The sequence below is a fragment of the Pedobacter sp. MR2016-19 genome (assembly GCF_014947265.1).
Taxonomy (GTDB): Bacteria; Bacteroidota; Bacteroidia; order Sphingobacteriales; family Sphingobacteriaceae; genus Pedobacter.
The window spans coordinates 403,699-461,369 of the sequence record NZ_JADCNK010000002.1; the positions used below are offsets into that span (position 1 = coordinate 403,699).

Sequence of the window (57,671 nt, forward strand, 5' to 3'; positions counted from 1 at the left end):
CAATAATGACAAAAAGTTCTTTGCCAGGCTCCAGGTAGATATCATTTTCATTGACTATATCTGACCTCAGGAAAACTCTTTCGGGTTGATAAATCCCTACTTTGGCCGAAAAATAACCGTTTTTTTGTATTGCTATGATCTGGTTTTCCTGTCCCCCCGATATAATATTGTCTATGTACAACATCAGGGTTTTAGTTGCCAATTTAGGACTGTAGTTTTTAATATAACCACTAAAAGTAGCACTATCGTTTTTGAAGATGGGAAGTTTATAGGTTTCCTTTTGAATAATTCTTTTACAATCTGCCTGGTTTTTGCTTAACTGAACTGTTTTATTATCAATGGTAAGGTTGATCGTGTTGTTCTTTAATCCGCTAATTGAAAGCTGTTTGGTTTCTTTGCCATTAGCAATGGTTATTGATGTAAGGATGCTATTCGGCTTTTTAAGGGTGTTTTTATAAGTCCAAACTTTGTTATCATAAACTACCGATTGATTATAAAAGGCGATTTCGAGATTATTATTGTTTTTATTATACCAGCTCGTATAAATAAAGTTTGGAAGTAAATTTTTGCTTTCCTGCAAGGCAATGTCATAGATTTTCCAGCTATTATCACCCTCTTCTACATAATCAATACTGGTGGCTTTTGCATTAATTTTTGGAAAAATAAGCTGATACGATACACTACCACTTGGTGGCATATAGTATTGATTATCTAATGGAATGCCAACTGTTTTCCTGATGTAGTATTTGGCGGTACCGGTATTGTCTTGAAGATAAGTGTTTTTAGGTATCCTGATCCATTGCCCGGCAGTATAGGTAGTGGTAAACCATAATACAGTAGCGGTATCTGATGTTACTATTTTTGTGATTTTCAGCGTTGATGAGGCGCTGTTAAAACCAACAAATGGATTGGTTATTGTTTTTTGAGCGTGCAGGCCTACTGTAACTATCGATAGAAAAAAGGCTAGTACAATTTTTTGATGGAGAGAACTGGTTTTCATTGTTTTAGATTGAAAAACAAGTATAACTAAAAAACGGGTTATTGTCCGTTAAATTCTGTTAAATAAGAGTTGTAAACTATTTGATCACTGATTTTAGTTCATGCCTATATTCTGAAGCACTTTTGCCGGTAAATTCTTTAAATAATTTATTGAAATGGCTAAAGTTGTTAAAGCCACTTTCATAAGAAATATTGGCAATGCTGATGGGTTTTTCGGCAAGAAGCTTTGACGCATGCACTACACGATATTCGTTTACAAAATGTGTAAAGGTTTTTTTGGTAATTTTTTTAAAATAACGGCAAAAGGAAGGAACCGTCATACTCGACATTTCCGCCACGTGCTGTAAACTAATCTGTTCCTGGAAATGGTCTTTTACGTAGTTAAAAATCATATTAATGCGGTCGTTATCCTGCACCTGCATTTCCATCGAAAATCCGTCGGCATTTAAGATTTTATAATCTTTCGCATGTTCAAGTTCCTTTAATACGCTGAGTAGCGTTAAAAGTCTTTCAAAAGGCGACTGATCGTCCATCATTTCTATGCTATCGCCAACGGCCCGCATGGTTTCGCTACCAAAGGCAATTCCCGCCTTTGCTTTGTCGAATAATTCGTGGATGCCTTTGATTTCCTGCAGACCTAAAAAGATGTCGCCCAAAAAATCGGGTTTCATCTGGATAACAGTTTCGTTTTTGTTTCCGGTATTGGTATCGGTAAAACCACAATGGGGAAGATTGCTGCCAATGAGGATCAGATCACCTTCGGTATAATAGGACACATGACTGCCGATCTGCCTTTTGCCGGCCCCTCCGTTAACAAACACCATTTCAATTTCAGGATGGTAATGCCAAAGATGCGCCATATTGTTGGCGTTTTCTACATATTTTGAATAATAAAATGAACTTCCAAAAGAAGGCTCAACAACTTCAAAACTTGGTTTCATGTTTTGCTAATTATGTGTTCTAAAATAGATAAAAAATATGCTTTATTATAGGTTTTGTTAAAATATCGAATAATTAAGGGTAATATAGCATAGGTATTGGCAAATATGCAATCACCTATCTTTCAGATGCCTCCGTACCTTAGTGGTGTCATATAATGATTAACTCTAAAAAATATTGGTTATGAAAAAGTTCTTAAAAATCGGTTTAATAGCAGCGTTATTTTTTACTGCTACGGGTGTACACGCTAACGATGATGATTTTACTTTAAAAGTAAAAGGTGAAAAAGAAAAATTTATTCGTTTCTCTGTAGATAAAGCAGAAAATGTTAATTTATCACTCATTGATGCATATGATGAAGTTTTATTTGAAGAAAACATCCATGCTTCAGCTGCCTCCAGCAAAGTTTATGATCTGAATGAGCTTCCTGATGGAAAATATACGCTTAAAGTAGAGTCGGATGTAAAAGTTGCAAAATATAGTGTGGTAATTAAAAACGGTGAGGCACTTGTTTCTGAACCTAAAGTTTCTAACCTGTTTAAACCTGTTTATACTAAAAAAGATCAGGTAATTACGCTTAACCTTGAAAACCTGGAGAATAGTCCGGTGGAAGTTAAAGTGTATAACGAATACAATGATGTGGTTTATAATGAGGTATTCAAAGATAAATCGCAATTGGTAAAGAAATTCAATATCGGTAAAACAGATTCTAAAGAATTAACCTTCGTTGTGAAGTTCAATGAAGAGAGTTTTGTTAAAACGATTGAAACATATTAAACATTTTACAGCTAATTGATGTTTGAGGTTGCCCTTGGGTAACCTTTTTTTGTTTAAGGGCTATTGAAAAAACATTGTCTGGCTATTTGTGGATGAGGTTTTTGAATCTTTAATTTAATATTTTGCATTATCTTAGCCGCTTAAATTAACGCAATATGAAATACTTATTTGCCGGTTGTATATTGCTGTTTTCTACTGTGGCGGCAAAAGCCCAGACCAATTTTGTTAAGGGATATGTAATTACAAGTACAAAAGATACCCTTAAAGGATTTGTTGATTACAGAGAAAAAGAGCACAATCCTTCTTCATTCAAGTTTAAATCCAATACCGGCGATAAGGTTCAAACCTTTACAGCCGATAACGCTTCAGAAATCAACATCGAAGGGAAAGATATTTACCAACGCTTCATTGTAGATGTAAGTCAGAGCAAAACCGAGGCTGCTTATTTATCTGTTGGCATTGATTTAACTGTGCGTAGAGATACCGTATTTCTTCAGGTTTTACAAAAAGGTACCAATGTTACGTTGTACAGGTATAGTAATGACATTAAAAACAGGTTTTATATAAAAGAAAGGGATGTTGCAGAGCCGATAGAGCTTATCCGTAATTTATACCTTGATCCTAATAATACAACAGTAATAAAAAGCAGCAATTCTTATTCAAATCAATTGATGCAGCTGTTTACAAAATACCATGCTAATATTTCTGTACCCAGTCGTAAGTTTACTTATTTAGACTATTCGGAAAGAGATATAGAAAAAATCGTTGCAGATATAAATGGAGATGTGGTAAAAAAATCGAATGTTGCAAAAAGCAGGTTTTTTGCTGGTTTAGGCCTAAACCTCAATAAAGCTAAATATACTGGGGCAAGTAGTTTTACTGATGGAACATCAAAAATGGGCTATTCTCCGATATTGACGGGAGGACTGGACGTCTTTTCTAATCCTCAGATTGGCCGGCTGATTTATAGACTCGAACTTTCCGTTTTGATGAATAGCGGCGATTTTTCATCTTCAGAAAATAATATACGAACCCATAGTTTTAAACAGTATTCTGCAGTATTTGCACCTCAGGTTTTATATAACTTTTATAATACTGATCGTTTAAAGTTTTATGTGAGCGCTGGTGCTGGTTTAATGGTTTCTAAGTATTCGAGAAATATTTCTACTACCTACTATCCGTTCAACGATGCACTTTTAGTAGAAGAGAATAAAGTAGAACTGCAGCCTTTTAATTTTAGTCCACAGGCTTCGGCAGGTATAGTCTTAAATAAAAAAATACAGATATCTGCTGGGTATTCATTTGAAACAGCCATAAGCAATTATGTGTATTACAATGTGAGCATGCAGCGTACCAGTATTGTGATCAATTATTTTTTTAATAAAAAATAAGCATTCAGGTAGTTTGGGAGAGGGTGAAATTGGTACAGCTATTACCGGAGGTTAATTGGTTGAGTTTTAAATAGCTGGTTTCTAATTAAAAGTTTGATTTTAAGAAATATATTGTTACTTTTGCATCCCCGTAATATACCTCGGGATTAAAAAATTAAAAACATAATTTATAACAATGAATCAGTACGAAACTGTTATCGTTCTAACCCCGTTGTTATCTGAAGAGGCTGCGAAAGAGGCATTAGCTAAATTCAAAGCAGTTCTGACTGATAACGGAGCCGAAATTATCCAGGAAGATAATTGGGGTTTGAGAAAATTAGCGTATCCAATTGAGAAAAAATCAAATGGATTCTTCAACTTAACTGAATACAAAGCTTCAGGAGATTTGATCGCAAAATTAGAGCTTCAATTAAAACGCGATGAGCGTGTGTTACGTTTCTTAACTATCCGTTTAGACAAACACGCTGTTGCTTACAATGAGAAAAAGCGTAGTGGTGCTTTTAACAAAAAAACTAAGGAGGTTGCAGCGTAATGGCAAGAGAACAAATACAATACGTAACAGCCCCTAAAGTAGAGGATAACCGTAAAAAATATTGCCGTTTCAAGAAAAACGGAATTAAATACATCGATTACAAGGATGCAAATTTCTTGTTGAAATTTATTAACGATCAAGGTAAATTATTACCACGCCGTTTAACCGGTACTTCGTTAAAATTCCAACGTAAAGTGGCTCAGGCTGTTAAACGCGCCCGTCATATCGGTTTGTTACCTTTCGTTGCTGATCAATTAAAATAGGAGGCTAGAGATATGGAAATTATTTTAAAACAAGATATTAAAGGCCTTGGTGAGAAAGATGATGTAGTTACAGTAAAGCCAGGTTATGGCCGTAACTATTTAATCCCTCAAGGATTTGGCGCTTTGGCTACTTCTTCTGCTAAAAAAGTTTTAGCTGAAAATTTAAAGCAAGCTGCTTTTAAACAAGATAAAATTAAGAAAGATGCTGAAGGTGTTGCTGAACGTTTAACTGATGTTAAACTTTCAATCGGTGCTAAAGCAGGCGAAAGCGGAAAAATCTTTGGAGCGGTTAACACCATCCAGATTGCTGAAGCATTAAAAGCTCAAGGCTTTGATGTAGACCGTCGTCGTATTACTTTCGAAACTGAACCTAAATTTGTTGGCGAATATGTTGCTAACTTAAACTTACACAAAGAAGTTAAAGTTCAGGTTCCTTTTGAAGTAATCGCTGAATAAGCATTCTTTAAAGAATCAATAAAAAGTTCCGATGAAAATCGGGACTTTTTTTATGGAAAATGAATGAGGTAAAATGGATGATGGAGAGGATTGAGTGAGCAATTTTCTGTATTGATTTTCCATTGATTTAAATTTTCCTCAATAGATCGTTTAAATGCCATTTTTGATTCTTTTGTAACAAAGTCAACCCAAATTTCTGTATTTTTTGTAACAAAGTCAGGGCATTTATATTGCTAAATAATGTTTAGAAATATAAAATAGCTTATGATACGTTAAATTTGCAAGTCTACGGGAAACAATTAACGCTTCCCGCAGTAAAAAATAAAGAATAATTTATTCATGTCGTAGAATTAACTACATCTTCCATCATCCATTTCACATCTTCCATCCTTACTATCCTTTTGGCGTTGTTGGTCTGATTTCCACTTTGCTTGGTAGTGTTCTTGCTGGCATGGCTAATAAATCAACAATCAATTTGCCCATATCCTCTGGCTGGATTTTCCAGGCATCATCTTCAGCATTCGGCTGATGATCGTTGAAATGACTGGCTACCGATCCAGGCATAATGGTACTTACCTTTACACCGTATTTTCTTAAATCAAGCATAATCGATTGAGTAAAACCGGTCAAGCCAAATTTACTGGCATTATAAGCCGATCCTCCGGCGAAAAAATTCGTTCCTGCCAAACTGGAAATGGTAAAAATATGGCCCTTTGTTTTTTTGATCTCCTCTACCGAAGCTTTAATGCTGTAAAAAACACCAGTTAAATTCGTATCAATGGTTTCTTTCCATAAATTAATGTCCAATTCATCAACTGGTGCAAAATGACCAACACCTGCATTGGCAATGAGTACATCCAATTGTCCCCATTTTTCGAGTATCAGATTTACAGCATCCTGCTGAGATTTAAAATCCACAACATCTGCTTCAATGGCCAATACATCACCATGTGCTACCAGCTGAGATGCGGCCTGATTTGCACTGTCTATTGTCCTGCTGGTAATGGCTACTTTATAGCCTTCTTTTAAAAGTGATTCGGCAATGCCGAAACCAATTCCTTTGCTTCCGCCTGTAATTAATGCAACTTTCATCTTCTTGTAACGTATGATATCGTAAAATGTTTAATTAGATTTTTTCTTATTGTGGTGAGGAAGCTCCATGATCTGGATATCTTTAAAATCTACCGGCTGTCCCTCACTTTGTAAGGCAATAAAACCCTGAGTAAGGGCTTTTCCATCAATTTTAATCTTCGGATCGTAACGGTTAGCTACCCCGCCACCTATCTGTGGTTTGCTATATTGTAAAACGGTATCGCCGTTTATAATATGCGTTACAAGCGAATCGCCGAGAACAATCAATTCGGCAGATACCCATTGGTCGCCATCGTAAGTTTTTGATTTAGAGTCCAGGCAATGTCCATCATATAATTTACCTTGATAAAAAATATCTGTACCAGGTGAACACATATTTCCTGTTGGGCGTGGACGGCCATCACTCAAGCCACCTAAAAACTGCATCTCAATGGAAATTGGCCAGTCTTGTTCCTTAGGCATTGTTTTCGGGTCCTGAGAATGGAACATCACACCGCTATTCCGCAGGGTGTAACTTGGTGCTCCTTTTTGCAGCTCGCCAACAAAGCGATACTTTAGTTTTAAGTGATAATAAGAAAATGGTGTTTTATAATAAAGATGGCCGAACTGATCATTGAAATCGCCATATTGGTCATATCGAACCTGTATAATTCCATCTTCAACCCTGAAGGTATTTCCGAAATTTACATTGTAATCGTGGTGATGGATTTTAACATTCCAGTCTTTAATATCTTTCCCGTTAAAAAGTGTTATCCACTTTTCTGATTGGTTATTGATGTTCTTGCTTGTACTACAGCCCCACAGTGTTACAGCAATAAAAAGATAGCCTAGTTTTTTCATTTGGTTAATTCTGTTTGCGCTATTTTTAAAATGTGAATCACAAAATACGTAAACAAACTGATTTTAATGCAGGTTAAAGGTTTACCACAGGAATTTTGCATTTTGGTTTTTGTGATGACTAAAAACTTTTTCGCATCATTCCAGTCCTCTGCATTTCCCAACTTCAGTCTCTTTAATTACCTTTGGGCCATGGCCAAAACCCGGACAACCAAAGCTAAAAGCAAGGCAAAACATCCTCTTTTAAAAAAGATCACCAATATTTTTACAAAAGTATTTTTATATTTTTTGTTGGTTTCGGTGTTTTGGGTAATTGCGTTGCGTTTTATCAATCCACCTATTACCCTTTTAATGGTACTACGGAACATTGAGCGTAAAGCAGATGGGAAACCTTTTAAAACGGAAAAAAAATGGGTTAAGTTTGATGATATCTCTGATAATATGAAAAGGGCCGCCGTATCTGCTGAAGATCAGCTCTTTTTAACACATATCGGTTTTGATATGAAAGCTATTGAAAAAGCTTTTGCCAGTAATGCTAAAGGAAAAAAGGTAAAGGGCGGAAGTACCATTTCGCAACAAACTGCTAAAAATGTTTTCCTATGGCCTGGCCGATCGTGGATAAGAAAAGGTTTTGAAGCTTATTTTACTTTACTTATAGAACTGTTTTGGAGCAAAGAAAGAATATTAGAAGTTTACCTGAACGTAATCGAAATGGGCGACGGAATTTATGGTGCCGAGGCTGCTGCCCAGGCGTATTATGGTAAATCCTGTACAAAATTGACCAAGAAACAAGCCGCTTTAATTGCTTCGTGTTTTCCAAACCCCAGAAGGTGGACACCCAAAAACGCAACCCCATACATCAGGCACCGCCAATACCTGATCTTAAGAAATATGAACAGGTTAGGGCCGTTGGATTTTTAGTCGATAGTCCAAAGTCCTGAGTCCAAAGTCAATTTATCGACTAAGGACTTTGGACTCCAGACTTAGGACTACACTAATCATGATCCTTATTCCACCTGATCTTTATTCCGCCTTTTTCGTCATCAATAGCTTTTAAGTGCAATACGATTCCACGCATACGGGCTTCTCTTTTTTCCGATCTGGTTAGGTTTTCATCTCCTTTCGGGTTTCTCAGTGGAATATCCATCTCTACATTTGTACCACTTCCTAAAGCGTAAATGCCTTTTACGTTAAAGTTTAAAGCACTGGAGTTTACCTGCATTGGACTGATTTCTACTTTGTCGCCGCGCACGTTCAGTGTTCCATCAAGATTTTTGATTTCTACGTTTGACAGGTTCCTGTTGGCAAAAGCAAATTTTCCAACCTTAACCATCGGATCGAAATTAACCAGTGCGGCATTGTTCAGATTGAACACCACTTTACCGTTTATTGATCTTGGAAGGATTTTTCCTGTGTGCGATATTTTTCCGGAAATGTTAGCCAACGCTGATAAATAACCTTTTAAATTTTTATTGGTAATGGTATTCTGTCCGAAATTATCAAACGAATAAAAGAAATCTTTCACACTTACATGGCTGATCTTTGAGCTGATCTTAAAACTATTTGAAGCCGTTTCCTGCATAATATTTCCGTTTAGCGATAACTGACCGCCGGCATGCGCCACGCTTATTTTGTTGAAAAATATCCCCCCGCCCCGCAAAGAAATGTCGGCATCAAGGTTTTTAGCCAGGAAATTATCATAAATGGCTTTATCAACCGTTAAACGGATATTCATTTTAGAAAGTTCCAGCACATTGCTCAACTCTTTGGAAACCACTTGTTTGTTTCCATTCGATTTTTTCTTTGCTGTTCTCGGTCCTAAGAAAGGTAAAAACTCTTTTAGGTAGAGTTGAGGACTCGACATTTTTAAGTTCACCAATATTTTTTCGGGAGCAGTATAATACAAGTTGGCAAAATTGGCGATGCTACAGCTTACATTAAGTTCGCTTTTGCCCAATTGGAAATGCCCATTTTGGATCGATAAATCGTTCTGGTTAAAATTGATGTTTAAGGCACTTTTTACCAGATGGAGCTTTCTGGGGATGTAAAGAATGTCTGCATCTGCAATCTGTATTTTACCTGAAACAACTGGTTTGGTGAAACTGAAGTTATCAATATCAGCCTTGCAGTATAACCTTAAATTGGCCGTACCGTTTTTAAAATCAAAATCATTCGTACCTAGTGAATTGTTTAAATTGGATAGGGGGAACTGCGAGGTTACTAATCCGGTGGCAATTGGGCGAGCTAAATTATTTACCGTGAATGTATCGATCTTAAGCGGCGCATTAAAATATTTCGCAGTAAGTTTGTGGAACTTGATAGATGAGTTTTCATCGCCAATAATACCGCCAACGGTATCCTGGTTGGTAAAGGAACCATCAAAATTACAAGCCGTTAATTTACCTGCCGGAATGGAAACTATATTGTCTCTCACCGTTATGCCTACTTTAATCAATGGATCGCCATATTTGCCTGATCCGTCATCAACAATATTTCCCCTGATATTGATTGGTTTTTCTATCCCGAACTTTAAGAGTTTGGAGGAGATATTGGGCGATAGGAGTAAAGCAACATCTCTGAATAAAATATCATCTACAGCTATGCTAATAGCAAAAGCAGATTTATCTAATTCTATTTTAGCACCGATTTTAAAAGGATGCCCACCAATTTTTAAGATTTCGGGATTTAGTATCACTGCGTCAAGATCCCGGCTGTAACGGGCGTTTAAGGTTCCTTCCAGGGTTTTATCTTTCAAAAAGCTACCTTTTCGAGTATTGAAGGCAAAACTGTTTACCTTAGTCATCAACTTGATTTTACCTGTCCAGCCGCTATCAGGATACTCCATTCTGCCCTGGATCTGATCAATATCAAAATTGAATAACTTAAACCTTTTCTTATTGTCTAATATTAAACTTACCTTATTAAAATCAATCTTTTTAACTTCTAATGCGGAGGACTTTGGCGATGATTTTTTATCAGTTTTAGGTTTACTTTTAAAAATACTGGTGTTGCTATAGCCTGTAGAATCGGTGTAGATGTAAATAGATGCATTGTTAATGGCAATCTGTTTAATGTTGATATTGCCTACAATAAGCGAAAGTACATTTAGCGATACATCTATATCCTGCGCTTTTAAAAGATCGTGTTTATGTTGGTTCCACAGGCTATCTCTTAGTAGAACGCCATTTAAGGATACCGAAACGCCTGGAAAGCTTTTTAGAAGCGTAGGTTCCATACTTGTGGCCGTAATCTGTCCGTTTAAATTTTTATTGAGTTGCGAGAGGATAGAAGCCAGCACTTCTTTCTTGTTGCGACTAATGTAAAACGCACCCGCCAGCCAGGTTAATATAATTAGTACAACTAAAACGGATAAGATTTTTAAAGAGATTTTAAGCCAGCGCTTCATACACATTATTTGATTTAACCAATATAATGTTTTTTGTTCGCTAATTGTTTGGCTTACAGTAAAAAATAGCTGCAATAGCAACAGACATTCTGAATCAGTTAGCCTAAAAGAGATTCCAGATCAGGATGGTACTGTGAGGTTAAGAAATGTGTAATCGTAAAATCAGCCAAACGGTGTTTGTAAAAGGGATCCTCCATCAGGATTTTTTTCAATTCAGCTTCATCTTTAGCCAGGGCCAAAATGATTCCACCGGTTCGGGGCACCTTTCTTCCCGAAGCTACAAAAATGTTTTTTTTATAGTATTTCTTTAAATATTGAACATGCGCTTCCATATGCGCATCTAACTCGGTTAGCGGAACAATATATTTAAGATCTACGATGAACACAGGCTTAAAGTAAATGTGCAAAAACGGTAGAATGCCAGCTGTTTTGAAAAGGAACTTCCCATTTAGATTCAAGCTCAGCCAGGTTTTGAACCATATTGTTAAATACAATCGTTTCTGGCGTTACCTGCTTTATATTTACCAGAGTTTCAAAATCTTCTTTGCTGTTTACCACAACTTCTTCATTTACTTTATAGGCAATGTTGAAACGGTTAAAAAGGTCTACATGGTACTCCTGCTCAATTTCTTTAATTAAACGAACAGAGCTATCAATAGAGCAACCGGTAACACCAGCCTGACTTTCATCTACTGTTAGGATAATAAAAAAGCCATAGCGTATTTCTGCTTTTGCAAGCAATTCATTTCCATGTGCTTTCCACTGGTTAGTAAAAGCTGCCAATTTGTTTAAGATCTCAGTTTCTTCAGTAGAAGTAAATTTGCGATCGCTTTGGTATATCCAAACTCTTGATTGTGGAGAAAAACTCATATACAAATTTATGATTTTAATTAAATTGGTATGATTAAAACGCTAACCTGATGAAAAAGTTTACACTGTGCTTGAAAATATCCCTTCTTTCGGCTTTTTGTATGTTTTTATGTGCTTTTTCAGACCCCGAATCCATGGAGCAGTATGCCATTTATCTTCATAAAACGCTTACCGATCATTATGACAGCAGCCAGGAAAGTGATCAGGTAAAACGTTATGAGTTAAATGTTACTAACAATGGTTTTTGCCGTTACAAGCTGTATTTTAATAACGGTAAAACGGAGTATTTCGCATTTAAGTTATCGAAATTTAAAGATATGGACTATTATGGTACCACTACTTCGGGTAAATTATATATTTATACCAAGGGTGATGACGTAATTGTGCAGACCTATAAAGACAGGGGAGGTGATGTAGACTCAATGGCTACCCAGCTGGTGATTCCGTTAAAAAATATGGAGGCTGAAGATTTAAATCTGATCCGTGACAATTTGAATAAAATTAATGCAGGGGTTTCAATTTCGCAGAAGCTTTAGGTGAGAAATTAACCTATGCAATACTACAATTGCTTTTCTGAACAAAAAACCATCACATCTTAATGTTAATCATGATGCAGGTTGCAACAGTAGTATATGATATGAAATAAAATATAGGCGATTTTTTTGGAGCGCAATGTTATTCGCTTTTTTTATGTTAGTCCTGCTCTTCGCTTTATCCCGATGAAATATCGGGGATGCCGCTCCGATCAGGGCTATAAACTCGGGTTTGTGCACGGAAACCGACATAGTAGAAGAAAATGGCTAAACTAAACCTGATCGAACGAATGCCAACTAGGGATTGACAATATGATAAAGAGGCCGTCTAATGAGTTGTAATTCGCTTCGAATTTGTCACGTTGAGCCCTGTAGAACGCCTTGTGAGATATATAAAAAAGATCCTTCTACAGGTTACCCATAGACAGAATCCATTAGCACGGTCGTCATCTCGACCGGAGCAAAGCGAAGTGGAGAGATCTTTGTACTACGTTTTTGAAATCAAATTTAAAAGATTTCTCCACTGCGGTCGAAATGACGATACTTCGAGACCATTCCCTTCTTTATCATTCTGTCCATTCATATTGATTTTTATACAATAAATTACTCCTCAGGATGACAAATTTATATTTTTGATACAGCTTCTTTATTTGTTTAGTTGAAAGTTAAAGGCCGTTTGCCCTTACCGTAATCTCAGCAATATCCAATACCTTAACTTCCTGTTCTTTATCTTTTAGTTTAATGCCGTCGCTTAACATCGTCATACAGAACGGGCAGCCCGCTGCAATAAATTGTGGATTGGTTTCAAGCGCTTCGTCAATACGTTCAACATTGATATCTTTATTCCCTTTTTCAGGTTCTTTAAACATCTGAGCGCCACCTGCACCGCAGCATAATCCGTTGCTTTTGCAACGTTTCATTTCTACCAACTGAGCATCTAAAACTTCTAATGCTTTTCTTGGCGCTTCATAAATTCCGTTTCCACGGCCTAAATAACAAGGATCGTGATAAGTGATTTTTTTGCCTTTAAAACTTTCTCCGCCTTCAGCTTTTAACTTACCCTCGTTAATTAAATCCTGGATCAATTGCGTATGGTGGATGACTTCGTAAGTGCCGCCTAAACCCGGATATTCATTTTTAATGGTATTGAAGCAATGTGGACAGCCGGTCACGATTTTTTTAATGTTGTAAGCATTCAAAACTTCGATATTGGCCATGGCCTGCATCTGGAAAAGGAACTCGTTCCCTGCTCTTTTAGCAGGATCTCCTGTGCAGCTTTCTTCGGTTCCCAATACCGCATATTTTATACCTACATGATGTAAAATCTTGCAGATGTCGCGCGTAATTTTCTGCGCTCTTTCATCGTAACTTCCGGCACAGCCCACCCAAAATAATATTTCTGGTTCTTCACCTGCTGCCACTAACTCGGCCATTGTAGGGACTTTAAATTCCATTTGTCTAGTATCTATTTTCTAGTATCGAGTACCAAGTATCGAGACCTGATGTAATTATTATTTTAATTCAATGCCAACTGAAAACTGTTAATGCTAACTTTCTTGTGCCCAGTTAAAACGATCGGCTGGAGAGTATTTCCATGGTGCCTGGTTATTCTCAATATTGCCCAACATTGCATTAATGCTTCCTGGTGCCTGCGATTCTTCCATCACCGCAAAACGGCGGAGTTCCATAATAATCTGCAATGGATCAATGTTTACCGGACAAGCCTCTACACATGCGTTACAGCTGGTACAGGCCCAGATCTCTTCTCTGCTGATGTAATCGTCCAGTAATGATTTTCCATCCTGATGTTCTGCACCATGTTTATCAATATTCTGGCCCACTTCGGTAATGCGGTCACGGGTGTCCATCATAATTTTCCGTGGCGATAAAAGTTTACCTGTAATATTTGCCGGGCATACAGAAGTACATCTTCCGCATTCGGTACAGGTATAGGCATTCATCAGGTTTACCCAGCTTAAGTCGGTTGCATCTTTTGCGCCAAATTTACCAGGTTCGGTTTCTGCCGGAACAAAAGAAGGATCGAGCATTGCTTTTACCTCATTGGTAACCGAGGCCATATTGGTAAATTCACCTTTAGGCTCCAGATTAGAAAAATAGGTGTTCGGAAAGGCGAAAAGAATATGGAAATGTTTCGAATAAGGCAGGTAATTTAAAAAAGCCAGAATACCTATAATATGAAACCACCAGCAGCTGCGTTCAACGATTACCAAGGCATGTTCTGTTGAAGGAAGGATATTCATTAAATATTGACTCACCGGAAAAGCACCTGCATTTACATAGTGTTTTGCACCTAAAAGCTGGAGTTTAGCATCGGCTGCGTTCATGAGCAGGAAAGCGCTCATTAATAAAATCTCGGTGATGAGGATATAGTTCGCATCAGATTTCGGCCAGCTTTTCATTTCTACGCCACTAAAGCGTTTAAGTTTGAGGATGTTCCTGCGTACCAGAAAAATAGCGCACGAAACCCAAACGGTAAAAGCCAGAATTTCAAAAGAGCCGATCAGGAAATTATATAAACCACCCAAGCCATTAAAAATGCGGTGTGTGCCGAACAAACCATCGATCATGATTTCCAACACTTCAATATTGATAATGACGAAGCCTATGTAAACAAAAAAGTGGAGGAAGGCAGGGATAGGGCGAACAACCATTTTAGATTGACCAAAAGCCACCCGAAGCATCGTCATTAATCTTTTTTGCGGTTGATCTTGTCGATTTACCGGTTTGCCTAAACGGATATTGCGAATTATTTTACGCAGGTTAACTGTAAACAGCGCAATTGCTGCAAGTGTAAGTACTAGAAAAAGGATCTGTGCCACCATGCAAAATTAGATTGTTATGCTAAATTAGGATATTAATCTCAAAAAAATACTATGCATGCATAAAAAAAATAATAAAATTGTTTGTTTGTACTCATTCTAAGCAAGTATTAAGGCCTTTATTAAAAATAGTGAAAAATTAATTAATTGATAATCAGTGTAGCAATGAAATAATCGAAAAAAAATTTTGCTTTTGAAAAAAGAACACTACATTTGCAATCCCAAACGGATGGTGCCATAGCTCAGTCGGTAGAGCAAAGGACTGAAAATCCTTGTGTCCCTGGTTCGAATCCAGGTGGCACCACTTCCAAAAGCCTTTCAGAAATGAGAGGCTTTTTTGGTTTTATGGCATTCTTATTGAAATTGCCCTTGTTTATTTATTTGCAACAGATTAGCATAGTATTTTATTTGTTGACCACCTAAGCCACCTGAGATTATCTAAGTTTACGCCGTACTTTTAAATTGGCTTGAAGTTTTCTTTTGAGTTTCTTAATCATAGCATCTTATATTCCATATAAATGGTAAGTATTTTAGCATTTTTGTGTCATGCAGAAATCTACAGATGATATTATAACCCCGAGGCTAATCCTTCGTTTAATGAATAAGGAAATGATATCCTATTTCCTGGAAAATGATTTAGAAGGGGCAGCACTTTTAATGAAAGCTAATATTCCTGTAGAAATGTTCGATCATCCAGGTAGTTTGCGATACGGTTTAAAGCAATTTGAAGATTCAGATTACTTGCCATGGTCGGCAAGGGCAATTATATTAGCGGACGAAGATCGAATGATAGGATTGGTGAGGTTCCATAGTAAGCCAAATCCTGAATATTTAAAAGAATATGCTACAAACGCGGTTGAATTAGGCTATCGCATTATTAAAGACTACCGGAAAAAGGGTTATGCAACAGAAGCTGCTACGGCTGTAATGAACTGGGCAAACATAAATTTTGGAGTTGAAAATTTTATAGCCAGTGTTTCGCCGGAAAATAAAGATTCGCTTAAACTTATTTCTAGCTTAGGATTTAAAAAGATTAGTGAGGTAATGGATGATATAGATGGCCTGGAGTATGTTTTTCTAAGGAATATTATTGACCATTTATAGGGATATGTTTTTTTGATTACCTTAAGTCGCCTAAGCGCGCGATATAAAATAAAAATATTTTTTTTAGTGCATCTTCTTGCTTATCAAAAAGATGAGGATTTAAGGTCCTGTTTTGATGAAAAAAACTGAAATCCTTTTTTGGAATTGAGAAAAAGAACACTACATTTGCAATCCCAAACGGATGGTGCCATAGCTCAGTCGGTAGAGCAAAGGACTGAAAATCCTTGTGTCCCTGGTTCGAATCCAGGTGGCACCACTTCCAAAAGCCTTTCAGAAATGAAAGGCTTTTTTGGTTTAATGCCATTTAGTAAAAAATTCCACGCAGCACAATTTTATTTTTGGCTTTTGTTTCAAATTGACTTTTACAGTTGCTCATCGGGATTTTCGGCTATCTCTTTAACCTTATCCAGTGCTTTAGGCCATGTTTTTTCGAAATAATCTCTCCATTCATCGCTAATGCCCATATCAATAACGAGTTCTGTCTTGCCATCTCTTTCACTGAGGGTATAATTCTCAAGTGTTTCGCCCCAATTCCCGCTGTAGTCTTCCTTGCCGTCTTTTATCTCACCAAGGTGTTTGATAGACATATACTGGTTTGGGATACTGTCTTGAATCACAGCTACCATCCCATCTCCATTTTCGCCCAGAAACAGGGCCTTGCTTCCTTTTTTCCAGTCGGTTTCTACACGCGATCCTTCCATAAAAACAGCTGTCCACTTAGGGTAGGTTTCTACGCCAAACAGTGCATTCCAAACTTTTTTTGCTGTGGCGTTAATTGTGGTTTTAAGTTCGATCTTTTCCATAGTTCCTGGTTTTAAATCAGATAATTAGTATAACAAATTTGCACAGGATTTGATTGACTTAAGCGGTGCAAAGGCGACAATTTTTGTGGGGGCATAAGGACTAATAGTGAAACACCGTTAGCAGATCTGTTAAAAATTGCTAAATATCTCAATGAAAAGTAATTTAATCGGTAGATTTACGTAATTCACCAATATATATGCATGAGTGTACAATTTTGAGTTAAATTTTAGTTTGTTGGTAGGTAAAGTTTATCTCGGAACAACTTAACGATTGCCTTATTCGTATATAGATAACATTACTATAAATTCCAATGAGAAATAAGAAATTCTTTTACCTGGTAACGCTAGGTTTTTTAAGCTTTGGGGCTATTACCGGCTGTAAAAAGAGCAGTACTGCACCTGATGAGCCTGTAACTCCACCGGTTGTGACGACGCCTAGCGGAACGCGGGATGAATTGACTAAAGATTCTATTTATTTATACGGTAAAGAACTTTATTATTGGAATACTTCGCTACCCACTTATGAGGTGTTTAATCCACGTGGATTTAGTTCGAATGAAGCAGAACTATATGCCATGACACAATATTCTTTAGATCCGGCAACAGGAAAACCATATGAATATGGAAGCACTCCCGGCGAACCTAAATATTCGTTTTTCGACTATACTGCCGCTACTACAGGTAAAACAGGAGCGCTTAAGGCAGATGTAAATGGCTCAGCCAATGATTACGGTTTTTCTGTTCAATATAATAATACTACAGATTTAAGGGTGAAATATGTTTATCCTAACTCTCCTGCAGCCTTGCAGGGTTTAACACGCGGCTGCAGGATAACGAGTGTAAACGGAAGAACAGATCTGACCTACCCTGGTGCAGTTAGTTTTTTAAATAATGCCATTTTTGGTGCTAATGCAACGGTGACTCTTGCTTTTAATGATCTAGGCGGTAACCCGAAAACAGCTGTTGTATCCAGTAGCTTTTATAGCGTTAATCCGATCTTATTTACCAATGTTTATACAGTTGGTACAAAGAAAGTCGGTTACATTGTTTTTAATAGTTTTACTAATAATGCTTCTGCGGCGATAAATACAGCCTTTGCTAATTTTGCTACACAAGGGGTGAGTGAATTAATTATTGATTTACGTTATAACGGTGGTGGCTATGTTTCAACAGCTACCCAAATCATCAATTTAGCGGCGCCAGCAGGCGAAACAGGTAATACGATGTTCACTTCTTATTACAATAACTATTTACAGTCTATCACTACTGCTCAACGTAAAGCCTCCGTTCTGGCACATCAGCCGCTGTTGGATGATGACGGTAAATTACAGACTTTTACCACTGGTGTAAACGGAAAATATGCTACATATGCAGATTTAAATTATTCGCCTACAGCTGCAGATAATATAGAGAAATTTGCAAAGTCCGGTTCATTATCTTTAAACCGCATATATTTTATTGTAACTGGATCAACAGCCTCTGCAAGCGAGTTAACCATTAACAGTTTAAAACCAGTAATGGACGTAAAAATGATTGGTACAACAACATACGGTAAACCTGTGGGTTTCTTTCCAATCAGAATAGACAAGGTGGATATGTACATTCCAGAATTTGAAACTAAAAATAAACTTGGTGTTGGCGGTTACTATTCTGGCCTAACGGTAGACAAAGAATCGGCAGAAGATTTAACCAAGGCCTGGGGTGATGAAACAGAAACATTGTTGGCCAATGCTCTTTCATACGCCAAAAATGGAACTTTTATAACGACAGCTGCAAAAACAGCTAGTTTAAGTACAACGACAACAGTAATGCCATCAAAATTATCGGTGACACAACTAAGAGCATTAGATGAAAAGTTAGATCCAAAAGGCTTTAAAGGTATGGTGATGACGCCAGATAAGAAATTTTAATAAAAGCTAATAATGAAAATGCCCGCTTAACATATTTAGTTAAGCGGGCATTTTTATTTGTGACGGTATTTACAATAATATTTTACTGCTGATATCTTTGTTAATAGTTATGTATCCTGGATATTTAACAGGTGTATTGCCCAGCATAAAGGTTGGTTTTATTTTTATGGTTAATAAACCTAGTTTTTCATCTTTTGACGATGATCCTTTTTGAGCAGCCTTGATAATATCGTTAAATACATTACCATTAGATATTAGTCCGTAAATGTTGCTCACCAATTGTACCGGAACGGTAACCGTTTGGCCTTGTGCAATGCTTACATTTTGATTAACGATGCCTTCTGCCAAATCAGTATTGTTGACCAATATCTTATATTCGAACTGGTTTATAGCCGCTAAATTGCCCGACGGATTGGTTATTTCTAAATTTAGATTGGCTCTAAGCGGAATGTCTTTTCTGAGCAAACCCAATGCAACCCCTGGTAAACTGGTTAAGCTAAAGCTTTGCTGGTCCATTAACTTTTTAACATCTGTGCCTGCAATCGATACCTGTTGTACACCTGTAATTTTATAGGTGCAATCTTCAAGTGCTTTTATCTGCTGTGCCTGCCTGTTTATTCCACATCCAAAAATGCTTATGGTAAACAGGAAAAGCAATAGTTTTTCTTTCATGTTATTCATAACGCCAAAATAGTAAAACTATTTCAGCTGTAATATGCGTTTAACCAAAATTAACTAAGCACTTGGTGTAGCGGTTTCGATATCATCGCGTTTATCGTCGCTACCAGTTTTCTCTTCTTCGGCAGGTTTCCCCGTAGTATCTGCTTCTTCATCCTGATCATTCAATTTTTTCTCATCCTTAACTTCCTCGGTTTTTAATGCCTCACTTGGTTTTTCGGTTTCCTTTTCTGTTGAAGGCGTTACGGTTTCTATTTCCAGCTGTACATCATCTGTTGGTTTTGGGCGATTTGTGCCTGATGTTGTTCCTGTTTTATTTTCTTCGTTTTCCATGGTGTAAATCTGTTTTAATACTTTATAAATGAAATTAGAAGGCATTTTGTTTGCTTTTATTAGAAAGCCACTACTCATTTTTTAACTTTGCATAAAATAAGAGTAATATGGCCATCACCATCAGGAAGATAACTGCGCAAGATAATACTGCTACCGCTTCAATGATCAGGACGATTTTAAGAGAATTTAAAATAGACAAGCCCGGTACTGTTTATACCGATCCTACAACTGATGAGTTATCTATAGTTTTCGAACATCCGCAATCTGCTTATTGGTTGGCCGAAGAGGATGGGGTTATTATTGGCGGTTGTGGCATTTATCCAACAGAAGGCTTGCCAGATGGTTGTGTTGAGCTGGTTAAATTGTACACCTCTTCATCTTCGCGCGGGAAAGGTATTGGCAAAATGCTCATGGAAAAAAGTATAGCATCAGCCCAACACTTTGGTTATAATGAGGTTTATTTAGAATCTTTCCCTGAGCTTACCACAGCAATTGGTATGTATGAAAGGGCAGGGTTTAAAAAACTCGCTGCCCCATTAGGTAACTCGGGGCATTTTGCCTGTAATGTTTGGATGCTGCTGGTTTTATAGAAGGGGTTAATCCATAAATCGTATATTATTTCTATTGAAAAGATTAAAATGGTAAATGGAAACACCGTTTATATCAACGATCAGGCCATCCCCATCGGCGAAACCTATAAAGAAGAATTTTTTAAAGTGGTTAGGGAAGGGAAGAAAGGTAGTTAATTAAGGTATATATAATAGTGTTGAATTGTTAGATTGTTCAATTGTTGGGATTCATCTTTCAATTAACTAATCTCAATGGTTTGTAATTTGCAGTTAACAATTAGCAATGCAACAATTAAATAATCCAGTTAGCACACAATCTTATGCATAAATTCTCCCCAATATTTCTTCTGTTTTCTTTAAGTTTGCTGCGTAAAAGATTAAAATCAAAAATCACCATGCAAGAAACCAATTCGCTAAACCAGGTTGCAGAATTTCACACTACCTTTAAACATCCTATTTTAGAAAGTCCGGTTATTCCTTCAAAACAGAGAGCTAATTTGCGTATTTCGCTTTTAGCGGAAGAGTTGAAAGAATTACAGGAAGCTGTAGAAAATGATGATCTGGTAGAAGTTGCTGATGCCCTTTGCGATCTGCAGTATGTTTTGGCTGGTGCCATCCATGAGTTTGGTTTGGGAGGAAAATTTAAGACTTTATTTGATGAAGTCCACCGTTCTAATATGAGCAAAGCTTGCAAAACTGTTGAAGAAGCTGAGCAAACGATCCAGTTTTACTTAGATAAAGACCAGACCGAATCTTATTACAAAGAAATCGATGGATTATTTTTGGTGTTCAGGAAATCTGACGATAAAACTTTAAAATCGATCAATTATTCTCCGGCTGATTTAAAATCGCATTTGGTTTAACCCATAAATAAGCTCGAATTGAAAAGACTAAAACAGATTGGAAACGAGCTGAAATTGACACAGGCAAATCCTGATGTAGCTTTAATGCGTGAGTTTATTTTTTACTCGCCCAAAATGCCTTTACGCCTGCATCAGGAACAACTTATTGCTGTATCAAAACAGTTTAGTCTCCAGGTTTTTGATACCTATTTTACCAATGCCAACGTAACCATTAACTGTTTTAGCTGGGGAAATGGAAAACGTAAAGTTTTACTCACGCATGGATGGGCTTCAAAAGCTTTAGACTTTTATGAGTTGATTATTGAACTCCTGAAAATAGATGACCTGGAAATTATCGCTTTTGATGCACCAGGCAACGGAAGTTCAATCTCTGAATTTTCCAACCTGATGTTATATGCCGATTCGGTAAAATCTATTTCCTTAAATTATGCGCAGCCTGATGTGCTGATCGGACATTCGCTTGGTGGCATGGCCAACGTAATTGCTTTACAGGAATTAGGAATAACTCCGGATCTGTTGATCAGCATTGCGCCATTAATCCGGTTAAAAGAAAACTTCGAACAGAGCCTTGATTCGGTAAGCATCGGAGCAAAAGATCAGGATATATTTTTTGCGAATTTTGCTCAAGAATTCCCTGTTCCTGCCAGCCACTTTAACTTGACCGAACTTTATCAGCTAAGTCCGGAGATTGATCATTTTCTGGCATTCGATCCTGCTGATCACATATCTCCATATGCTTATCTTAAAGAATTCCTGGATAAATATCCTGCCATCAACTCAAAATCTTTTGAAGATGTGGGGCATTATAAAATCCTAAAATCCGCTGATGTTATTGAAGATATTGTGCAGAAAATATCGTCATTGCTGTAAGAGATCGTCATTTCGACCGCAGTGGAGAAATCTATATCTAAAAATTATCACTAGGAAATCTTAAGTGTTCTCAGGTTGCTTAGGTGGTCAAACAAAAAATGAAGCTATATTTTTTCCATGAGAAGCGTTGTCAACTTTAATAGCAAATACGCTAGAAAGTTGACAACGCTAATACTATTCACTTGATATTTGCTAGGTGTCAGATGATAACATCTTACATCACTCAAAAATCTGAAAATGCACTAAAGCTCGCTTTTTTCTACATTATAACTTCCGACCTCCGTCTCCGGACTGACCTAATTCCATCATCCATTTTACGTCTTCCATCTCTCATCCATAACAGTGCATAACAGTTAAAATTACTGTATATTCTATTTTAGAGCAACCAAATATATTAATAGAGCATGCAAGCAATTTTAGGCGTAATATTTCATTTCTTCGGTGGCTTTGCCTCTGGAAGCTTTTATATTCCATACAAAAAAGTTAAAGGCTGGGCTTGGGAAAGCTACTGGATTGTTGGAGGAATCTTCTCCTGGTTAATCGTTCCGCCACTTGCCGCTTATTTAACTATCCCAAATTTTACGGCAATAATCACCAGTACCAACGGTAGCATTTTATGGTTAACCTATTTTTTTGGTGTGCTTTGGGGTATCGGCGGCTTAACTTATGGTTTAGGCGTCCGTTATCTGGGCGTATCATTAGGGAGTAGTATCATTCTAGGGCTTTGTATGGTCTTGGGTTCAATCCTGCCATCTATTTATTTCGATTTTTTTCCGCAGGCAGGTAAAGATACTTTTACCATGTTTCTGCATACCGATTGGGGCCGTATGGTATTACTGGGGCTTTTGGTCTGTGTGGTTGGAATTATCATCTGCGGTAAAGCAGGTATGATGAAAGAAAAGGAAATGAAATCTGGCATTACCGATCCGCACGGGATGGAGGTAAAAACCGAATATAAATTCGGACTTGGTTTATTTGTAGGAATTGTTTCGGGTGTTTTAAGCGCCTGTTTCAATTTTGGTATCGAAGCCGGAAAACCAATGGCTGATGCAGCAAATGCCATCTGGAAAGCAGCAAATCCTGCTGAAACCGGTAATTTTTTATTCCAGAATAACGTTACTTATGTAATTGTGCTTTGGGGAGGTTTAACTACCAATTTTATCTGGTGTATGGTACTGAATGCCCGAAACAAAACATTTGGCGATTATACCAATGCAAAAACGCCGCTGTTAAAAAACTATATTTTTTCTGCCCTGGCAGGTACTACCTGGTTCTTGCAGTTTTTTTTCTACGGTATGGGTGAAAGCAAAATGGGTAATGGTGCCAGTTCATGGATTCTGCACATGGCCTTTATCATCCTCATCGCCAATATATGGGGGCTGGTATTAAAAGAGTGGAAAGGTGTATCAAGAAAAACATTGATTACTGTTTTGGCGGGTATTTTAACCATCATCATTTCGGTACTTATTGTGGGTTATGGTAATTCAATTAAAGGTTAATAAATAAAAATTTAAATAGAATATAAGAATGTCAATCGATACGAAAAGTTATAAGCACGTAAGCTATCTATGGGATGAAGAGGAAGCCGCAAAACTGGCTGGAGATGAAGTTGCCCTATTAATTTATCGCTCTAATTTATTGGGTGCAGACTTACGCTTAACCAATTATGGAGGTGGAAATACCTCGTGTAAAGTATTGGAAAAAGATCCGCTTACCGGTTTAGAAACCGAAGTGATGTGGGTAAAAGGTTCAGGCGGCGATTTAGGTACTTTAAAGAAAAGTGGCCTCGCAGCATTATATGTTGATCGTTTACGTAGCTTGAAAAATATTTATCGTGGGGTAGAACATGAGGATGAAATGGTTGAACTGTTTAACCACTGCATTTTCGATTTAAGTTCTAAAGCACCATCAATCGATACGCCTTTGCATGGTTTCCTGCCATTTGTGCATATCGATCACCTTCACCCCGATGCGGCCATTGCAATTGCGGCAGCTAAAGACGGTAAAAAAATTACCGAAGAATTATTTGGAGGAACCATTGGGTGGGTAGAATGGAAAAAACCGGGTTTTGAACTGGGTTTACAATTAAAACAATGTTTAGATGAAAATCCGGGTATCCGTGGTATTATGCTGGGCTCGCATGGTTTATTTACCTGGGGCGATACGGCTTATGAAAGTTACCTGAATACTTTAGAAGTAATCGAAATCTGTTCCGAATACCTGAACCAGAATTATGGTAAAAAAGGCCCTGTTTTTGGAGGACAAAAGATTGAAAGTGCAGCAGGAGATCAGCGTAAACAACAGGCGGCTGCTTTAGCGCCCGTTTTACGTGGTTTATGTTCTTCTAAACAGCACATGATCGGTCATTTTACCGACGACAGCCGGGTGTTGGAATTTATCAATTCTAATGATCTTGATCGTTTGGCCCCAATGGGAACCAGTTGTCCTGATCACTTTTTGAGAACTAAAATCAGTCCGCTGGTTTTAATACTAGAAAGTAATGCAGATTTATCAGATGTTAAGGCGCTAAAAGAGACATTAGAACCTGCTTTCGAGGCCTATAGGGCAATGTACACCGCTTATTATGAAGCTTGTAAACATCCAAACAGTCCGGCTATCCGGGATACCAATCCAGTGGTTATTTTATACCCTGGAATCGGCATGTTTACCTTCTCTAAAGATAAACAGACCGCAAGGGTTGCAGCAGAATTCTATATTAATGCCATTAACGTAATGAAAGGTGCTGAGGCCGTTTCAGAATATACTTCGTTACCACACCAGGAAGCTTTTAATATCGAATACTGGTTGTTGGAAGAAGCGAAATTACAGCGTATGCCAAAACCAAAACCTTTAACAGGAAAAATTGCCCTGATTACAGGTAGTGCGGGTGGCATCGGTAAAGCAATTGCGAAGAAATTTGTTGCAGAAGGTGGTGTGGTAATCTTAAACGATATGAATGCCGGGCGTTTGGAAGAAGCAGGTAAAGAGTTTGCAAACCTTTATGGCAAGGATTCTTATAGCACTGCAATTCTGGATGTAACCAGCGAAAACGATATTAAACAAGCTTTCGATGCTGCTGCCCTGGCTTTTGGTGGGGTAGATATTATTGTTAACAATGCAGGTTTATCAATTTCTAAAACCATTGCTGATCACACCGAAAAAGATTGGGATTTATTATATAATGTTTTGGTAAAAGGTCAGTTCTTTATTACCCAGGCTGCAACAAATACGATGCAAAAGCAGAATATTGGTGGCGATATCATTAATATTGTAAGTAAGAACGCCCTGGTAAGTGGACCGAATAATGCCGGTTATGGCAGTGCAAAAGCTGCTCAATTACATTTGAGCAGGTTAAATGCTGCAGAATTGGGTGCCGATAATATCCGTGTAAATGTGGTTAACCCTGATGCTGTAATCAGCGATAGCAATATCTGGGCAGGTGGTTGGGCAGAAGGCCGTGCAAAAGCTTATGGAATTACCGTTGCAGAGTTGCCAGCTTATTACGCCAAACGCACCTTATTGAACCAGATCATATTACCGGATGATATTGCCAATGCCTGTTTCGCCTTTGTAGGTGGCTTGTTGCAAAAATCAACAGGAAATGTTTTGAATGTTGATGGTGGAGTAGCCATGGCATTTGTAAGATAGCTTATCCTCGGTCTGTGTGCTCACAGAAGGAAACGTATAATTGGATTAGTGGTCCGTGGGGACACAGACCATGGAGTAGAACGAATTAAAAATATTAACCACAGATACAAAATCCGTGTTTATCTGTGTAAATCTGTGGCTAAAAAAGTAGTCTGTGGAAACACGGACTAAAGCGGACAAATTGAGTTTTAGTAGGTTGTTTAATCGGTCTGTGCCTTGCGCAGATCGAAAATGACTTTAATTTTTTTATAATCGTCCTCGTTTGAAACGGGGATGAGCGAGAATGGCGATTATCTCGCCGCAATGATTAACCTAATAAACCAAATATTCTTATGAATATCGAGCAGAAGCAGATAGAAAAACATAACGACTCCCTTTTAACCTCGCATCAACGTAAACTTTCATTTCTAAAAGAAGATTGGTCTCACGTTGATCTGGAAAACGTAATCCAGAAACTGGTTGATTTTCAGATAGCCATTCCAAGCTGGGCTTTAGGTACAGGTGGAACACGCTTTGGCCGTTTTGCCATTACTGGTGGTGAACCGCGTAATATTGAAGAAAAAATTGAAGATGTTGGTTTGCTTCATGCGCTAAATGGTGCAAGTGGTGCAATTTCGCTTCACATTCCCTGGGATATCCCTCAAAATGCAGAAGCGTTAAAAACTTTGGCATCTAGCTATGGTTTAAAATTCGACGCCATGAATTCAAATACCTTTCAAGATCAGAAAGGTGCTGCATATAGTTATAAATTCGGTTCATTGCAGAATGTAAATAAAGATATCCGCAAGCAAGCCATTGAGCATAATATAGAAGTAATTAAACATGGTATCGCGTTAGGATCTGATGCATTAACCGTTTGGCTAGCCGATGGTTCTTGTTTCCCTGGTCAGCTGAATTTTCGTAAAGCCTTTGAGAATACCTTTGAAAGTCTTCAGGAGATCTATTCAGCACTGCCGGAAGATTGGAAAATGTTTGTGGAGTACAAAGCTTTCGAACCTAATTTTTACTCGACTACGGTTGGAGATTGGGGACAATCACTATTATACGCCAGTAAATTGGGTAAAAAAGCCTATACCTTGGTCGATTTAGGTCATCATTTGCCAAATGCAAACATTGAGCAGATTGTGGCTTTATTGTTAATGGAAGGGAAATTGGGTGGTTTCCACTTCAACGATTCTAAATATGGTGATGATGATTTAACTGCCGGAAGCATTAAACCTTACCAATTATTCCTGATTTTTAATGAGTTGGTAGAAGGGATGGATGCAAAAGGTATGAACCATGTAAAAGATTTGGGTTGGATGATCGATGCTTCACACAATGTGAAAGATCCGTTAGAGGATTTATTGCAATCTGTTGAAGCCATTATGATTGCTTATGCACAGGCTTTATTGGTTGATCGAAAAGCATTAAACGAAGCTCAGAACAATAACGACGTGGCAAAAGCACAGGAAATTTTGCAAAATACTTTCCGGAGCGATTTAAGGGCTTTAGTAGCTGAGGCGAGATTGAGAGCTGGAGCGGCCTTATCACCAATCGCATTATACCGCGGTTTAGAGGTTAGAAACAAGTTAGTTAATCACCGCGGAAATACTGTTGCCACAGGTTTGTAAATAGAGAAATAGAAAATGCCTAAACCTGTTATTGCCATATTTGATGTCGGGAAAACAAATAAAAAACTGTTCTTGATCGACGAAAATTACAGTATTGTTTACGAACGGTCTGCACGTTTTGTAGAAACAGTTGATGAAGATGGCGAACCATGCGAAAATCTGGAAAGCCTGCGTTTATCCGTTTACGATTCCCTAAATCAGGTTTTGCAGTTAAAAGAGTTCGATGTTAAGGCCATAAACTTTTCTACTTATGGTGCCAGTTTTGTTTATCTCGATGAAAATGGCAATCCACTAACACCGCTTTATAACTATTTAAAGGAATATCCCGAGGAGCTTAAAAAGGCTTTTTATTCAAAATATGGAGGCGAGGAGAAGATTTCCTTAGAAACAGCTTCACCAATTTTAGGTAGCTTAAATTCGGGGATGCAATTGTACCGCCTAAAGCACGAAAAACCCGAAATATTTAAAAAGGTGAAATGGGCTTTACACCTGCCTCAATACTTGAGTTATTTGATTACAGGTAAGGCCGTGGCCGATATCACCAGTATTGGTTGCCATACCCAGCTTTGGGATTTTAAAAAAAGTGAGTACCACAGCTGGGTTACCACCGAGAAAATCGACCAGAAATTTGGTGCATTTACGCCTGCAGATTCCAGCCTGAAAACCGATTTCGAAGGTAGCAGTGTAAATGTTGGAGTAGGTTTACACGATAGTTCTGCAGCATTGATTCCTTACCTGGCCAATTTTAATACGCCATTTGTACTCATCTCAACCGGAACATGGTGCATTAGTTTAAATCCTTTTAACCAGGAGCCATTAACAGCTGAAGAACTTAAACAAGATTGCCTGTGTTACATGCACTTTAAAGGTAAGGCGGTTAAGGCTTCTCGGATTTTTGCAGGCTACGAGCATGAAGTACAACTTAAGCGGATTGCAGAACATTTCGATCGTGCGGCTTATCTGTTTAAACATTTGAAGTTTAACCCTGCAATGATTTTAAAACTGGCCAATAAAATACCCGAAAACCAACAGGAACAACAGGGTTTTTCAGCAGGCTCAGCTTTTCCTGATCGCGATTTGAACCTCTTTCAAACGGCAGAAGAAGCCTATCATCAACTGATTTTTGATCTGATCAAACAGCAGATTTATTCGTTAAAATTGATTTTAAACGCAGGTGTGAAAAGAATTTTTGTAGATGGTGGTTTCGGAAAAAATGCAATTTATATGCATCTGTTAGCGATTTCTATTCCAGATATAGAGGTTTATGCTTCTTCAGTTTCGCAAGCTACGGCAATAGGTACAGCTTTGGCAATAAATGATGCCTGGAACGAAAACCCAGCACCAACGGATATGATCCAGCTAAAATACTATTCTGCAATACAACGAACCATAGATTTTTAGGGATTTCCGTATATTAGAATTTCCTACATCAATATAGTCAATTTGAAACCAGAAGATTTAATCCCCTATCTTAACGTCGACGAGTATTCTTCGACGCCAAAATACAAGCAGCTAACAAATGCCATTTTGGCGGCTATTGAAAGCGGTAAACTTCTGAAAAATAGTTTGTTGCCTTCTATAAATGAGCTGAGTTTCAGCCTGGAGATGTCGAGAGATACTGCCGAAAAAGGTTACCGTAATCTCCGGAAATTAGGGGTGGTTGATTCTGTGCCTGGCAAGGGCTATTTTATTATCAATACCGATTTTTCGCGGAAACTGAAAGTTTGTTTGCTTTTTAATAAACTCAGTACACATAAAAAGATCATTTACGATTCCTTCACTAAAACCTTGGGAGAACGTGCTGCGATTGATTTTTATATCTACAATAACGATTTTGCACTCTTTAAAAAAATGATTGTGGCCAAGCGCGACGATTATTCGCACTTTGTAATTATTCCACATTTTTTAGAAGGGGGAGAAAATGCACATGAAATTATCAATACCATCCCAAAAGAAAAACTGGTTATTCTTGATAAATTGCTGCCAGGGGTAACCGGCGATTATGCTGCGGCTTATGAAAACTTTGCGCAGGATATTTATGCAGCTTTAGAGCAGGCTTTAGAACGCCTTTCACATTACCGCACCCTGAAAATCATTTTCCCAAAGAACAGTTATTTCCCTCATGAAATACTAACCGGTTTTTACAGGTTCTGCCAGCAATATGCTTTTGATCATAAGGTAATCCACAACATTAAAGATGAGGAAATTAATCCAGGTGAAGTGTACATTAACCTCATGGAAGATGACCTGGTGATACTGATTGAACGCTTAATTGCCCAAAAACTTAAAATCGGGAAGGATGTTGGCGTAATTTCATATAACGAAACACCTTTAAAAAGAATTATTTTGGATGGGATTACTACCATCTCTACTGATTTTAGCGAACTAGGTGCACAGGCTGCTGAATTTATCCTTAACGGAAAAACTGAAAAGATAGCAGTGCCTTTTTATTTGAACTTGCGTAAATCGTTGTAGTAAAGAGCCGGATTCGTCATTTCGAGCGTAGCCGACTTCTAGTGGTAATGATTATAAAATGATCTACTACAGTATATCTTTTAGTCGCGAGGTGTGTAATCATGTTAGTTTGGAATTTGTTATCTAATTAGCTAACTTTGTTTAGCTTAAAATTGGTTAATGAACAAAGAATTTATCAGAGACATTTTCTACTTTGAAGAATACTATTTGGATTTTTACGAACAGCTCAAACCCAACGTAAAGAAAAAATTCAATTGGACGTTACAATTAATCGCTACACTTGAAAAAGTTCCTGAAAAATACTTTAAACACCTTACAGGTTCTTCAGGGCTTTTTGAAATTAGGGTTGAAGTTGGTTCAGATATTTTTCGGGTATTTAGTTTTTTCGATAAGGGACAACTGATCATCCTTGTAAATGGTTTCCAAAAGAAAACGCAAAAAACACCTAAAAACGAAATTGAGCTGGCTGAAAAACTTAAAAAGAAATATTTCGATGGAAAAGACAAAAAATAAACTGACATCATTTGCTGATCATTTGGATAGCGAGTATGGCAAACGTGGAACTGAAGAAAGAGAGGTTTACGAACAAGAGTTTGAAAGTTTTAAGCTAGGAGCCATGCTTCAAGAACTCCGGAAAGAAAAGGGGATGACGCAAGAGCAACTTGCTGAAAAATGCGGTACTACAAAAACCTACATTTCTAGAATTGAGAATAATGCAAGCGACATTAGACTTTCAACTTTAATGAGGATTATTAAAGTTGGGTTAGGTGGACACTTAAACCTAAACGTGAGTTTATAAAACAAATACCCTATTATAGTTTAAATGAGTGATCAGGTAACCGCGCATCCAGTATCAGAACAAAATCCTTACGATTATATCTTAAAGGATTTTAACCTGAAAAATCTGAGCCAGATTGTTATCCTCAAACATTTAAGCGGACTCATTCATACTGATGTTAAAGGCTTTTATCAGTTATTTCCAGAACAGATTGAAATCGATTTTGCAGCTTTTAGCGATGAAGCTTCCGGATTATCTTTTCCAATTGTTCAGGTTCAGCAGCACTCAAACTCCGTAAAACTTTCTTGCCGTTGCACTACACCCAAGCATAAATTGTGTGAGCATCAGGCGAGAGTTTTATACAATATCCTGCGACGGCAAGATTTGCTCATTTTTTTCGACAGTAACCTGCGGAAACAAAAGCTTGCCAAAATTGCGATCGATTATGGATTGGAAAAAGAAGAGAATCTTGATCTTCTTTTTAATCTCCGCTACGAAAACGGCCAGGTAGCTATCCACCCAAAAATGGACGCCCTCCAGCCATTTAATAAAGAAGTCCAGCAAAATTTACAGGAACTTTTACTTCCGGCAGCTAAAGTCAAAATAAAAGTACAGGCTAAAAACGACCCAGGTAAAATGATCCTGGTTTTTGGGCAACATCGCTATTACAACAATTTAACGGTCGAATTATTTGAAGCCGAAACCACTAAAAGTGGCAAGGTTAAAAATCCTATCAAGGGAATCAATCCGGCTGATTTGCTTTTTAAAACAAATGATAACGATCAGGTAAAATTTTATAGTGGTATTACCACTTTTCAGCAGAATTACAATAATGATCAAAGCGAGGTAGAAATTCAAGCCTTAAAAGCAATCGTTAAAAATCCTCAACAGATCCCTTTTTACCTGCAGGATAGTAAACAGTCTGGAGCCATTCAAGCCTCCACCATTACCGCGGTTAATGCACATTTGCTGGAGGTAGATCTGCGTCTTTCTGTAAACCAGCGCGATGATTATTATGAAATTACGGGGCGGCTGATCATCGAAGGGAAATCATACGAACTGGATAACCTGGTATTGGTACATCAGTATTTTGTTAAACTTAACAATCAGCTTTATTTAATTGGCCGGCTGGATTTTCTACGCGTAATTGGTTTTTTCAAAAAGCAGAGCAACAGGTTAATCCTGCATAAAACCAAATATCCGGAGTTTCAAAAAGTTATTCTGGTGCCTTTAGAAGGAAGTATTCATGTGGATTATTCTTATTTAAAACCAGCTACCAAAATACAGATCGAAGAAAAAGGTTTCGATCTCGAAAATGAACAGTTGATCTATCTTTCAGAATCAGAAGATTATATTCTCCTTACACCCGTGATGCGTTATGGGAGCCTGGAAATACCTGTGCTGTCTAAAAAGAAAATCCAGGCGCAAGATAAACTGGGCAATCTCTTTACATTGCATCGTGATGAAGATGCCGAACTGCAGTTTATTGGGAACGTTTTGAGACAGCACCCTTATTTCTATGATCAGGAAACCAACGATTCTTTTTATTTGCACCGCAAAAGGTTTCTGGAAGAAGCCTGGTTCCTTGATGCTTTTGACGTATGGCGAAATAAAGGAATTCATATTTTAGGCTTCAACCAGCTCAAAAACAACAAATTGAGTGAATTTCAGGCCAAAATCAATATTGAGGTATTGAGTGGAACAGATTGGTTTGAAACCAAAGTGAAAGTAAAGTTTGGCAAACAACAGGTTGCATTGAAACATTTGCATAAATCGATCAGGAACAAAAGTAAGTTTGTAACGCTTGATGATGGAACTCAGGGCATACTTCCACATGAATGGATCGAAAAATTTGCTGCTTATTTTAGTGCTGGTGAAGTAACCGAAGACGCCATTCTTACACCAAAAATTAAATTTGCTTCTATCAACGAACTTTACGAAGATGCTTTATTGGATGGTGATGTAAAAAACGAATTGAAACTGTACAAGCAGAAATTTGAAGGAACCAACTCAATTCAGGAGGTAGAGGTACCAAAAGGTTTAACCGCAACTTTACGTCATTACCAGAAAGACGGTTTAAACTGGCTCAACTTTTTGGATGATTTTAACTTTGGTTCTTGTTTGGCCGATGATATGGGATTGGGCAAAACCATTCAGGTTTTGGCTTTTATTTTATCACAGCGCGAAAAAGTAAAACACAATACAAACCTGGTGGTGGTGCCGGCTTCGTTAATATTTAACTGGAAGGCCGAAGTAGAGAAATTTGCACCATCTATAAAAGTAAAAACCATTTATGCTGGCCAACGGACCAAAACGACTGATACTTTCGATGATTTTGAAATCATTTTAACCTCTTACGGAACGCTGATTTCTGATATCCGTTTCTTAAAAGATTATCGCTTTAATTATATCTTTTTAGATGAATCGCAACTGATTAAAAATCCGGAATCGCAACGTTATAAAGCAGTTCGAATGTTGCAGTCGCGAAATAAAGTAACCATGACGGGAACGCCGATAGAGAACAATACCTTTGATTTATATGGACAATTGTCGTTCGCTTGTCCGGGTTTGTTTGGCAGTAAACAGCAGTTTGCCGATTTATATTCAACGCCAATCGATCAGTTTAAGGATAGCAGAAGGGCAGAGGAACTTCAGAAAAAAATAAGACCATTTATTCTGCGCAGAACCAAAGAGCAGGTGGCGAAAGAACTTCCCGATAAAACAGAAATAGTACTGTATTGTGAAATGGGAGCCGAACAGCGGGAAGTATACGAAGCGAATAAAAAGGAAATTCAGGATTTTATTCTGGGTAAACAGGAAGATGAACTGCCTAAAAGTTCGATGCACGTGCTGAAAAGTATTACCTCCTTAAGGCAAATCTGCAATTCGGCTGCCTTACTCGCTGATGGAAAATCGTATTTGCAGGCTTCCTCAAAAATTGAGGTGTTGATGGAGCAGATCGGGAGTAAGGCCGGCAAGCATAAAATTCTTGTTTTTTCTCAATTTGTTACCATGCTCGATCTGATTAAAAAGCAATTGGAAAGCAAGGGGATCAGGTATGAATACCTCACTGGACAAACGCGGAAAAGAGCTGAAGCAGTTGCCTCGTTTCAGGAGAATGCCGACATTCCTGTTTTTCTGATCAGTTTAAAAGCTGGTGGAACCGGATTAAACCTCACCGAAGCCGATTATGTTTACCTGGTCGACCCGTGGTGGAACCCTGCAGTAGAAAACCAAGCTATAGATAGAGCATATAGGATTGGCCAGCATAAAAATGTAATGGCCGTGCGTTTAATCTGCCCTGACACGATTGAAGAAAAAATCATGAAACTTCAGGCGACCAAAAAAGATCTGGTTAAGGATTTGATCCAGACTGAAGGTAGTTTGTTTAAGAATTTAACCAAGAAAGAGTTGCTGGGGTTGTTGAGTTAATATAAGTTCGCTAAATCCATTCGGATTGTCATCCTGAAGGATAATTAATTGCATAAATCAATATGAATGGATAGATGGATAAAGAAAGTGAATGGTCTCGAAGTACCGTCATTTCGACCGCAGTGGAGAAATCTTTTAAATTTGATTTCAATAACTTAGTGCAAAGATCTCTCCACTTCGCGTTGCTCCGGTCGAGATGACGACCATTCTATTGGAGTCAGTCAGTGGTAGCCTGTCGAAGGACTGAAGATTTATTATCATTTGAAAAAGGTTGATGGCCCACTAACCACCGAGTCCAAGTTGTTGGGCTTATTGAATTAATTGTAGGTTCTTCATTGCGAGGCACGAAGCAATCTTAATGCGATCGCTATCTATAACCCATAGTAGTGAGATTGCTTCGTCGTTCCTCCTCGCAATGACGAAGCAATAAATTAAATCCCTACCTCAAACGCATAACCCAAAAATTCAGGTACATTTACACTTTCTACAATTTTCCAATCTTTTTTTTCTGCAATAAAATTGGGTTCAGCAAGGCCTGTAGATTTAGCTGCATGAGTGTAAAATTCCATTTTAGCAGGGTGGTTTGGTGAGCAGGCATTATACGTTCTGCCAAATGCCTGTTTTTCCAAAAGTTTAACCGCAATCCCTACAGCATCTGTTTGATGAATCAGGTTTACTGGGGCTAAACCGTTCGGTACATTACTTTTTCCGGCAAAAAATCTACCTGGGTTGCGGTCAGGACCAATTAATCCCGCAAAACGGATCACTGTGCAGTTTTCTGGAAACAGTTCCTTAAATCGTATTTCGGCAGCTAGCACGACTTTTCCCGAATCTGTATCGGGATGTGTTTCGCTGGTTTCATTTACTGTTTTGTTTTCATCCGCATAAACACTCGTTGAACTGATCAACACCACGTGTTTTGATTTATCTTTTGCGGCTGCTAAAATTGAGTTAATCTTTTGAGGATAATCAAGAAGTTCAGTCGAATTACGTCTTGGTGGAATGCAGATAAACAATACATCTGCATCAAAAAAATCAGGATCTGCTGAAACCTGATCAGCCGTAAAATTGATCAGAAACGGCTGAATACCTTCCGCTGAAAGTTTTGATAACTTTTCAGGAGTTGTGGTAGAGCCTTTAACCTCATAAGACAATTGAATCAGTTTTCGGGCAAATGCCAGACCAAACCAGCCACAACCCAAAATCGATATGGTTTTAATGCTGTTTTTATGTGTCGTATTATATTGAATCATTTGCCCTAAAGATAAATAGTTGGCTTTATAATTTGCCCTGATTCGTGTCAATTCTGCTTTTGATAAATGGTTTGCATATAAACAATATCAAAAAATATTAGCCTTTATACAGATTAATCAATTATGGCTATCCCTTGTCCAGATTATAACAGGCCCTGCAACGTGGCTCATAACTTTCCTTTTCGCCCAACAAAACCGTAGCTTCATCAGCAACAGTTCGGTAACTATACAAGGCGGGGTTACCACAACAAACACAAACCGCATTTACCTTGGTAACATGCTCGGCAATGGCCATTAGGGCTGGCATCGGTCCAAAAGGTTTACCTGTAAAATCCATATCCAGGCCGGCAACAATAACGCGGATGCCCCTAAGAGCTAGTTTATTGCAAACGTCAGGTAGTTCATTGTCAAAAAACTGAGCCTCATCTATACCCACCACCTGTGTATTGGTGCCTAGTAATAAAATGGCCGAAGCGCTATCAACAGGGGTAGAGTTTATTGAATTTAAATCATGCGAAACCACGGCAGTTTCATGGTAGCGCGTATCGGTGCGGGGTTTAAAAATTTCGACATTTAGTTTAGCAATCTGGGCTCTTTTTAACCTGCGGATTAGTTCTTCCGTTTTACCGGAAAACATAGAGCCACATACTACTTCTATACTTCCTGAAAATTCGCCCCTTCTCCTAAAATTTTGTTCGCTAAATAACATGCCTGTTTTTTTATTCCCCTATATCCGTTCTATAATTTTTAAAACGAACAAATATGAGAATTTTGTAGTCAAAAAGGTCAAAAATAATGACTAATAACTTTTTTAACTTAATCATCTTTACAAACTTCCTTTATATTTGGTTGTTATCGTTTTCTGAAAAAAATTAAAATAATAAAAAAGGCAATAACAGGGGTTGTGAATATCGCCAGTAAGAGTGAACCCCAAAAACCTAAAGAAGTATTTTTTCCAAAATTGGCTACCGACCAGAAAATCAATATACCGAGTAAGAGTACTAAAATTTCGGGTATACCAAGCATTATTGCAGAAATTGTTGAGAGCATGGTTGTTTTTGTTTGATAATAAATTTAGTAAAAATACATAATTTCGTGAATATGATTTAGTGGCAATGTCGGTTCTTTTATTAACAGATTTTGAATAAAGACTAAATAAAGATTTAGAAATTAAATTAAAGGAAGTTATTTACATGACGCTAATCTAATGAATACCAAAAACCATAAAATCATTGGTGTATTTTTAATTATTACCATGCTCTGTATAGTTGGATATTACTATTATCACTATAACAAGATTTCTGAAATTGATAATAAGAGTTTAAGTTCTCATAAGAAAATAAATAACCAATCTCGTTCAGAATACGTTTATATAAGACCTAATGTGCAATTTAATGAAGAAAGACAAAAATCAGTTGATATTTGTGAGTCTTTGAATTTTGTCGTAGAAATTATATTTTTTCTGAGTCTAACAAACCTTATTATAATGAAGTTTAATAAAAAGAAGGTAATCAAATCTAAGCCACAATAATCTTCAGCCTGCCTCCATAAAAGTGTGTCAGAATTAAAATCATCACCATTTTATCATTCCTAGAAGATTATTTTTTGTTAGAACTTATTTATTAAGTTGTGTTCTAAATAATAGTATTTTAGCAAAAATAAGGAATTTAAAAGTGACAAAATCACCCAAAAAAGTGTAAAATCACGAAAATTTAAAATATAAATGTTGTTCTAGGTAGGTTTAAATTAAGTTTTTGGAATTCCGATAATTAAAATTAAGTATGAGAATTATGTGTTATTTTTGAACACATAGTTACCAACATAAATCGACTAAAATTTCGTTTTAATTTTATGATGAACCAACAGGATATTTTTAGAAAGATCGGCAGCATTTTAACAGAATTAAATGAGCAATATCAGTTTTTAGCTCAAAATCCTCAACAATTAAATGATTTGGAACTTGAGCTTTTTCTCGCTAATGCCAATTTCCTTTCTGATCATGTTAATATCGTCAAAAAGTTAAATGCCACAACAGAACATAAGCCAGCTGAAGCCGGAAACCATACATTGTTGGCCGAACAGAATACCATTATACTGCCAGAAGCTGAAAAAAATTATGCAGCAGATGATGAGTGTTTCGATCCGCAGGAACTGGAAGAAGTAGTAACAGCCGAGGAAGAGGAAGAACGTGTGGATGTAAAGCCTGAACAGGAGCTACTGGACGATGAAAGGATTGAAGAAGAAAAAGCGGATTCGATTTTGGATAAAGATTTCTTTAAACCCGACCAGGACGACCATACTTTTGAGTTTGTACTGGGTACACATGATGAAAATGATCAGTTCGATTATGAAGCAAAATCTGTCGAAGAAATTTTCGATCGTCCTTTAAGCAAAGAAGAAGCAGAGATTTTAGCGCGTAAAAAAATTATTCACGAGAAGGAAGATGCTTTAGCTATCCAGGAAGAGCCTCTGCCAACTGAAGAAGATGAAATTGGTCCTGAACCTTTTTTAATTCCACACGAAGAAGAAGCGCCTGAAATAATTGCGGGTGAGGCACCTGTTGTAGCGGCTAAAATAGAAGAACATAGGCCGGTAGCTGCTAATCAGCCTATTGAGGCACTGAAGGATGTGAAACTGGATGAACCAATTATTTCGCCGCCTGTTGAGCGTGAGCGGCCTTTATTTACGCCTGAAGCAGTTCCTGTAAAACCAGCTCCACAACCCGAAGCAGCTAAGCCTGCCCCAAGTTTAAACGACTTATTGGCCAAAACAAACAGCCATAATAATGAGCCTGTTAAAGCTCCTATCGCCGATTTAAAACAGGCGATTAATTTAAATGAGAAGTTACTTTTTATCAAAGATCTTTTTAATGGATATAATCTGGCCTATTCGGAAGTAATTGATATCATTAATAAGATGAACAGCTTCGAAGCAGCAGATAGTTACCTGCAGCATAATTATGCAGCGAAAAATAACTGGGCTAACAAACAAGCAACCGTTGATCAGTTTTATGAGTTGCTTAATAGAAGGTTTAGTAAGTAGGGCGGAGGGCGATAAGTGTTTGGCGTTTTGGCGAATGGTGTTACCTTATGCTGTCGTCATACTGAACTTGTTTCAGTATCCATTATGCATCGTCCTCGTTTGTAACGAGGATGCATGAGATTGGCATTTGTAATGCCTTAAAAAGTCTATTCAGAATCACTCGTTAGGTTCTGAAATAAATTCAGGATGGCGTTACGCAAGGGCATCGTCTTTGTTTCTAATGCTGATAAGAACAAAAACAATTTTGTTTTTTGATTAGGAAATGAACGTTCAGTATTTCACAGCTGCTGTAGCCCCGCCATCATTTCAATCTTTTTGCGAAAGCTGCTGCCCAATGTGAATGCGGCTGCTCCAAAAAGTATTTTCATTTTTGTCGGGTTTATTAACCCAGAATAGTAGCACAGAATTGCCCACCTAAACCCGATAAAAGCGAACACGCAGTAAAGCGTTTAGCGGGAGCAGGCAATAATTTGAATACAGGTTTTGCTTTTCAAAAAACAATCAATATCTCCTAATTGATAATTTTGATGTAAAGATCTTGAATATCCTCACGAAGACATTCTACATTCGAAATGTCGACTTCGGACTAAAGACTTCGGACTCCCGACTCTTAAATAAATCCCATCCGGTTAGAATCGAGCTTTAAAAAGATAAACACCAGGATCGTAAAGCTCCATAATGACGAACCACCATAGCTAATAAATGGTAGCGGAATTCCGATTACCGGAATAATACCAATGGTCATCCCGATATTGATGAATACGTGGAAAAAGAGGATGCAGGCCACACTGTAGCCGTAAACCCTCGAGAAGGTAGATCGCTGCCTTTCTGCCAGATTGATCAATCTCAATAATAAAAACATATACAAGCCTATTACAACTGAACAGCCCATAAAACCCCATTCTTCGCCAATAGTAGAAAATATAAAGTCGGTACTTTGAGCGGGTACGTAACCATATTTAGTTTGCGTACCCTGCAAAAACCCGCGACCAGTTGCCTGGCCTGAACCAATTGCAATCTGCGATTGGATTACATTATAACCCGCACCTTTGTTATCGGCTTTGAGGCCCAGCATCAATTCTATACGGCTACGCTGATGCGGTGCCAAAATTTTCTCGTAAGCAATTTTAACCACAAAAAGATAAGCAATTGCAATAATGGTTACCAGTACGGTAGAAATAATGATTTTCTGTTTCCGTCTGTTATTGTAGATGAAAAGTCCGCCAATAGTAGTGAGGATAAGAATCAAGATGTAAGTTGGTACCAGGAAATCGGCAACAAACAGTACAATCATCCCAAGGAAAATCAACAGAAAATAACCAGATAAGCCCTCCCGGTATAAAGGGAACATAAAAGCCAGGAAAACCAGTGCAGAACCCGTATCGGGTTGCAGCATGATCAATAAAAGGGGCGCCAGTACAATCAATCCGGCAATTATAATTGATTTAATATCCCTGAATTTTGGATTGAAAGTGCTCACATACCTGGCTAAAAGTAAGGCTGTACCAAACTTGGCAAACTCTGAAGGCTGTAGCCTGAAGGAACCAATAGGGATCCAGGCCTGGTTTCCGCCCACATTTCTCCCTACAAAAAGTACCACAACCAGTAGAAAAAGGGTAGCGCCGTAAATAAAGGGTGCAAATACGTTAAATAACCTTCCATCGAACAATAAAATTGATAAACCCAATATCAGCCCGGTAATTGCATAAATTAGCTGTTTGCCATAACTGCTTGCAAAATCGAAAGTGGTTGCCCCTTCGTGATGTGGAATAGAGGCATAAACATTGATAAACCCAACTGCGCATAAAGCAATATAGATTAAAACAGTAATCCAATCTACATTAAAAAAGAAACGGCTTCCCTGTTGTTGTATCATTTTTTTACAGGTTTATGATTTACAATAGGTTGATTTACTTTCGGCCTGGTAGCAACAGTTTGTTTTAATATTGCTGGTTTTATTTTTAAACTGTCTTTAACCCTTTTCAGCGAATCTGCCTTTTTTAATTTTAAACTATCTAATTTAGTCGGTTTTACTTTTTTGGTCTTATCGATTAATGCAGGCAAAAGATTGGTTTCGGAGAATGCTTTTACGGTATAACCGTTTGAACGTGGCTTAATGCTGTCAGTTAGGTATTTTTCAACCATAAAACTCGAGATTGGCGCAGCATAAGATCCACCAAAACCACCATTTTCTACAATCACCGCAATGGCAATTTTCGGATTATCCATTGGTGCAAAACCGATAAAAACCGAGTGGTTTTTGCCATGTGGGTTTTGTACGGTTCCGGTTTTACCACACATCACAATATTGGGGATCTGAGATTCTTTTGCGGTTCCCCATGAACTGTTTACCGCATCCCGCATCCCGTCAATTACAATAGGGAAGTATTTCTCATCTATACCCACATAGTTTTTAACTACATATTCTTTTTTCACTACATTTTTATCGCCGATACCTTTAATTAAGTGGGGCTTTAAATAATAGCCGCGGTTGGCAATTGCTGCCATTACGTTTGCCATTTGCAATGGGGTAGAGGTAATTTCACCCTGACCAATGGCCTGCGAAATTACGGTGGTATAACCCCAGCGTTTACCATAAATTTTATCATAATGATCAGCCTGATAAAATATCCCCTTTTTTTCGAAAGGCATATCTATACCCAGTTTCTGTCCAAAACCCCATTTCGCAATCTGCTCGTGCCAATTGGCATAAGTCTGGCGCTGGTTTTTCATGCCGTTTTTAGTGATGATGTTTTGAAAAACATGGCAGAAATAGGTGTTGCAGGAACGGGCAATACCGCGTTGCATATTAATGGTTCCGTCTACGTGCTCGCACTTTACTTTGTGATTTCCGGCCATGTAATAACCCGGACAGAAAAAGGTCGTATTTGGATCAATTGCGCCATCCTGAAGTGCTACCAAAGCATCCACAGGTTTAAACGATGATCCAGGTGAATATTGTCCTGCAATAGGTCTTACAATCTGCGGACGGTAAGGGTTTGCAATCAAACTCATGTAGTTTTTACCCCAGTCTTTACCTACCAATTGGTTAGGATCGTATCCTGGGCTACTTACAAAAGCCAGAATTTCTCCGGTTGAAGGTTCGATGGCAACAATTGCCCCTACCTTATTTTTCATCAGTTCTTCGCCAAGACGCTGAATCCTGATATCTAAAGAAGAAATTAAACGATCTCCCGATACGGCATTTATATCATATTTTCCATTGGCATAACTACCCTGGGCAATGTTTTTGGCATCGTATAATGTATTGATCACTCCCTTTTCGCCCCTTAAAAAATCTTCATAAGAACGCTCTAAACCACTTTTTCCGATAAAATCGCCCGGTTTATAATATCCTTCAGATTTTTCAATGTCATCAGGACTTACTTCTTTTACATAACCAAACAGCTGCCCTGCAATACTATCGGGGTAATGCCTGATCGTTCTATCCTGGGTTCTGAAACCCGGAAAACGGTACATGATTTCCTGTAGTCGTGCGTAACTCTGTACAGAAATCTGTCTTTCGAAAAATGTAGCCTGATAAGAAGATTGTGCACTGGCTTTTTTTAGTTTTTTACGCACATCCTCAACAGTAATTTCTAAGGCGTTGGCCAATGCAAGCGTATCAAACGGTTTGACTTCATTTGGGGTTACCATTAAATCGTAAACAGGTTCGTTCTGCACAATTACCTTCATGTTCCGGTCGAGGATAGCACCGCGGGCCGGATATTTGTAAATTTTACGCAATACGTTACTCTCGGCGGAGCTGAAGGCCTTATCGCTAATAATCTGGATATAAAATAACTTCCCCAGTAAAATCAGGGCGATTACAATAAATAATCCTTGAACGATATATTTTCGGTTAAATAACTGATCCATTTAGCGCGGTGTTCTTCTATAGAATATAAACTCTACCAATAAAATAAGAAGCAGTGTAAAGATACAACTTAAGCCGCATCTCATTAGGGTATAACCAATTTCGGTTAACCTGAATGTTTCTAAAAAGAACAGCACCAAATGGTGTGAAATAACGCAGAGAAAAGCATAAAGTGAAAACCATTGGAAACCCATATAACTTAACGACGGTTCCGGATCGTCAATGGCGTCGCGGTTTAAACTTATAGATATAAAAGAAATCCTTACAAAAGCCAGAACAACACAAGCTGTGGCATGTACGCCCATGGTATCATAAAAAGCATCGAGTGTTAGTCCTGTTATAAAGGCCAGTAAATACAATAATATATTTGGGATACCGAATGGAAGCAAGAGCAGAAACAGCACGTAGATAAATGGTGTGGAAAGGTCGTAAAACCCCATATTCTTGAGCAAAAATATCTGCACAAAAAGTAGTAAAAACCACCTGATCACATTTACAATTACGATTCTACTATTCATTCGGTTTAGCGATGCTTTCTAAGGCTTTTTGCTCATCAGCCCTTTTATCTTTAACCACATATACATATTGTAATGTGCTAAAGTCAGTAAATAAATTTAATTCTGCAGATAAGAAATTATCATTCGTGGCCACATTTGCCTTGCTAATCTTTCCAACTAAAATCCCCGCAGGGAAGGAGCCATAACCAGAAGTAATCACACTATCGCCAACATACATTTTAATGTGGTTGGGTACCTCTTTCACAAATGCCTTTTTAATATCGAAATTTCCGTCGCCCCAAACTAACGAGCCAAGCGCACTGTTCTTTTTCAAGGTCACACTAATCTTGGTGTCTTTATGTAATAATGACTGGATAGTGGCTAAATGTGCAGAAACATCACGGATAAAACCCACTACACCGCGTTGAGGCGCAATAACTGCCATACCACTTTTAATACCGTCAACTGTACCTTTATTAATGGTCATGATGTTATTGCGCAAAGTGATCGAATTTTTAATCACCTTGGCTGCCAGATAAGTGTATTGTTGATTGGTAACTGTATCCACCACTTTAACATCTTTCGCTGTATCTACAGTAGTTAAGCTTAATAGCTTACTTTTAAGCTTTGCATTTTCGGCTGCAAGACTATCGTTAACCATACCCAGATTTAAATATCGTTTAAAAATATTTAACCTTTCGTAAGCGGTTCCAACTACCTCATTGCTTGAGTTTAAGGTTACGCTCCGCTGATAGGAATTGTTCTTCACCGTTAGGTAGATGCCAACGATAAAAAAAATGATAAATAAGAAAAATGCGTTGTATCTGCTGATGAAAATCCAAAGGTTACGCATATTTTTAGGTAAAATGGAAGATGGGAAATGTATAATGGAGTCAATACATCATCCATCATACATCTTCCATTTTCCGTGTTTTATTGCATTAAGAATTTATATCCGCCAATATTTTTAAGGGCGATGCCAGTACCACGAACTACTGCACGAAGCGGATCTTCTGCAACGTGAACAGGTAATTTAGTTTTAGCTGCTACACGTTTGTCTAATCCTCTTAATAATGCACCACCACCTGTTAAATAAATACCTGTTTGGTAAATATCGGCAGAAAGTTCCGGAGGAGTAATCTCTAAGGCTTTTAAAATCGCTTCTTCAATTTTAGAGATCGACTTATCTAAACAATGTGCAATTTCGGTATAGGAAACGGTGATCTGTTTTGGTACACCCGTCATTAAATCACGACCCTGAACCGCAAAATCGGCAGGAGCATCCTGTAACTCAGGTAAAGCTGCACCAACTTCAATTTTAATTTTTTCAGCAGTACGGTCGCCAATCATAATGTTGTGTTGACGGCGAATGTAGTTTACAATGTCAGAGTCGAAATTATCTCCCGCAACGCGGATAGATTGGTCGCAAACAATACCTGACAAAGCGATAACCGCAATTTCAGTGGTACCACCACCTATATCGATAATCATGTTACCCATTGGCTCTTCTACATCAATCCCGATCCCTACAGCAGCAGCCATCGGCTCATGGATCAGGTATACTTCTTTTGCTCCGGCAATCTCTGCAGAGTCGCGTACCGCACGTTTTTCTACTTCAGTAATACCAGATGGGATGCAGATTACCATACGTAAAGAAGGAAACATCCAGCCTTTACCACCGTTAAGCATACGGATCATTCCTTTAATCATCGCCTCAGCAGCATTGAAATCGGCAATTACTCCATCCTTTAGTGGACGAACGGTTTTAATATTATCGTGGGTTTTACCCTCCATTTGCATTGCCTGACGACCTATAGCAATGACTTTGTTTGTAGTACGATCGAAAGCAACGATAGATGGTTCATCTACAACTACTTTGTCGTTATGTATAATCAGGGTATTCGCAGTGCCTAAATCGATGGCAACTTCTTGCGTAAACCAGTTAAATAATCCCATGTATAAGGTATGTTTTCTTTATTTTATCAAATCTATACTATTCCTAATGTAAAAATAGCTTTTTTATTGTTTTAAGTTTTATTTTCTTCAGTTATTAAATTGTTTTTAAGACAATTAAAATATTTGGAAAATAAAAAGCTAAAAGACTAAAGTTTTAAGTCATTAGGCTTTATCAGGATCTTCGTTTTAAGCTTTAGTCTTTCGGCTTTAAGCTCAAACTAGTGTTTAAAGTGTCTTATCCCAGTGGTTACCATGGCAATACCTTTTTCGTTTGCTTTTGCAACAGAATCGGCATCTTTAATAGATCCGCCTGGTTGCAAAACAGCAGTAATTCCGGCTTCGGCAGCAATTTCAACACAATCAGGGAAAGGGAAGAAAGCATCAGAAGCCATTGCAGCACCTTTAACGCTGAAACCGAATGAAGCTGCTTTTTCAATTGCTTGTCTTAAGGCATCAACACGTGAGGTTTGGCCAACACCACTGGCAATCAACACATCATCTTTAACCAAAACAATGGTATTTGATTTGGTGTGTTTTACAATTTTGTTAGCAAAGAACAGATCTTTTAATTCTTGTGCTGTTGGTGCTTTATCCGTAACGGTTGTCATTTGCTCCGGACCTTCGATAATTAAATCTTTATCCTGCTCAATTACACCGTTTAATAATGTTTTAAATTGTTTTTTGCTCAATTCAACCTCATTGCGTTGTAAAATAACGCGGTTTTTCTTTTTGCTGAACAGCTCAACGGCTTCTGCCTGGTAAGAAGGAGCAATCAATACCTCAAAAAATAAGTTATTAATTTCTTGTGCTGTCTCAAGGTCAACTTCCACATTGGTAATCAGTACACCACCGAAAGCTGAAACGGGATCGCAGGCTAAAGCATCAACCCAGGCTTGTTTAACGGTAGGGCGCGAAGCAATACCACAAGCATTGGTGTGTTTTAATATCGCAAAAGTTGGATCTTCGAATTCATCGATCAAAGCAACAGCCGCATCCACATCAACCAGGTTGTTATAAGAAAGCTCTTTACCGTTAAGTTTGGTGAACATGGCGTCTAAATCACCATAAAATACCCCTCCTTGATGAGGGTTTTCGCCATAACGTAAAGTTTTAGCTTCAGTTACACTTTGCTTAAAAACATCAAGTGGCTCTTCAGTATTGAAATAATTGAAAATTGCAGTATCGTAATGAGAAGAAGTATGGAATGCTTTTTTAGCAAATGCTTTACGCTGTGCTAAAGTAGTTTCGCCATTTTGTTCTGCCAATTGCGCTTCTAAAGTAGGATAGTCGTTTTTTGATGCGATAATCACCACATCGTTGAAGTTTTTGGCAGCAGCACGAATTAAGGAAATACCACCAATGTCTATTTTCTCAATAATTTCTTCTGGTGTTCCGCCTGCTTTTACAGTTTCTTCAAATGGATATAAGTCAACAATAACCAGGTCAATCTCCGGGATTTCATATTCAGCAATTTGCTCCTGGTCGCCAGCTAATGCTCTACGGTTTAAAATTCCGCCAAATACTTTTGGGTGTAAGGTTTTAACACGTCCGCCTAAAATAGATGGATAACCAGTTAAATCTTCAACCGCCGTAACAGGAAGGTTTAAATCTTTGATGAATTGTTCTGTTCCACCGGTAGAAAATAATTGTACACCTTGTGCGGCTAACAATTTTACCAATGGCTCCAAACCATCTTTATAATATACTGAGATTAAAGCGTTTTTGATTTTAATGGATTGACTCATTCGACTGAAAATTTTGAGCCGCAAAGGTAGTAAAACAGGATTGTTTTTTAATGAGATTTACCGATCAATATTAAATTTTATTCCACTATATATAATAATGTATAGTCGCCAGTCAGGTTGGCTATGCTAAAATTTATTTTAATAGCCTTATTAACCTGTGTCGAATCATTTATTTACTGATCTTTTTAACAATGGTTTCCACCACACGAGGATAATGCTGGTGCTCAAGCTGCTGTCCTTTAAATTTTACCATTTCCAGGTTATCGTTTTTGTCTATTTTGTAGCGGGCCTGGTAAATGTATTCACCTTCATCATAGCTTTCATTCACGTAATGAATGGTGATTCCGCCTTCGGTTTCGCCCGCAGACATAACCGCATGGTGCACATGGTCTCCATACATGCCCTTTCCGCCAAATTTTGGAAGGATGGCAGGGTGGATATTGACAATTCTGCCCGGGTAGGCGTGGATCAGGTTTTTAGGAATCAGCCAAAGGAAGCCGGCCAGTACAATAAAATCGATTTCAAGGTTTTTAAGCAGGTCTACTACCTCATCCGTGTGGTAGAACTCATTCCTGTCGAAAATATGAGTGGGGATTTCGAAATTATCAGCTCTCTGTAATACATAGGCATCAGCATTGTTGGTCAATACCAAAGATATTTCTATTTCATTACTCCGCTTAAAATGCTCCATCAGCTTTTGGGCATTAGAGCCGGAACCTGATGCAAAGATGGCTATTCTTTTTTTCACTCAAAATCGTTTTGCCCAAAAATAGTATTTTTAAGCCTTTTTTCTCCATTGAAAAGAATTTTTATTCATTTATGTTAAAGTATTATTAATGAATAATTTTAATGTATTTTTGCCGTTCGGAAATAGGGTTCAATTTTAATGAAAAAAAAGTTGAAAGTGTTTTGTAATTTAAAAACATTAATCCTATATTTGCAACCCGAATTATAGGAAACGAATAAGAAAAATAAAAGGCTAAATAGAAATGGCAAATCATAAATCTTCATTAAAAAGAATTAGAGCAAACGCAACAAAACGTTTACGTAACAGATATCAGGCAAAAACTACACGTACCTTTATTAAAAGATTACGTGCTGCAGAAGATAAAAAATCTGCATCTGATTTATTGCCTAAAGTAATCTCTATGTTAGATCGTTTAGCTAAAAAGAATATTATCCACAAAAACAAAGCGGCTAATAACAAATCAAAATTAACGAAATTCGTTAATGGTTTAAAATAAGCCAATTTTTTTACGATATTAAGGCATCCTAATCAAAAGTTAGGATGCTTTTTTTTTGTCTAAAAAAATGAAGAATTACGAACAGAAAGTAGGGATAAAGTTATGGGCTGAAGAAGATCGGCCACGCGAAAAACTTTTATTGCATGGCCGAAGACATTTAACAGATGCCGAACTTATTGCTATTTTAATAGGCTCGGGAAGTAAAAATGAAACCGCTGTAGATTTAAGTAAAAGAATTTTATCTTTTTACGATAACAATTTAACAAAACTTGGAAAAGCTTCTATTCTGGATCTTTCCAGGTTTAAAGGTATTGGAGAAGCCAAAGCATTAACTATTATTGCAGCTTTAGAGTTGGGTTTGCGCCGAAAGGAAACCACAGAGGAGGTGATTACACATGTAACTACTTCTAATGATGTTTATAAATATTTACATCAAACCTTTGCTAATCTCAATCATGAAGAGTTCTGGATATTACTGCTAAACAGGTCTAACCGGGTAATCGGTAAATTTTTGATCAGTAAAGGCGGGCAGGCAGGTACAGTAGCTGATCCGAAAATTATTTTTAAAACAGCTTTAGAAAACAATGCGGCAAATGTTGTTTTAGCACATAACCATCCTTCAGGAAATTTAAAGCCCAGCGAAAGCGACGATAAGTTGACCAGGGATATGGTTGCTTCAGGGAATTTGCTTAGTCTGTACGTGGTTGATCACCTGATTTTTGCCAATAACCGTTACTATAGTTATCGGGATGAAGATTTAATTTAAAAGATATCTGGTTCTTAAAGTACAATTAACGTTAAATTAGTATAATAGCGGCTTAAAATTAAATGTTACTGGTTAGCCAGCATTAATTAAATTGTGTAATTATATTTATGAATACTTTAAAAATCATCCCTGTTTTTCTTTTATTAACCATTATGGCTTTTGCTCAGGAAAAAGCTGTTCCAATTAATATCATTACCTATAACATCCGCTTAAATGTAGCATCAGATGGTGTTAACGCCTGGCCAAACCGAAAAGACAATGTAAAAGCTTTAGTGAAATTTCATGATGCTGATATTCTTTGCGTACAGGAAGCCTTGCCCGAACAATTTGATGCGCTACTCGAAAACTCTAATTTTGATGTGGTAGGAGTTGGTCGTGAGGATGGGAAAAGAAAAGGAGAATTTTCTGCTGTTTATTTTGATAAAGACCGCTTCACTAAAAAAGATGGTGGAACGTTTTGGTTGTCAGAAACACCTGATGTCCCTTCAAAAGGATGGGATGCTGCACTTAACCGTGTATGCAGCTGGGTTAAATTGTACGATAAGTTAAATAATAAAGAATTTATCGTTTTTAATACCCATTACGATCATATTGGGGTGAAAGCGAGAATTGAGTCGGCTAAATTGTTGAAACAGAAAATACAGCAGATTGCACCAACATTGCCTGTTATTTTTACCGGCGATTTAAATGTAACACCTGAAACAGAAGCCATTGCAACCATTAAATCTTTTCTGACCGATGCTAAAGAGATTTCTGTAGAGCCGCCGTATGGTCCTGCAGGTACTTTTAATGGTTTTCATTTCGATAGCGACCTGAAAGACCGGATCGACTATATTTTTGTAAACAAAGGTTTTAAAGTGCAAAAGTTTGCGGTTTTAACCGATAGTAAGGATAAAAGGTATTATTCTGATCATCTGCCAGTTTTCTGTAGACTTTTTTTTAAATAAATGCTACTGAAAACCCTTTCAATTTTTCCCATTCAATTCGAGCTTTTTGGTAACCAATACCATTATCACTATATTTTTGAAACACTCGCATTTATAATCGGTGTTAGGCTTTATTACTATTATAAAAAAGACATCGTAGATCAGATCTCTGACGAAAACAGGCTGTGGATTATGTTGGGAGCCATGTTGGGCGCGTTGATAGGCTCGCGGGTGGTAGCTGTACTGGAAACTCCAGAGGTAATCAATCACCTAACGTTTTCAATTTTATATCAAAGTAAAACCATTGTTGGCGGACTGCTTGGAGGATTGTTTGGCGTAGAATTAATAAAAAAGATAATTGGTGTAAAGGTTGCCTCCGGGGATATTTACGTGATCCCCATTTTAGTGGCGCTGATTATCGGACGCATCGGCTGCTTTTCTATGGGAATTGATGAACCAACTTATGGAGTTCCCACTCATTTTTTTATGGGTATGGATCTGGGCGACGGAATCCTTAGGCACCCGATAATGCTCTACGAGATGATTTATCTCCTGCTGTTAATTTTTCTTTTTAACAGATTAAAACTGGTGGAAATGATTAACGGCGATCGATTTAAACTATTTATGGTATTGTATTTTCTATTTCGCTTTTTAATCGAATTTATTAAGCCTTATCAATCATTATTTTTAAATTTAAGCAGTATTCATTGGTCTGCATTGTTTATTTTTATTTATTATTATAGATTCATCATCAGAATTTCTAAACTGATAGCTGCTAAAAAGTAAACAGTATGGCAAATACCAGAGATTATATATACTACGATTATACCAAGAGCCTTTGTCCGGAATGTTTACAGCTTTGCGATGCGAAAATTGTTTTTCAGGATGCTAAAGTGTTTATGTTGAAAAACTGCAGAACGCACGGTGATAGTAAAGTGATGATTGCCGATGATGTTGAATACTATAAACAGATCAGGAATTACAATAAACAATCGGAAATGCCGCTTAAGTTCAATACCAAAGTGCATTACGGCTGCCCTTACGATTGCGGTTTGTGTACAGATCATGAACAGCATTCGTGTTTAACGGTAATAGAGGTAACTGATCGTTGCAACCTGGCCTGTCCAACTTGTTATGCCATGTCGTCGCCAAGTTATGGCAGGCACCGTACGCTGGAAGAAATAGAACGAATGATGGATGTTGTAGTAGCCAACGAGGGCGAACCCGATGTAGTACAGCTCTCTGGCGGAGAGCCAACCGTACATCCCGATTTTTTTAAGATTTTAGATCTTGCCAAAACCAAACCCATTAAACACCTGATGGTGAATACCAACGGGATCAGGATTGCCAAGGATATTAATTTTGTGGAAAAACTGGCAAGTTATATGCCCGATTTTGAAATTTACCTGCAATTTGATAGCTTCAGCGCTGAAGTATTAACAAAACTAAGGGGCGAAGATCTTACCGAAGTGCGAAGAAAGGCTATCGATCATTTAAATCAGTTTAATGTATCTACTACTTTGGTGGTAACCTTGCAAAATGGGTTGAATGATCATGAAATTGGCGATATTTTAGATTATGCATTAAAACAGAAATGTGTTCGTGGCGTTACTTTCCAGCCTACTCAGGTTGCCGGAAGAAATGATGATTATAATGATCAGCAGGGAAGAATCACCTTAACTGAGGTACGCAGAAAAATTTATGAGCAATACCCAACCTTTACCCCACAAGATTTAATCCCTGTGCCATGTAATCCCGATGCCCTGTGTATGGCTTATGCTTTAAAAATCGGTGATGAGGTGATCCCGATGACGCATTTGATCAATCCAGAAGATTTGCTCAACAATTCGAAAAATACGATCGTTTTTGAACACGATGAAAAATTGAAAGAGCATATGCTCAACCTGTTTAGTACAGGTGTTTCAGTAGATTGTGCCGAAGATGCCTTTGGCGAATTGATGTGCTGCCTGCCAAGGGTAAAATCAGATAGTTTAAGTTATGATAATTTATTTCGGATCATTATCATGAATTTTATGGACCCGCTGGACTTTGATGTACGTGCAGTTAAAAAATCATGTGTACATATTGTGAGCGATAAATACAAAATAGTACCCTTCGAAACCATGAATATTTTTTACCGTGACAATAAAATAGATTTAATAAGGGAAAAATTAAATATGATTTAATATGGGTGGTTTATTCGGCTTATTTGTAATTTATTGTCTTACCGCAATCGTACTTTTTGTAGTTGGCCTTATTCAGATTATTATTAAATCATCCAGGAACGAGCCCGTAAAACCTGGGCTAAAATTGCTTATTATTTCAGTAATTATGGTGGTAATCGGTTTTGGTGCTTGTGCAGTATTACTCGCCAACAGTTAATTTCAAAATAAATCATGGAACTTTTTATTGTATACTGGGTAATTGTCGGATTGTTATTTACAATTGGTATCATTCAAATCATTGTAAAAGCAGCTAAAAATCAACCTGTTAAGCCAGGACTTAAATTGGTTATTGCGTCAGTGATTATGCTGGTAATCGGAGCAGGGGCATGCGCGGTAATTCTATCTAATTTAAATATTGGCCATTAGTCATTTTTATTGTGTCAAGATTGCGGGTTTGGCTTTCTCCTTTAACCTTTAAATAATATCTTTGCGTTTTATAGAAATAGAGTATCAGTTCAGATTTGTCTTGATACCTGATACTCAAACTTGATACTCCAAAATGAAAATATCATATAACTGGTTAAAACAATTCGTACAGATTGATAAAACACCTCAGGAACTTTCGTTAATCCTTACCAATGTTGGTTTAGAAGTAGAAAGTGTAGAAAAAGTGCAGCCCGTTGTGGGCGGCTTGGAGGGGTTGGTTATCGGCGAAGTATTAACCTGTGTTCAGCATCCCAATGCCGATCGTTTGCGCATTACTACTGTTAATGTTGGTGGTAAAGAAAAGCTTCAGATTGTTTGTGGTGCTCCAAATGTAGGCGCTGGTCAAAAAGTAGTAGTCGCTACAGTGGGTACAACGGTATATCCTTTAGAGGGAGAGCCTTTTAAGATAAAAGAATCAAAAATCAGGGGAGAACTTTCTCAGGGAATGATCTGTGCCGAAGATGAAATTGGCTTAGGTAAATCGCACGATGGAATTATGATCCTTGCAGAAGATACCGAAGTGGGTATCCGTGCAAAAGATCATTTCAAAATGGATGATGATTTTGTTTTCGAAATCGGATTAACGCCAAACCGTGCCGATGCGGCTTCGCATTTAGGCGTGGCGAGAGATTTGGCTGCTTATTTCAGAAGTGAATATGAAATGCCTGATCTTTCTGCTTTTAAAACGGATAATGAAAATCTTGTGATTCCGGTAGAGGTAGAGGATTTGGCAGCTTGCCCACGTTATAGCAGTATAACTATTTCGGGTGTTACCGTACAAGAATCACCAGATTGGTTAAAAGATAAATTAAAGGTAATTGGTTTACGCCCCATCAATAATGTGGTTGATATCACCAATTATATCCTGCATGGCCTAGGTCAGCCTTTACATGCTTTCGATGCCGATAAAATTACCGGTGGAAAAGTAATTGTGAAAAAAGTTGCCGAAGGTACTCCTTTTGTAACCCTTGATGATGTTGAACGTAAATTGAGTGCCGATGATTTAATGATCTGCAATGCTGAAGCACCAATGTGTATTGCAGGCGTTTTCGGCGGAAAGTCTTCAGGAGTTGATACCAACACCAAAAATATTTTCTTAGAAAGTGCTTACTTTAATTCGGTTTCTGTTCGTAAAACATCGAAAAGACATGGCTTAAAAACCGATGCCTCTTTCCGTTACGAGCGTGGTACCGATCCGGAGATTACGGTAACGGCTTTAAAATACGCAGCTTTATTGATTAAAGAACTGGCTGGAGGCGAAATTTCTTCATCAGTTTCTGATATTTATCCAAGCCACATCAAACCGTTCGAATTTGAAGTAAGCTATACCAATATCAATAAATTAATCGGTGCAAATATCCCTTCAGCCGAAATCAAACACATTATTACAGCTTTAGGTATTTCGGCAACCAATACTTCTGATGATACCCTGGCTTTAAGAGTGCCATCGTTTAAAGTTGATGTGACGCGTGAGTGCGATATTACTGAAGAAGTACTGCGTATTTATGGTTATGACAATATCGAAATTCCGGCAAAAGTAAATGCATCGCTTTCTTACAGCATTAAGCCTGAGAAAGAAAATACGCATAATGTAATTGCTGATATGCTTGCCGCTAATGGTTATGCAGAAATTATGTGTAACTCGTTAACTAAATCGGCTTATTCGAAAAATTTAGACGAAGCAGTATTCATTTTAAATCCTTTAAGCAGCGACTTAAATGTAATGCGCCAGCATTTATTGATGCCGGCTTTAGAAAGTGTAGCTTACAACCAGAACCGTAAAAATGCAGATGTGAAGTTTTACGAATTCGGTAAAACCTACCATTTAATCAATGAGCAATACGTAGAGCGATCAAGGTTATTATTGTTGATTTCGGGGGCTAAACAAAGCGAACAATGGAACCACAATGCTAAACCGGCAACTTTCTATAATTTAAAATCGGCAGTTGATGCCATTATATCGCGTTTAGGCATTGCAAGCTATCAGTCTGATGTTTTAAATGATGAAAATTTTGCTTACGGAATTAAATATTTCCGTGGAGATAAAACCCTGGTAAGTTTCGGTGCGGCTTCAAAAGCGGACCGCAAAGTGGCCGATGTAAATGCTGAGGTATTTTATGCTGATTTCGATTGGGCAACCTTATTAGATATTGTAAGGAAAAATAAAATCGTACACAAAGATGTTTCTAAATACCCGCAGGTTCGTCGCGATCTTTCATTGTTGATTGATCAAAATGTAACCTTCGATACCTTAAAGGGTATTGCGTTTAAAACTGATAAAAAGCTGATCAAAGAGGTTGGTGTATTCGATGTATACGTTGGTGATAAATTGCCGGAGGGAAAAAAATCGTATGCCTTGAATTTTATTTTGCAGGATGAGGAACAAACCCTAACCGATAAGCAGATTGAAAACACGATGCAGAAATTAATCTCGAATTTAACGGCACAAGCTGGTGCAGAAATTAGGAAATAAAATATAAATTCGTATTTTTAGAAATAAATTCATGACTTCTGTTGCAGATCAGTTAGATAAAGTATTACAAAAAACAGCTCGGGTAATTGAGTTATGTAATGCGCTACAGGAAGAAAATGATTTATTAAAGCTTGAAAATCAATCGTTAAAAGTAGCACTCGATACAGCGAAAGGCAAAAATTTGGAACTTGACGAAAAATTAAGGGTTACAAAATTGGCTAAAAGTATAGAGGGAACAAGTGAAAAATCGCTTGACATTAAACAAAAAATTAACGATTTTGTGCGTGAGATTGATAAGAGTATTGCATTATTAAAAAAATAATGATGCAAAGAAATCAGAAACTAAGCTAAACAAATGGGAGAAATCTCGATTAAAATAACCATTTCCGACCGTATTTATCCACTAAAGGTGAATATGGAAGAGGAAGAAATTGTGAGACGGGCAGCAAAAATGATCAATGAGCGCATAAAAGATTATCAGGATAATTATGCGGTTAGAGATAAGCAGGATCTTCTTTCTATGGCCGTGTTGCACTATGCAACAGCTGTATTAAGAACAGAAAACAAAGTACAAAACCAGGATACTGCTGTTGCCGATAAAGTTGAAGAATTGGATGTTTTACTCAATAATTTCTTTTCAAAATAAAGGTTCGTTCTTTCGGCATTCGTCACTCTGAACTTGTTTCAGGGGCTGTTTAATAAGATCCTGAAACAAATCTGATAGTTATCGGATCAGGATGATGGGGCCAATATTTAGCATAAAGACATAGCCGCGGCTAGTTTTTGAGTTTCAAATTTTATAAAACTTAACACTTCAATATCTATAGGGTTAAGAGGGCGTATTTCATCTGCTATGGCACCTGAAAATGGCTTAAACCCTAATTATGCTTAGTTGAGGTTTAAAATGTATGAGACTTTAAAAATTAGTTGCGGTTTTTTTTTACTTAAAAAACAAAATGGAAATAGTTGAAATATTAGGATACGTATTTGCCGTAATAGCGGGTATAGCTATCGGAGTAGTGGTAGGAAGATTCCTCCTGCGTAACTTGCTTAAACAGCAGGAAGTTGCCGCACAGAACAAAGTGAAAAAGATTTTAAAAGATGCAGAAAACAATGCAGAGATCTTAAAAAAGAATAAACTTTTAGAAGCAAAAGAAAAGTTTTTGCAAATGAAAGCAGAGCATGAGCAAGAAGTGAATGCCAAAAACAATAACATTAACCAACGCGAAAACACCATGAAGCAGAAAGAGCAATCGGTGAACCAGCGCATGGAAAACTTCAATAAAAAAGAACAGGAACTCGATAAGCACAAAAGCAACCTCGAAAAACAAACTGAACTTGCTATTAAAAAGCAAGAAGAGGTAGAAGTGCTTAAAAATCAACACCTAACACAATTGGAAACTATTGCAGGTTTATCGGCCGAAGAGGCTAAAAACCAGTTAGTAGAAAACCTAAAAGAAGTTGCCCGTACACAGGCTATGATCCAGATTAAGGATATTGTTGACGAAGCCAAATTAACAGCGAGCAAAGAAGCTAAAAAAGTGGTGATTCAAACCATTCAGCGTACTGCCACCGAAGCTGCAATTGAAAATTCTGTTTCTATTTTTCATATCGAAAGTGACGAGATTAAAGGTCGCGTTATTGGTAGAGAGGGTAGGAATATCCGTGCTTTAGAAGCTGCAACCGGTATCGAAATTATTGTGGATGATACACCGGAGGCCATTATTTTATCCGGTTTCGATCCCGTAAGAAGAGAGATAGCACGCCTGGCTTTACACCGTTTGGTAACAGATGGTCGTATCCACCCGGCGCGTATTGAGGAAATTGTAGCGAAAACCAAAAAACAGATCGAAGATGAGATTGTAGAGATTGGTGAGCGTACGGTAATCGATTTAGGTATCCATGGTTTACATCCGGAGCTGATCCGTATGGTTGGTCGTATGCGTTACCGTTCATCTTATGGACAAAACTTATTGCATCACTCGCGTGAGGTGGCTAATTTCTGTGCTACCATGGCTGCAGAACTTGGCTTAAATGCTAAAATGGCTAAACGTGCAGGTTTATTACACGATATAGGTAAAGTGCCTGATGATAATCCTGAATTACCACACGCAATTTTAGGGATGCAACTGGCCGAAAAATATAAAGAACACCCTGAAATCTGCAATGCCATTGGTGCCCACCACGATGAAATTGAGATGACTTCAATGATTTCTCCAATCATTCAGGCTTGTGATGCCATTTCTGGTGCCCGTCCAGGTGCACGCCGTGAGGTTGTAGAAAGTTACATCAAGCGTTTAAAAGACCTTGAAGAACTGGCTTTATCTTACCCAGGTGTAGAAAAAACTTTTGCTATCCAGGCTGGTAGAGAGTTACGTGTAATTGTAGAAAGTGAACGCATTACGGATGCACAGGCAGAACTTTTAGCCGCCGATATTTCAACACGTATCCAAACAGAAATGACTTATCCTGGGCAGATTAAGGTTACTGTAATCAGGGAAACCCGTTCTGTAGCATTTGCGAAATAAAGAAAGCAATTCGCCGAATCGTCATCCTGAACTTGTTTCAGGATCTTAGTAGTAGGGGATGCTGAAATGAATTTACCTTTAACCTCGGTTCGTTTCCTCACGAAACGATAAGAGCAAAAAGGTTTGTCATGACACAAACCTTGGCGAATGAATTAAACAATATATTAAGCGATGGAATATCCATCGCTTTTTTTATTTTTACATAATGAGCAAGCAAACCATTCAAATCGAACCAAAGAGACCTGTAGATGTGCTTTTTGACAAGTATGCCGAAAGCCATCAAAATCCAACCAACAAACTGGTACACTGGATCTGTGTTCCATTAATCGTATTCAGTTTATTGGGTTTAATCTGGCAGATTCCTTTTCCGCATATTGGCTTTTTGGGTAGCTATAACGGTTTCTTTAACTGGGCTTCGTTCCTTTTGGCCTTTAGCTTGTATTATTATTTCACTTTATCACCTGTATTGTTTTTCATGATGATCTGGGTGGTTGGCCTAATGAGTTATATCATCGTAAAAATTGAGCAGGCAGTAGGTTTAGGTAGTGGCACTGCTTATGCTATTTATGCGGCAATATTTGTTGCGGCCTGGGTTGGTCAGTTTATTGGTCATAAAATTGAAGGTAAAAAACCATCATTCCTGGATGATGTTAAGTTCCTGTTAATAGGTCCGATCTGGTTATTGCACTTCATTTGCAAGAA

Annotated in this window: 54 protein-coding genes and 2 tRNA genes (2 of these 56 only partly in view); 35 read left to right on the forward strand and 21 right to left on the reverse strand. The window is 37.7% G+C overall.

Going from position 1 to position 57,671, the window contains the following annotated elements; all coding sequences use genetic code 11:
* Together IM793_RS04030 and IM793_RS04035 are read right to left on the reverse strand one after the other, a co-directional pair.
* Nucleotides 1–1,000 carry the beginning of a TlpA disulfide reductase family protein gene (locus tag IM793_RS04030; RefSeq protein WP_193419848.1) on the reverse strand. Its footprint begins 1,304 nt before the window's first position, so the window shows 1,000 of its 2,304 coding nt (coding positions 1–1,000); it begins with the start codon at nucleotides 998–1,000; its stop codon lies off the left edge, out of view.
* Nucleotides 1,001–1,076: 76 nt separating this feature from the next.
* Nucleotides 1,077–1,940 (reverse strand): AraC family transcriptional regulator, encoded by an 864-nt coding sequence (locus IM793_RS04035; protein ID WP_193419849.1) that lies wholly within the window; start codon nucleotides 1,938–1,940, stop codon nucleotides 1,077–1,079.
* Between the two features lie 181 nt (nucleotides 1,941–2,121).
* Here IM793_RS04035 and IM793_RS04040 point away from each other — a divergent pair, with 181 nt between their 5' ends.
* The 5 genes from IM793_RS04040 to rplI all read left to right on the forward strand — a co-directional run bounded on the left by IM793_RS04040 (nucleotide 2,122) and on the right by rplI (nucleotide 5,357).
* Entirely contained in the window at nucleotides 2,122–2,715 is a 594-nt protein-coding gene (locus tag IM793_RS04040) for a hypothetical protein (protein WP_193419850.1), read from the forward strand.
* Nucleotides 2,716–2,870: 155 nt separating this feature from the next.
* A complete protein-coding gene (locus IM793_RS04045) occupies nucleotides 2,871–4,106 on the forward strand; it encodes an outer membrane beta-barrel protein (protein ID WP_193419851.1) in 1,236 nt (411 codons plus the stop codon).
* A gap of 175 nt (nucleotides 4,107–4,281) precedes the next feature.
* Nucleotides 4,282–4,638 (forward strand): 30S ribosomal protein S6, encoded by a 357-nt coding sequence (gene rpsF, locus IM793_RS04050; protein ID WP_029283098.1) that lies wholly within the window; start codon nucleotides 4,282–4,284, stop codon nucleotides 4,636–4,638.
* Nucleotides 4,638–4,901: a 30S ribosomal protein S18 gene (rpsR, locus tag IM793_RS04055; protein ID WP_010599582.1), complete on the forward strand. Its 264-nt coding sequence runs from the start codon at nucleotides 4,638–4,640 to the stop codon at nucleotides 4,899–4,901. The genes rpsF and rpsR overlap by 1 nt, the downstream gene beginning before the upstream one ends.
* Nucleotides 4,902–4,913: 12 nt before the next feature.
* Nucleotides 4,914–5,357 (forward strand): 50S ribosomal protein L9, encoded by a 444-nt coding sequence (rplI, locus tag IM793_RS04060; RefSeq protein WP_025144599.1) that lies wholly within the window; start codon nucleotides 4,914–4,916, stop codon nucleotides 5,355–5,357.
* A gap of 393 nt (nucleotides 5,358–5,750) precedes the next feature.
* Here the strand turns inward: rplI and IM793_RS04065 are convergent, their stop codons facing one another.
* Both IM793_RS04065 and IM793_RS04070 read right to left on the reverse strand, forming a co-directional pair.
* Nucleotides 5,751–6,449, reverse strand: a complete 699-nt coding sequence (locus IM793_RS04065; RefSeq protein ID WP_193419852.1) for an SDR family oxidoreductase — start codon at nucleotides 6,447–6,449, stop codon at nucleotides 5,751–5,753.
* A 30-nt stretch (nucleotides 6,450–6,479) separates the two neighbouring features.
* Nucleotides 6,480–7,289 (reverse strand): DUF1080 domain-containing protein, encoded by an 810-nt coding sequence (locus IM793_RS04070; RefSeq protein WP_193419853.1) that lies wholly within the window; start codon nucleotides 7,287–7,289, stop codon nucleotides 6,480–6,482.
* A 189-nt stretch (nucleotides 7,290–7,478) separates the two neighbouring features.
* Between IM793_RS04070 and mtgA the strand changes: the two genes are divergently transcribed.
* Nucleotides 7,479–8,207 carry a monofunctional biosynthetic peptidoglycan transglycosylase gene (gene mtgA / locus IM793_RS04075; RefSeq protein WP_193419973.1) on the forward strand — a complete coding sequence of 243 codons (729 nt, stop codon included), beginning with the start codon at nucleotides 7,479–7,481 and terminating at the stop codon, nucleotides 8,205–8,207.
* Between the two features lie 73 nt (nucleotides 8,208–8,280).
* On the opposite strand, the gene IM793_RS04080 is transcribed toward mtgA, so the two are convergent.
* The 3 genes from IM793_RS04080 to IM793_RS04090 all read right to left on the reverse strand — a co-directional run bounded on the left by IM793_RS04080 (nucleotide 8,281) and on the right by IM793_RS04090 (nucleotide 11,562).
* A complete protein-coding gene (locus IM793_RS04080) occupies nucleotides 8,281–10,692 on the reverse strand; it encodes an AsmA family protein (protein WP_193419854.1) in 2,412 nt (803 codons plus the stop codon).
* A 98-nt stretch (nucleotides 10,693–10,790) separates the two neighbouring features.
* Nucleotides 10,791–11,078 carry a YciI family protein gene (locus IM793_RS04085; protein WP_138820569.1) on the reverse strand — a complete coding sequence of 96 codons (288 nt, stop codon included), beginning with the start codon at nucleotides 11,076–11,078 and terminating at the stop codon, nucleotides 10,791–10,793.
* Nucleotides 11,079–11,082: 4 nt separating this feature from the next.
* Nucleotides 11,083–11,562 carry an ABC transporter ATPase gene (locus IM793_RS04090; protein ID WP_121282429.1) on the reverse strand — a complete coding sequence of 160 codons (480 nt, stop codon included), beginning with the start codon at nucleotides 11,560–11,562 and terminating at the stop codon, nucleotides 11,083–11,085.
* A 50-nt stretch (nucleotides 11,563–11,612) separates the two neighbouring features.
* Here IM793_RS04090 and IM793_RS04095 point away from each other — a divergent pair, with 50 nt between their 5' ends.
* A complete protein-coding gene (locus IM793_RS04095; RefSeq protein ID WP_193419855.1) occupies nucleotides 11,613–12,098 on the forward strand; it encodes a hypothetical protein in 486 nt (161 codons plus the stop codon).
* Between the two features lie 662 nt (nucleotides 12,099–12,760).
* Here the strand turns inward: IM793_RS04095 and IM793_RS04100 are convergent.
* Both IM793_RS04100 and IM793_RS04105 read right to left on the reverse strand, forming a co-directional pair.
* Entirely contained in the window at nucleotides 12,761–13,549 is a 789-nt protein-coding gene (locus tag IM793_RS04100) for a (Fe-S)-binding protein (RefSeq protein ID WP_193419856.1), read from the reverse strand.
* A gap of 93 nt (nucleotides 13,550–13,642) precedes the next feature.
* A complete protein-coding gene (locus IM793_RS04105; protein WP_193419857.1) occupies nucleotides 13,643–14,938 on the reverse strand; it encodes a (Fe-S)-binding protein in 1,296 nt (431 codons plus the stop codon).
* 228 nt (nucleotides 14,939–15,166) lie between these two features.
* Between IM793_RS04105 and IM793_RS04110 the strand changes: the two genes are divergently transcribed.
* From IM793_RS04110 to IM793_RS04120, 3 genes are all read left to right on the forward strand, one after another.
* A tRNA-Phe gene (locus IM793_RS04110) sits at nucleotides 15,167–15,239 on the forward strand.
* Nucleotides 15,240–15,481: 242 nt separating this feature from the next.
* On the forward strand, nucleotides 15,482–16,039 hold the full coding sequence (locus IM793_RS04115) for a GNAT family N-acetyltransferase (protein ID WP_193419858.1): 558 nt from the start codon (nucleotides 15,482–15,484) through the stop codon (nucleotides 16,037–16,039).
* Between the two features lie 183 nt (nucleotides 16,040–16,222).
* Nucleotides 16,223–16,295 (forward strand) — tRNA-Phe (locus IM793_RS04120).
* Nucleotides 16,296–16,401: 106 nt separating this feature from the next.
* Here IM793_RS04120 and IM793_RS04125 read toward each other — a convergent pair.
* On the reverse strand, nucleotides 16,402–16,842 hold the full coding sequence (locus IM793_RS04125; protein WP_193419859.1) for an SRPBCC domain-containing protein: 441 nt from the start codon (nucleotides 16,840–16,842) through the stop codon (nucleotides 16,402–16,404).
* Nucleotides 16,843–17,153: 311 nt separating this feature from the next.
* Here IM793_RS04125 and IM793_RS04130 point away from each other — a divergent pair, with 311 nt between their 5' ends.
* Nucleotides 17,154–18,752 (forward strand): S41 family peptidase, encoded by a 1,599-nt coding sequence (locus tag IM793_RS04130; RefSeq protein WP_193419860.1) that lies wholly within the window; start codon nucleotides 17,154–17,156, stop codon nucleotides 18,750–18,752.
* Between the two features lie 69 nt (nucleotides 18,753–18,821).
* Here the strand turns inward: IM793_RS04130 and IM793_RS04135 are convergent, their stop codons facing one another.
* Both IM793_RS04135 and IM793_RS04140 read right to left on the reverse strand, forming a co-directional pair.
* On the reverse strand, nucleotides 18,822–19,424 hold the full coding sequence (locus tag IM793_RS04135; protein WP_193419861.1) for a hypothetical protein: 603 nt from the start codon (nucleotides 19,422–19,424) through the stop codon (nucleotides 18,822–18,824).
* Nucleotides 19,425–19,487: 63 nt separating this feature from the next.
* Nucleotides 19,488–19,808 carry a hypothetical protein gene (locus IM793_RS04140; protein ID WP_193419862.1) on the reverse strand — a complete coding sequence of 107 codons (321 nt, stop codon included), beginning with the start codon at nucleotides 19,806–19,808 and terminating at the stop codon, nucleotides 19,488–19,490.
* 62 nt (nucleotides 19,809–19,870) lie between these two features.
* Here IM793_RS04140 and IM793_RS04145 point away from each other — a divergent pair, with 62 nt between their 5' ends.
* From IM793_RS04145 to IM793_RS04195, 11 genes are all read left to right on the forward strand, one after another.
* Nucleotides 19,871–20,353: a GNAT family N-acetyltransferase gene (locus tag IM793_RS04145; RefSeq protein ID WP_193419863.1), complete on the forward strand. Its 483-nt coding sequence runs from the start codon at nucleotides 19,871–19,873 to the stop codon at nucleotides 20,351–20,353.
* A 374-nt stretch (nucleotides 20,354–20,727) separates the two neighbouring features.
* A complete protein-coding gene (locus tag IM793_RS04150) occupies nucleotides 20,728–21,195 on the forward strand; it encodes a nucleoside triphosphate pyrophosphohydrolase family protein (protein ID WP_057932530.1) in 468 nt (155 codons plus the stop codon).
* 18 nt (nucleotides 21,196–21,213) lie between these two features.
* Nucleotides 21,214–22,065, forward strand: coding sequence for an alpha/beta fold hydrolase (locus IM793_RS04155; protein WP_193419864.1), 852 nt, complete (start codon nucleotides 21,214–21,216; stop codon nucleotides 22,063–22,065).
* Nucleotides 22,066–22,469: 404 nt separating this feature from the next.
* Nucleotides 22,470–23,564, forward strand: a complete 1,095-nt coding sequence (rhaT, locus tag IM793_RS04160) for an L-rhamnose/proton symporter RhaT (protein ID WP_193419865.1) — start codon at nucleotides 22,470–22,472, stop codon at nucleotides 23,562–23,564.
* Between the two features lie 28 nt (nucleotides 23,565–23,592).
* Nucleotides 23,593–25,713: a bifunctional aldolase/short-chain dehydrogenase gene (locus tag IM793_RS04165; protein WP_193419866.1), complete on the forward strand. Its 2,121-nt coding sequence runs from the start codon at nucleotides 23,593–23,595 to the stop codon at nucleotides 25,711–25,713.
* A 332-nt stretch (nucleotides 25,714–26,045) separates the two neighbouring features.
* Nucleotides 26,046–27,326, forward strand: coding sequence for a sugar isomerase (locus IM793_RS04170; RefSeq protein ID WP_193419867.1), 1,281 nt, complete (start codon nucleotides 26,046–26,048; stop codon nucleotides 27,324–27,326).
* A 15-nt stretch (nucleotides 27,327–27,341) separates the two neighbouring features.
* The gene (locus IM793_RS04175; protein ID WP_193419868.1) at nucleotides 27,342–28,727 is read left to right on the forward strand and encodes an FGGY-family carbohydrate kinase; all 1,386 of its coding nucleotides are present in this window, start codon (nucleotides 27,342–27,344) and stop codon (nucleotides 28,725–28,727) included.
* Between the two features lie 42 nt (nucleotides 28,728–28,769).
* Entirely contained in the window at nucleotides 28,770–29,801 is a 1,032-nt protein-coding gene (locus tag IM793_RS04180) for a GntR family transcriptional regulator (protein ID WP_193419869.1), read from the forward strand.
* Nucleotides 29,802–29,960: 159 nt separating this feature from the next.
* Nucleotides 29,961–30,314 carry a type II toxin-antitoxin system RelE/ParE family toxin gene (locus IM793_RS04185; RefSeq protein WP_193419870.1) on the forward strand — a complete coding sequence of 118 codons (354 nt, stop codon included), beginning with the start codon at nucleotides 29,961–29,963 and terminating at the stop codon, nucleotides 30,312–30,314.
* Nucleotides 30,295–30,600: a helix-turn-helix domain-containing protein gene (locus IM793_RS04190; RefSeq protein WP_029277050.1), complete on the forward strand. Its 306-nt coding sequence runs from the start codon at nucleotides 30,295–30,297 to the stop codon at nucleotides 30,598–30,600. Before IM793_RS04185 ends, IM793_RS04190 begins: the two co-directional genes overlap by 20 nt.
* 24 nt (nucleotides 30,601–30,624) lie before the next feature.
* Complete coding sequence (locus tag IM793_RS04195; RefSeq protein WP_193419871.1) at nucleotides 30,625–34,011, forward strand: DEAD/DEAH box helicase; 3,387 nt, start codon at nucleotides 30,625–30,627, stop codon at nucleotides 34,009–34,011.
* Between the two features lie 431 nt (nucleotides 34,012–34,442).
* Here IM793_RS04195 and IM793_RS04200 read toward each other — a convergent pair whose 3' ends face one another.
* Nucleotides 34,443–35,264 carry an SDR family oxidoreductase gene (locus IM793_RS04200; RefSeq protein ID WP_193419872.1) on the reverse strand — a complete coding sequence of 274 codons (822 nt, stop codon included), beginning with the start codon at nucleotides 35,262–35,264 and terminating at the stop codon, nucleotides 34,443–34,445.
* Nucleotides 35,265–35,391: 127 nt separating this feature from the next.
* Nucleotides 35,392–35,973 (reverse strand): thymidine kinase, encoded by a 582-nt coding sequence (locus IM793_RS04205; protein ID WP_121282468.1) that lies wholly within the window; start codon nucleotides 35,971–35,973, stop codon nucleotides 35,392–35,394.
* 1,142 nt (nucleotides 35,974–37,115) lie between these two features.
* Between IM793_RS04205 and IM793_RS04210 the strand changes: the two genes are divergently transcribed.
* Nucleotides 37,116–38,306 (forward strand): hypothetical protein, encoded by a 1,191-nt coding sequence (locus IM793_RS04210; protein ID WP_193419873.1) that lies wholly within the window; start codon nucleotides 37,116–37,118, stop codon nucleotides 38,304–38,306.
* Nucleotides 38,307–38,916: 610 nt separating this feature from the next.
* Here the strand turns inward: IM793_RS04210 and rodA are convergent.
* The 7 genes from rodA to IM793_RS04245 all read right to left on the reverse strand — a co-directional run bounded on the left by rodA (nucleotide 38,917) and on the right by IM793_RS04245 (nucleotide 47,129).
* Nucleotides 38,917–40,182 (reverse strand): rod shape-determining protein RodA, encoded by a 1,266-nt coding sequence (rodA, locus tag IM793_RS04215; protein WP_193419874.1) that lies wholly within the window; start codon nucleotides 40,180–40,182, stop codon nucleotides 38,917–38,919.
* Nucleotides 40,179–42,185: a penicillin-binding protein 2 gene (gene mrdA, locus IM793_RS04220; RefSeq protein ID WP_193419875.1), complete on the reverse strand. Its 2,007-nt coding sequence runs from the start codon at nucleotides 42,183–42,185 to the stop codon at nucleotides 40,179–40,181. The genes rodA and mrdA overlap by 4 nt, the downstream gene beginning before the upstream one ends.
* Nucleotides 42,186–42,701 carry a rod shape-determining protein MreD gene (locus tag IM793_RS04225; protein ID WP_193419876.1) on the reverse strand — a complete coding sequence of 172 codons (516 nt, stop codon included), beginning with the start codon at nucleotides 42,699–42,701 and terminating at the stop codon, nucleotides 42,186–42,188.
* Complete coding sequence (mreC, locus tag IM793_RS04230; protein ID WP_193419877.1) at nucleotides 42,694–43,533, reverse strand: rod shape-determining protein MreC; 840 nt, start codon at nucleotides 43,531–43,533, stop codon at nucleotides 42,694–42,696. Before mreC ends, IM793_RS04225 begins: the two co-directional genes overlap by 8 nt.
* Before the next feature lie 80 nt (nucleotides 43,534–43,613).
* Nucleotides 43,614–44,636, reverse strand: coding sequence for a rod shape-determining protein (locus IM793_RS04235; protein WP_010601761.1), 1,023 nt, complete (start codon nucleotides 44,634–44,636; stop codon nucleotides 43,614–43,616).
* A gap of 218 nt (nucleotides 44,637–44,854) precedes the next feature.
* On the reverse strand, nucleotides 44,855–46,381 hold the full coding sequence (gene purH, locus IM793_RS04240) for a bifunctional phosphoribosylaminoimidazolecarboxamide formyltransferase/IMP cyclohydrolase (protein WP_193419878.1): 1,527 nt from the start codon (nucleotides 46,379–46,381) through the stop codon (nucleotides 44,855–44,857).
* A 169-nt stretch (nucleotides 46,382–46,550) separates the two neighbouring features.
* Nucleotides 46,551–47,129, reverse strand: a complete 579-nt coding sequence (locus tag IM793_RS04245) for a phosphoribosylglycinamide formyltransferase (protein WP_193419879.1) — start codon at nucleotides 47,127–47,129, stop codon at nucleotides 46,551–46,553.
* Nucleotides 47,130–47,370: 241 nt separating this feature from the next.
* Here IM793_RS04245 and rpsT point away from each other — a divergent pair, with 241 nt between their 5' ends.
* From rpsT to IM793_RS04305, 12 genes are all read left to right on the forward strand, one after another.
* The gene (gene rpsT / locus IM793_RS04250; protein ID WP_029277289.1) at nucleotides 47,371–47,625 is read left to right on the forward strand and encodes a 30S ribosomal protein S20; all 255 of its coding nucleotides are present in this window, start codon (nucleotides 47,371–47,373) and stop codon (nucleotides 47,623–47,625) included.
* Nucleotides 47,626–47,692: 67 nt separating this feature from the next.
* Nucleotides 47,693–48,391 (forward strand): DNA repair protein RadC, encoded by a 699-nt coding sequence (gene radC, locus IM793_RS04255; RefSeq protein WP_193419880.1) that lies wholly within the window; start codon nucleotides 47,693–47,695, stop codon nucleotides 48,389–48,391.
* Between the two features lie 107 nt (nucleotides 48,392–48,498).
* Nucleotides 48,499–49,338 (forward strand): endonuclease/exonuclease/phosphatase family protein, encoded by an 840-nt coding sequence (locus tag IM793_RS04260; RefSeq protein ID WP_193419881.1) that lies wholly within the window; start codon nucleotides 48,499–48,501, stop codon nucleotides 49,336–49,338.
* Complete coding sequence (locus tag IM793_RS04265) at nucleotides 49,339–50,103, forward strand: prolipoprotein diacylglyceryl transferase (RefSeq protein WP_193419882.1); 765 nt, start codon at nucleotides 49,339–49,341, stop codon at nucleotides 50,101–50,103. It begins immediately after the preceding gene.
* 5 nt (nucleotides 50,104–50,108) lie between these two features.
* Entirely contained in the window at nucleotides 50,109–51,503 is a 1,395-nt protein-coding gene (locus IM793_RS04270; RefSeq protein ID WP_193419883.1) for a radical SAM protein, read from the forward strand.
* Between the two features lies 1 nt (nucleotide 51,504).
* The gene (locus IM793_RS04275; protein ID WP_193419884.1) at nucleotides 51,505–51,699 is read left to right on the forward strand and encodes a hypothetical protein; all 195 of its coding nucleotides are present in this window, start codon (nucleotides 51,505–51,507) and stop codon (nucleotides 51,697–51,699) included.
* Nucleotides 51,700–51,713: 14 nt separating this feature from the next.
* Nucleotides 51,714–51,908, forward strand: a complete 195-nt coding sequence (locus IM793_RS04280; protein WP_121282490.1) for a hypothetical protein — start codon at nucleotides 51,714–51,716, stop codon at nucleotides 51,906–51,908.
* Between the two features lie 133 nt (nucleotides 51,909–52,041).
* Nucleotides 52,042–54,441 carry a phenylalanine--tRNA ligase subunit beta gene (gene pheT, locus IM793_RS04285; protein WP_193419885.1) on the forward strand — a complete coding sequence of 800 codons (2,400 nt, stop codon included), beginning with the start codon at nucleotides 52,042–52,044 and terminating at the stop codon, nucleotides 54,439–54,441.
* A 31-nt stretch (nucleotides 54,442–54,472) separates the two neighbouring features.
* Entirely contained in the window at nucleotides 54,473–54,763 is a 291-nt protein-coding gene (locus tag IM793_RS04290) for a hypothetical protein (RefSeq protein ID WP_193419886.1), read from the forward strand.
* Between the two features lie 33 nt (nucleotides 54,764–54,796).
* On the forward strand, nucleotides 54,797–55,087 hold the full coding sequence (locus IM793_RS04295; RefSeq protein WP_025143281.1) for a cell division protein ZapA: 291 nt from the start codon (nucleotides 54,797–54,799) through the stop codon (nucleotides 55,085–55,087).
* A gap of 310 nt (nucleotides 55,088–55,397) precedes the next feature.
* Nucleotides 55,398–56,969, forward strand: coding sequence for a ribonuclease Y (gene rny, locus IM793_RS04300; protein ID WP_121282496.1), 1,572 nt, complete (start codon nucleotides 55,398–55,400; stop codon nucleotides 56,967–56,969).
* Between the two features lie 205 nt (nucleotides 56,970–57,174).
* Nucleotides 57,175–57,671 carry the 5' portion of a DUF962 domain-containing protein gene (locus IM793_RS04305; RefSeq protein WP_193419887.1) on the forward strand. The gene runs 19 nt beyond the window's last position, so 497 of the gene's 516 nt are visible here — the first part of the coding sequence; it begins with the start codon at nucleotides 57,175–57,177; its stop codon lies off the right edge, out of view.

Excerpts from the sequence above, each read along its gene's own strand:
- IM793_RS04035 (WP_193419849.1), bottom strand. The coding sequence starts at position 1,940 with ATGAAACCAAGTTTTGAAGTTGTTGAGCCTTCTTTTGGAAGTTCATTT.
- IM793_RS04040 (WP_193419850.1), top strand. The coding sequence starts at position 2,122 with ATGAAAAAGTTCTTAAAAATCGGTTTAATAGCAGCGTTATTTTTTACT.
- IM793_RS04045 (WP_193419851.1), top strand. The coding sequence starts at position 2,871 with ATGAAATACTTATTTGCCGGTTGTATATTGCTGTTTTCTACTGTGGCG.
- rpsF (WP_029283098.1), top strand. The coding sequence starts at position 4,282 with ATGAATCAGTACGAAACTGTTATCGTTCTAACCCCGTTGTTATCTGAA.
- rpsR (WP_010599582.1), top strand. The coding sequence starts at position 4,638 with ATGGCAAGAGAACAAATACAATACGTAACAGCCCCTAAAGTAGAGGAT.
- rplI (WP_025144599.1), top strand. The coding sequence starts at position 4,914 with ATGGAAATTATTTTAAAACAAGATATTAAAGGCCTTGGTGAGAAAGAT.
- IM793_RS04065 (WP_193419852.1), bottom strand. The coding sequence starts at position 6,449 with ATGAAAGTTGCATTAATTACAGGCGGAAGCAAAGGAATTGGTTTCGGC.
- IM793_RS04070 (WP_193419853.1), bottom strand. The coding sequence starts at position 7,289 with ATGAAAAAACTAGGCTATCTTTTTATTGCTGTAACACTGTGGGGCTGT.
- mtgA (WP_193419973.1), top strand. The coding sequence starts at position 7,479 with ATGGCCAAAACCCGGACAACCAAAGCTAAAAGCAAGGCAAAACATCCT.
- IM793_RS04080 (WP_193419854.1), bottom strand. The coding sequence starts at position 10,692 with ATGAAGCGCTGGCTTAAAATCTCTTTAAAAATCTTATCCGTTTTAGTT.
- IM793_RS04090 (WP_121282429.1), bottom strand. The coding sequence starts at position 11,562 with ATGAGTTTTTCTCCACAATCAAGAGTTTGGATATACCAAAGCGATCGC.
- IM793_RS04095 (WP_193419855.1), top strand. The coding sequence starts at position 11,613 with ATGAAAAAGTTTACACTGTGCTTGAAAATATCCCTTCTTTCGGCTTTT.
- IM793_RS04100 (WP_193419856.1), bottom strand. The coding sequence starts at position 13,549 with ATGGAATTTAAAGTCCCTACAATGGCCGAGTTAGTGGCAGCAGGTGAA.
- IM793_RS04105 (WP_193419857.1), bottom strand. The coding sequence starts at position 14,938 with ATGGTGGCACAGATCCTTTTTCTAGTACTTACACTTGCAGCAATTGCG.
- IM793_RS04115 (WP_193419858.1), top strand. The coding sequence starts at position 15,482 with ATGCAGAAATCTACAGATGATATTATAACCCCGAGGCTAATCCTTCGT.
- IM793_RS04125 (WP_193419859.1), bottom strand. The coding sequence starts at position 16,842 with ATGGAAAAGATCGAACTTAAAACCACAATTAACGCCACAGCAAAAAAA.
- IM793_RS04130 (WP_193419860.1), top strand. The coding sequence starts at position 17,154 with ATGAGAAATAAGAAATTCTTTTACCTGGTAACGCTAGGTTTTTTAAGC.
- IM793_RS04135 (WP_193419861.1), bottom strand. The coding sequence starts at position 19,424 with ATGAAAGAAAAACTATTGCTTTTCCTGTTTACCATAAGCATTTTTGGA.
- IM793_RS04140 (WP_193419862.1), bottom strand. The coding sequence starts at position 19,808 with ATGCCTTCTAATTTCATTTATAAAGTATTAAAACAGATTTACACCATG.
- IM793_RS04145 (WP_193419863.1), top strand. The coding sequence starts at position 19,871 with ATGGCCATCACCATCAGGAAGATAACTGCGCAAGATAATACTGCTACC.
- IM793_RS04150 (WP_057932530.1), top strand. The coding sequence starts at position 20,728 with ATGCAAGAAACCAATTCGCTAAACCAGGTTGCAGAATTTCACACTACC.
- rhaT (WP_193419865.1), top strand. The coding sequence starts at position 22,470 with ATGCAAGCAATTTTAGGCGTAATATTTCATTTCTTCGGTGGCTTTGCC.
- IM793_RS04165 (WP_193419866.1), top strand. The coding sequence starts at position 23,593 with ATGTCAATCGATACGAAAAGTTATAAGCACGTAAGCTATCTATGGGAT.
- IM793_RS04170 (WP_193419867.1), top strand. The coding sequence starts at position 26,046 with ATGAATATCGAGCAGAAGCAGATAGAAAAACATAACGACTCCCTTTTA.
- IM793_RS04175 (WP_193419868.1), top strand. The coding sequence starts at position 27,342 with ATGCCTAAACCTGTTATTGCCATATTTGATGTCGGGAAAACAAATAAA.
- IM793_RS04185 (WP_193419870.1), top strand. The coding sequence starts at position 29,961 with ATGAACAAAGAATTTATCAGAGACATTTTCTACTTTGAAGAATACTAT.
- IM793_RS04190 (WP_029277050.1), top strand. The coding sequence starts at position 30,295 with ATGGAAAAGACAAAAAATAAACTGACATCATTTGCTGATCATTTGGAT.
- IM793_RS04195 (WP_193419871.1), top strand. The coding sequence starts at position 30,625 with ATGAGTGATCAGGTAACCGCGCATCCAGTATCAGAACAAAATCCTTAC.
- IM793_RS04200 (WP_193419872.1), bottom strand. The coding sequence starts at position 35,264 with ATGATTCAATATAATACGACACATAAAAACAGCATTAAAACCATATCG.
- IM793_RS04205 (WP_121282468.1), bottom strand. The coding sequence starts at position 35,973 with ATGTTATTTAGCGAACAAAATTTTAGGAGAAGGGGCGAATTTTCAGGA.
- IM793_RS04210 (WP_193419873.1), top strand. The coding sequence starts at position 37,116 with ATGATGAACCAACAGGATATTTTTAGAAAGATCGGCAGCATTTTAACA.
- rodA (WP_193419874.1), bottom strand. The coding sequence starts at position 40,182 with ATGATACAACAACAGGGAAGCCGTTTCTTTTTTAATGTAGATTGGATT.
- mrdA (WP_193419875.1), bottom strand. The coding sequence starts at position 42,185 with ATGGATCAGTTATTTAACCGAAAATATATCGTTCAAGGATTATTTATT.
- IM793_RS04225 (WP_193419876.1), bottom strand. The coding sequence starts at position 42,701 with ATGAATAGTAGAATCGTAATTGTAAATGTGATCAGGTGGTTTTTACTA.
- mreC (WP_193419877.1), bottom strand. The coding sequence starts at position 43,533 with ATGCGTAACCTTTGGATTTTCATCAGCAGATACAACGCATTTTTCTTA.
- IM793_RS04235 (WP_010601761.1), bottom strand. The coding sequence starts at position 44,636 with ATGGGATTATTTAACTGGTTTACGCAAGAAGTTGCCATCGATTTAGGC.
- purH (WP_193419878.1), bottom strand. The coding sequence starts at position 46,381 with ATGAGTCAATCCATTAAAATCAAAAACGCTTTAATCTCAGTATATTAT.
- rpsT (WP_029277289.1), top strand. The coding sequence starts at position 47,371 with ATGGCAAATCATAAATCTTCATTAAAAAGAATTAGAGCAAACGCAACA.
- radC (WP_193419880.1), top strand. The coding sequence starts at position 47,693 with ATGAAGAATTACGAACAGAAAGTAGGGATAAAGTTATGGGCTGAAGAA.
- IM793_RS04260 (WP_193419881.1), top strand. The coding sequence starts at position 48,499 with ATGAATACTTTAAAAATCATCCCTGTTTTTCTTTTATTAACCATTATG.
- IM793_RS04265 (WP_193419882.1), top strand. The coding sequence starts at position 49,339 with ATGCTACTGAAAACCCTTTCAATTTTTCCCATTCAATTCGAGCTTTTT.
- IM793_RS04270 (WP_193419883.1), top strand. The coding sequence starts at position 50,109 with ATGGCAAATACCAGAGATTATATATACTACGATTATACCAAGAGCCTT.
- IM793_RS04275 (WP_193419884.1), top strand. The coding sequence starts at position 51,505 with ATGGGTGGTTTATTCGGCTTATTTGTAATTTATTGTCTTACCGCAATC.
- IM793_RS04280 (WP_121282490.1), top strand. The coding sequence starts at position 51,714 with ATGGAACTTTTTATTGTATACTGGGTAATTGTCGGATTGTTATTTACA.
- pheT (WP_193419885.1), top strand. The coding sequence starts at position 52,042 with ATGAAAATATCATATAACTGGTTAAAACAATTCGTACAGATTGATAAA.
- IM793_RS04290 (WP_193419886.1), top strand. The coding sequence starts at position 54,473 with ATGACTTCTGTTGCAGATCAGTTAGATAAAGTATTACAAAAAACAGCT.
- IM793_RS04295 (WP_025143281.1), top strand. The coding sequence starts at position 54,797 with ATGGGAGAAATCTCGATTAAAATAACCATTTCCGACCGTATTTATCCA.
- rny (WP_121282496.1), top strand. The coding sequence starts at position 55,398 with ATGGAAATAGTTGAAATATTAGGATACGTATTTGCCGTAATAGCGGGT.